The organism is Kitasatospora sp. NPDC086791 (assembly GCF_040685975.1).
Lineage (GTDB): Bacteria > Actinomycetota > Actinomycetes > Streptomycetales > Streptomycetaceae > Kitasatospora.
In genome coordinates this window covers 632,877-686,479 of the sequence record NZ_JBFBOC010000001.1, presented here as the reverse complement: position 1 = coordinate 686,479, position 53,603 = coordinate 632,877, and the positions used below count along the sequence as shown (strand labels likewise).

68 protein-coding genes (2 of these 68 cut by a window edge) are annotated in these 53,603 nt (G+C 69.9%); 6 read left to right on the top strand and 62 right to left on the bottom strand.

Annotated features, from left to right (window positions below; all coding sequences use genetic code 11):
• The 5 genes from AB0Q99_RS03150 to AB0Q99_RS03130 form a co-directional block, all read right to left on the bottom strand.
• On the bottom strand, window positions 1–485 hold the 5' end (the start) of the coding sequence (locus AB0Q99_RS03150) for an alpha/beta hydrolase (RefSeq protein WP_363567872.1). The gene continues 697 nt to the left of window position 1, outside the view; 485 of the gene's 1,182 nt are visible here — the first part of the coding sequence; the start codon lies at window positions 483–485; its stop codon lies beyond the left edge, outside the window.
• Between the two features lie 85 nt (window positions 486–570).
• Entirely contained in the window at window positions 571–1,395 is an 825-nt protein-coding gene (locus AB0Q99_RS03145; RefSeq protein WP_363567870.1) for a hypothetical protein, read from the bottom strand.
• A 309-nt stretch (window positions 1,396–1,704) separates the two neighbouring features.
• Entirely contained in the window at window positions 1,705–2,805 is a 1,101-nt protein-coding gene (locus AB0Q99_RS03140; RefSeq protein ID WP_363567868.1) for a serine hydrolase domain-containing protein, read from the bottom strand.
• A gap of 171 nt (window positions 2,806–2,976) precedes the next feature.
• Window positions 2,977–3,390: an HIT family protein gene (locus tag AB0Q99_RS03135; RefSeq protein WP_363567866.1), complete on the bottom strand. Its 414-nt coding sequence runs from the start codon at window positions 3,388–3,390 to the stop codon at window positions 2,977–2,979.
• Window positions 3,391–3,547: 157 nt separating this feature from the next.
• On the bottom strand, window positions 3,548–4,243 hold the full coding sequence (locus AB0Q99_RS03130; protein WP_363567864.1) for an MSMEG_1061 family FMN-dependent PPOX-type flavoprotein: 696 nt from the start codon (window positions 4,241–4,243) through the stop codon (window positions 3,548–3,550).
• 109 nt (window positions 4,244–4,352) lie between these two features.
• On the opposite strand from AB0Q99_RS03130, the gene AB0Q99_RS03125 reads away from it, so the two are divergent.
• A complete protein-coding gene (locus AB0Q99_RS03125) occupies window positions 4,353–4,670 on the top strand; it encodes an antibiotic biosynthesis monooxygenase (RefSeq protein ID WP_363567862.1) in 318 nt (105 codons plus the stop codon).
• A 55-nt stretch (window positions 4,671–4,725) separates the two neighbouring features.
• On the opposite strand, the gene AB0Q99_RS03120 is transcribed toward AB0Q99_RS03125, so the two are convergent.
• Complete coding sequence (locus AB0Q99_RS03120) at window positions 4,726–4,998, bottom strand: SCO4226 family nickel-binding protein (protein WP_363568207.1); 273 nt, start codon at window positions 4,996–4,998, stop codon at window positions 4,726–4,728.
• Between the two features lie 648 nt (window positions 4,999–5,646).
• Here AB0Q99_RS03120 and AB0Q99_RS03115 point away from each other — a divergent pair.
• Complete coding sequence (locus AB0Q99_RS03115) at window positions 5,647–6,618, top strand: hypothetical protein (RefSeq protein ID WP_363567860.1); 972 nt, start codon at window positions 5,647–5,649, stop codon at window positions 6,616–6,618.
• Here AB0Q99_RS03115 and AB0Q99_RS03110 read toward each other — a convergent pair.
• Window positions 6,615–6,914, bottom strand: coding sequence for a hypothetical protein (locus AB0Q99_RS03110; RefSeq protein ID WP_363567858.1), 300 nt, complete (start codon window positions 6,912–6,914; stop codon window positions 6,615–6,617). The genes AB0Q99_RS03115 and AB0Q99_RS03110 overlap by 4 nt on opposite strands.
• A gap of 115 nt (window positions 6,915–7,029) precedes the next feature.
• Here AB0Q99_RS03110 and AB0Q99_RS03105 point away from each other — a divergent pair, with 115 nt between their 5' ends.
• Window positions 7,030–7,272 carry a helix-turn-helix transcriptional regulator gene (locus tag AB0Q99_RS03105; protein WP_363567856.1) on the top strand — a complete coding sequence of 81 codons (243 nt, stop codon included), beginning with the start codon at window positions 7,030–7,032 and terminating at the stop codon, window positions 7,270–7,272.
• 40 nt (window positions 7,273–7,312) lie between these two features.
• Here AB0Q99_RS03105 and AB0Q99_RS03100 read toward each other — a convergent pair whose 3' ends face one another.
• Complete coding sequence (locus AB0Q99_RS03100; RefSeq protein ID WP_363567855.1) at window positions 7,313–7,570, bottom strand: hypothetical protein; 258 nt, start codon at window positions 7,568–7,570, stop codon at window positions 7,313–7,315.
• A 203-nt stretch (window positions 7,571–7,773) separates the two neighbouring features.
• Window positions 7,774–8,277 (bottom strand): hypothetical protein, encoded by a 504-nt coding sequence (locus tag AB0Q99_RS03095; protein ID WP_363567853.1) that lies wholly within the window; start codon window positions 8,275–8,277, stop codon window positions 7,774–7,776.
• A gap of 228 nt (window positions 8,278–8,505) precedes the next feature.
• Here AB0Q99_RS03095 and AB0Q99_RS03090 point away from each other — a divergent pair, with 228 nt between their 5' ends.
• Window positions 8,506–9,936, top strand: a complete 1,431-nt coding sequence (locus AB0Q99_RS03090) for a helix-turn-helix transcriptional regulator (protein ID WP_363567851.1) — start codon at window positions 8,506–8,508, stop codon at window positions 9,934–9,936.
• Here AB0Q99_RS03090 and AB0Q99_RS03085 read toward each other — a convergent pair.
• From AB0Q99_RS03085 to AB0Q99_RS03025, 13 genes are all read right to left on the bottom strand, one after another.
• The gene (locus AB0Q99_RS03085) at window positions 9,933–10,397 is read right to left on the bottom strand and encodes an NUDIX hydrolase (protein ID WP_363567850.1); all 465 of its coding nucleotides are present in this window, start codon (window positions 10,395–10,397) and stop codon (window positions 9,933–9,935) included. The two genes, AB0Q99_RS03090 and AB0Q99_RS03085, sit on opposite strands and share 4 nt — an antisense overlap.
• A 261-nt stretch (window positions 10,398–10,658) precedes the next feature.
• Window positions 10,659–11,024 carry a hypothetical protein gene (locus tag AB0Q99_RS03080; RefSeq protein WP_363567848.1) on the bottom strand — a complete coding sequence of 122 codons (366 nt, stop codon included), beginning with the start codon at window positions 11,022–11,024 and terminating at the stop codon, window positions 10,659–10,661.
• Window positions 11,021–11,446 carry a hypothetical protein gene (locus tag AB0Q99_RS03075; protein ID WP_363567846.1) on the bottom strand — a complete coding sequence of 142 codons (426 nt, stop codon included), beginning with the start codon at window positions 11,444–11,446 and terminating at the stop codon, window positions 11,021–11,023. The genes AB0Q99_RS03080 and AB0Q99_RS03075 overlap by 4 nt, the downstream gene beginning before the upstream one ends.
• Window positions 11,446–11,697: a holin gene (locus AB0Q99_RS03070; RefSeq protein ID WP_363567844.1), complete on the bottom strand. Its 252-nt coding sequence runs from the start codon at window positions 11,695–11,697 to the stop codon at window positions 11,446–11,448. Before AB0Q99_RS03070 ends, AB0Q99_RS03075 begins: the two co-directional genes overlap by 1 nt.
• Window positions 11,697–12,731, bottom strand: a complete 1,035-nt coding sequence (locus AB0Q99_RS03065) for a glycoside hydrolase domain-containing protein (RefSeq protein WP_363567843.1) — start codon at window positions 12,729–12,731, stop codon at window positions 11,697–11,699. Before AB0Q99_RS03065 ends, AB0Q99_RS03070 begins: the two co-directional genes overlap by 1 nt.
• A gap of 12 nt (window positions 12,732–12,743) precedes the next feature.
• Window positions 12,744–13,559, bottom strand: a complete 816-nt coding sequence (locus AB0Q99_RS03060; protein ID WP_363567841.1) for a hypothetical protein — start codon at window positions 13,557–13,559, stop codon at window positions 12,744–12,746.
• A complete protein-coding gene (locus AB0Q99_RS03055) occupies window positions 13,556–13,999 on the bottom strand; it encodes a DUF1003 domain-containing protein (RefSeq protein ID WP_363567840.1) in 444 nt (147 codons plus the stop codon). Before AB0Q99_RS03055 ends, AB0Q99_RS03060 begins: the two co-directional genes overlap by 4 nt.
• Complete coding sequence (locus tag AB0Q99_RS03050) at window positions 13,996–14,535, bottom strand: phospholipase D-like domain-containing protein (RefSeq protein ID WP_363567838.1); 540 nt, start codon at window positions 14,533–14,535, stop codon at window positions 13,996–13,998. Before AB0Q99_RS03050 ends, AB0Q99_RS03055 begins: the two co-directional genes overlap by 4 nt.
• A gap of 66 nt (window positions 14,536–14,601) precedes the next feature.
• Window positions 14,602–16,302, bottom strand: coding sequence for a glycosyl hydrolase family 28-related protein (locus tag AB0Q99_RS03045; RefSeq protein WP_363567837.1), 1,701 nt, complete (start codon window positions 16,300–16,302; stop codon window positions 14,602–14,604).
• The gene (locus AB0Q99_RS03040) at window positions 16,299–16,610 is read right to left on the bottom strand and encodes a hypothetical protein (protein ID WP_363567835.1); all 312 of its coding nucleotides are present in this window, start codon (window positions 16,608–16,610) and stop codon (window positions 16,299–16,301) included. The genes AB0Q99_RS03045 and AB0Q99_RS03040 overlap by 4 nt, the downstream gene beginning before the upstream one ends.
• Before the next feature lie 22 nt (window positions 16,611–16,632).
• On the bottom strand, window positions 16,633–17,835 hold the full coding sequence (locus AB0Q99_RS03035; protein WP_363567833.1) for a hypothetical protein: 1,203 nt from the start codon (window positions 17,833–17,835) through the stop codon (window positions 16,633–16,635).
• Window positions 17,832–18,911, bottom strand: coding sequence for a hypothetical protein (locus AB0Q99_RS03030; RefSeq protein WP_363567831.1), 1,080 nt, complete (start codon window positions 18,909–18,911; stop codon window positions 17,832–17,834). The genes AB0Q99_RS03035 and AB0Q99_RS03030 overlap by 4 nt, the downstream gene beginning before the upstream one ends.
• A gap of 25 nt (window positions 18,912–18,936) precedes the next feature.
• A complete protein-coding gene (locus tag AB0Q99_RS03025) occupies window positions 18,937–20,184 on the bottom strand; it encodes a hypothetical protein (protein ID WP_363567829.1) in 1,248 nt (415 codons plus the stop codon).
• 348 nt (window positions 20,185–20,532) lie between these two features.
• Between AB0Q99_RS03025 and AB0Q99_RS03020 the strand changes: the two genes are divergently transcribed.
• Window positions 20,533–20,937: a hypothetical protein gene (locus AB0Q99_RS03020; protein WP_363567827.1), complete on the top strand. Its 405-nt coding sequence runs from the start codon at window positions 20,533–20,535 to the stop codon at window positions 20,935–20,937.
• Window positions 20,938–20,995: 58 nt separating this feature from the next.
• Here the strand turns inward: AB0Q99_RS03020 and AB0Q99_RS03015 are convergent, their stop codons facing one another.
• Window positions 20,996–25,069, bottom strand: a complete 4,074-nt coding sequence (locus AB0Q99_RS03015) for a hypothetical protein (protein ID WP_363567825.1) — start codon at window positions 25,067–25,069, stop codon at window positions 20,996–20,998.
• A gap of 402 nt (window positions 25,070–25,471) precedes the next feature.
• Between AB0Q99_RS03015 and AB0Q99_RS03010 the strand changes: the two genes are divergently transcribed.
• Window positions 25,472–25,834 (top strand): HNH endonuclease, encoded by a 363-nt coding sequence (locus AB0Q99_RS03010; RefSeq protein WP_363567823.1) that lies wholly within the window; start codon window positions 25,472–25,474, stop codon window positions 25,832–25,834.
• Here the strand turns inward: AB0Q99_RS03010 and AB0Q99_RS03005 are convergent, their stop codons facing one another.
• The 39 genes from AB0Q99_RS03005 to AB0Q99_RS02815 form a co-directional block, all read right to left on the bottom strand.
• On the bottom strand, window positions 25,835–26,149 hold the full coding sequence (locus AB0Q99_RS03005) for a hypothetical protein (RefSeq protein WP_363567821.1): 315 nt from the start codon (window positions 26,147–26,149) through the stop codon (window positions 25,835–25,837).
• Window positions 26,146–26,541 carry a hypothetical protein gene (locus AB0Q99_RS03000; RefSeq protein WP_363567819.1) on the bottom strand — a complete coding sequence of 132 codons (396 nt, stop codon included), beginning with the start codon at window positions 26,539–26,541 and terminating at the stop codon, window positions 26,146–26,148. The genes AB0Q99_RS03005 and AB0Q99_RS03000 overlap by 4 nt, the downstream gene beginning before the upstream one ends.
• Before the next feature lie 109 nt (window positions 26,542–26,650).
• Complete coding sequence (locus AB0Q99_RS02995) at window positions 26,651–27,235, bottom strand: hypothetical protein (RefSeq protein ID WP_363567817.1); 585 nt, start codon at window positions 27,233–27,235, stop codon at window positions 26,651–26,653.
• A gap of 98 nt (window positions 27,236–27,333) precedes the next feature.
• Window positions 27,334–28,047 carry a hypothetical protein gene (locus AB0Q99_RS02990; RefSeq protein WP_363567815.1) on the bottom strand — a complete coding sequence of 238 codons (714 nt, stop codon included), beginning with the start codon at window positions 28,045–28,047 and terminating at the stop codon, window positions 27,334–27,336.
• A complete protein-coding gene (locus tag AB0Q99_RS02985) occupies window positions 28,047–28,220 on the bottom strand; it encodes a hypothetical protein (RefSeq protein ID WP_363567813.1) in 174 nt (57 codons plus the stop codon). Before AB0Q99_RS02985 ends, AB0Q99_RS02990 begins: the two co-directional genes overlap by 1 nt.
• A gap of 11 nt (window positions 28,221–28,231) precedes the next feature.
• Window positions 28,232–28,729 (bottom strand): hypothetical protein, encoded by a 498-nt coding sequence (locus AB0Q99_RS02980; RefSeq protein ID WP_363567811.1) that lies wholly within the window; start codon window positions 28,727–28,729, stop codon window positions 28,232–28,234.
• A 14-nt stretch (window positions 28,730–28,743) separates the two neighbouring features.
• Window positions 28,744–29,121, bottom strand: coding sequence for a hypothetical protein (locus AB0Q99_RS02975; protein ID WP_363567809.1), 378 nt, complete (start codon window positions 29,119–29,121; stop codon window positions 28,744–28,746).
• A gap of 10 nt (window positions 29,122–29,131) precedes the next feature.
• Window positions 29,132–29,485 (bottom strand): hypothetical protein, encoded by a 354-nt coding sequence (locus tag AB0Q99_RS02970; protein WP_363567807.1) that lies wholly within the window; start codon window positions 29,483–29,485, stop codon window positions 29,132–29,134.
• Window positions 29,486–29,538: 53 nt separating this feature from the next.
• Window positions 29,539–30,441 carry a hypothetical protein gene (locus tag AB0Q99_RS02965; protein WP_363567805.1) on the bottom strand — a complete coding sequence of 301 codons (903 nt, stop codon included), beginning with the start codon at window positions 30,439–30,441 and terminating at the stop codon, window positions 29,539–29,541.
• 85 nt (window positions 30,442–30,526) lie between these two features.
• Entirely contained in the window at window positions 30,527–30,889 is a 363-nt protein-coding gene (locus AB0Q99_RS02960) for a hypothetical protein (RefSeq protein WP_363567803.1), read from the bottom strand.
• A gap of 41 nt (window positions 30,890–30,930) precedes the next feature.
• On the bottom strand, window positions 30,931–31,371 hold the full coding sequence (locus AB0Q99_RS02955; RefSeq protein ID WP_363567801.1) for a hypothetical protein: 441 nt from the start codon (window positions 31,369–31,371) through the stop codon (window positions 30,931–30,933).
• A 71-nt stretch (window positions 31,372–31,442) separates the two neighbouring features.
• Window positions 31,443–32,432, bottom strand: a complete 990-nt coding sequence (locus tag AB0Q99_RS02950; protein WP_363567799.1) for an HNH endonuclease signature motif containing protein — start codon at window positions 32,430–32,432, stop codon at window positions 31,443–31,445.
• Between the two features lie 98 nt (window positions 32,433–32,530).
• Complete coding sequence (locus tag AB0Q99_RS02945; protein WP_363567797.1) at window positions 32,531–34,030, bottom strand: hypothetical protein; 1,500 nt, start codon at window positions 34,028–34,030, stop codon at window positions 32,531–32,533.
• Between the two features lie 83 nt (window positions 34,031–34,113).
• A complete protein-coding gene (locus AB0Q99_RS02940; protein ID WP_363567795.1) occupies window positions 34,114–35,703 on the bottom strand; it encodes a hypothetical protein in 1,590 nt (529 codons plus the stop codon).
• Entirely contained in the window at window positions 35,703–36,080 is a 378-nt protein-coding gene (locus AB0Q99_RS02935) for an XkdF-like putative serine protease domain-containing protein (protein WP_360251460.1), read from the bottom strand. Before AB0Q99_RS02935 ends, AB0Q99_RS02940 begins: the two co-directional genes overlap by 1 nt.
• 9 nt (window positions 36,081–36,089) lie before the next feature.
• Window positions 36,090–36,581: a phage minor head protein gene (locus tag AB0Q99_RS02930; RefSeq protein ID WP_363567793.1), complete on the bottom strand. Its 492-nt coding sequence runs from the start codon at window positions 36,579–36,581 to the stop codon at window positions 36,090–36,092.
• A 224-nt stretch (window positions 36,582–36,805) separates the two neighbouring features.
• Complete coding sequence (locus AB0Q99_RS02925) at window positions 36,806–39,148, bottom strand: phage portal protein (protein WP_363567791.1); 2,343 nt, start codon at window positions 39,146–39,148, stop codon at window positions 36,806–36,808.
• 11 nt (window positions 39,149–39,159) lie between these two features.
• On the bottom strand, window positions 39,160–40,752 hold the full coding sequence (locus AB0Q99_RS02920; RefSeq protein WP_363567790.1) for a hypothetical protein: 1,593 nt from the start codon (window positions 40,750–40,752) through the stop codon (window positions 39,160–39,162).
• A gap of 18 nt (window positions 40,753–40,770) precedes the next feature.
• Complete coding sequence (locus tag AB0Q99_RS02915) at window positions 40,771–41,340, bottom strand: hypothetical protein (RefSeq protein WP_363567788.1); 570 nt, start codon at window positions 41,338–41,340, stop codon at window positions 40,771–40,773.
• Window positions 41,341–41,342: 2 nt separating this feature from the next.
• The gene (locus AB0Q99_RS02910) at window positions 41,343–41,645 is read right to left on the bottom strand and encodes a hypothetical protein (RefSeq protein WP_363567786.1); all 303 of its coding nucleotides are present in this window, start codon (window positions 41,643–41,645) and stop codon (window positions 41,343–41,345) included.
• 19 nt (window positions 41,646–41,664) lie between these two features.
• Window positions 41,665–42,504: a GDSL-type esterase/lipase family protein gene (locus AB0Q99_RS02905; RefSeq protein ID WP_363567784.1), complete on the bottom strand. Its 840-nt coding sequence runs from the start codon at window positions 42,502–42,504 to the stop codon at window positions 41,665–41,667.
• Window positions 42,505–42,756: 252 nt separating this feature from the next.
• Window positions 42,757–42,954 (bottom strand): hypothetical protein, encoded by a 198-nt coding sequence (locus tag AB0Q99_RS02900; protein ID WP_363567783.1) that lies wholly within the window; start codon window positions 42,952–42,954, stop codon window positions 42,757–42,759.
• 135 nt (window positions 42,955–43,089) lie between these two features.
• Window positions 43,090–43,332, bottom strand: coding sequence for a DNA-binding protein (locus AB0Q99_RS02895; protein ID WP_363567781.1), 243 nt, complete (start codon window positions 43,330–43,332; stop codon window positions 43,090–43,092).
• A 69-nt stretch (window positions 43,333–43,401) separates the two neighbouring features.
• Window positions 43,402–44,085: a hypothetical protein gene (locus AB0Q99_RS02890; RefSeq protein WP_363567779.1), complete on the bottom strand. Its 684-nt coding sequence runs from the start codon at window positions 44,083–44,085 to the stop codon at window positions 43,402–43,404.
• A gap of 260 nt (window positions 44,086–44,345) precedes the next feature.
• Window positions 44,346–46,031, bottom strand: a complete 1,686-nt coding sequence (locus AB0Q99_RS02885; protein WP_363567777.1) for a TROVE domain-containing protein — start codon at window positions 46,029–46,031, stop codon at window positions 44,346–44,348.
• 341 nt (window positions 46,032–46,372) lie between these two features.
• On the bottom strand, window positions 46,373–48,385 hold the full coding sequence (locus AB0Q99_RS02880) for an FtsK/SpoIIIE domain-containing protein (protein ID WP_363567775.1): 2,013 nt from the start codon (window positions 48,383–48,385) through the stop codon (window positions 46,373–46,375).
• Window positions 48,386–48,472: 87 nt separating this feature from the next.
• A complete protein-coding gene (locus tag AB0Q99_RS02875; protein WP_363568205.1) occupies window positions 48,473–49,846 on the bottom strand; it encodes a DUF2637 domain-containing protein in 1,374 nt (457 codons plus the stop codon).
• A gap of 74 nt (window positions 49,847–49,920) precedes the next feature.
• On the bottom strand, window positions 49,921–50,253 hold the full coding sequence (locus tag AB0Q99_RS02870; protein ID WP_363567774.1) for a hypothetical protein: 333 nt from the start codon (window positions 50,251–50,253) through the stop codon (window positions 49,921–49,923).
• A 210-nt stretch (window positions 50,254–50,463) separates the two neighbouring features.
• A complete protein-coding gene (locus tag AB0Q99_RS02865; RefSeq protein ID WP_363567772.1) occupies window positions 50,464–50,604 on the bottom strand; it encodes a hypothetical protein in 141 nt (46 codons plus the stop codon).
• 19 nt (window positions 50,605–50,623) lie between these two features.
• Window positions 50,624–50,749: a hypothetical protein gene (locus AB0Q99_RS02860; RefSeq protein ID WP_363567770.1), complete on the bottom strand. Its 126-nt coding sequence runs from the start codon at window positions 50,747–50,749 to the stop codon at window positions 50,624–50,626.
• Between the two features lie 7 nt (window positions 50,750–50,756).
• Window positions 50,757–50,963, bottom strand: a complete 207-nt coding sequence (locus AB0Q99_RS02855; RefSeq protein ID WP_363567768.1) for a hypothetical protein — start codon at window positions 50,961–50,963, stop codon at window positions 50,757–50,759.
• A 42-nt stretch (window positions 50,964–51,005) separates the two neighbouring features.
• A complete protein-coding gene (locus AB0Q99_RS02850) occupies window positions 51,006–51,539 on the bottom strand; it encodes a hypothetical protein (protein ID WP_363567767.1) in 534 nt (177 codons plus the stop codon).
• Between the two features lie 46 nt (window positions 51,540–51,585).
• On the bottom strand, window positions 51,586–51,813 hold the full coding sequence (locus tag AB0Q99_RS02845) for a hypothetical protein (protein WP_363567765.1): 228 nt from the start codon (window positions 51,811–51,813) through the stop codon (window positions 51,586–51,588).
• 37 nt (window positions 51,814–51,850) lie between these two features.
• Window positions 51,851–52,342, bottom strand: a complete 492-nt coding sequence (locus AB0Q99_RS02840) for a hypothetical protein (RefSeq protein ID WP_363567763.1) — start codon at window positions 52,340–52,342, stop codon at window positions 51,851–51,853.
• Between the two features lie 90 nt (window positions 52,343–52,432).
• Window positions 52,433–52,624 (bottom strand): hypothetical protein, encoded by a 192-nt coding sequence (locus AB0Q99_RS02835; RefSeq protein ID WP_363567761.1) that lies wholly within the window; start codon window positions 52,622–52,624, stop codon window positions 52,433–52,435.
• A 30-nt stretch (window positions 52,625–52,654) separates the two neighbouring features.
• Window positions 52,655–52,951: a hypothetical protein gene (locus AB0Q99_RS02830; RefSeq protein ID WP_363567759.1), complete on the bottom strand. Its 297-nt coding sequence runs from the start codon at window positions 52,949–52,951 to the stop codon at window positions 52,655–52,657.
• Window positions 52,951–53,139, bottom strand: a complete 189-nt coding sequence (locus AB0Q99_RS02825) for a hypothetical protein (protein WP_363567758.1) — start codon at window positions 53,137–53,139, stop codon at window positions 52,951–52,953. Before AB0Q99_RS02825 ends, AB0Q99_RS02830 begins: the two co-directional genes overlap by 1 nt.
• A gap of 28 nt (window positions 53,140–53,167) precedes the next feature.
• A complete protein-coding gene (locus tag AB0Q99_RS02820; RefSeq protein WP_363567756.1) occupies window positions 53,168–53,440 on the bottom strand; it encodes a hypothetical protein in 273 nt (90 codons plus the stop codon).
• 11 nt (window positions 53,441–53,451) lie between these two features.
• Window positions 53,452–53,603, bottom strand: partial view of a hypothetical protein gene (locus tag AB0Q99_RS02815; RefSeq protein ID WP_363567755.1) — the 3' portion only. Its footprint extends 46 nt past the window's final position; the window shows 152 of its 198 coding nt (coding positions 47–198); its start codon lies off the right edge, out of view; the stop codon is at window positions 53,452–53,454.

The following is a 53,603-nucleotide window of genomic DNA, read 5'->3' as shown; positions in this document are numbered from 1 at the left end:
GAGGCCCGCGGCGTGGTGAAGCCGGGCGACAGCACCACCAGCGGGTAGTGGCCGCCCTGCGGTTTCGCGCCGGACTCCGCCCAGGTGCGGGTGCCGGTCAGCGACTCGGTCGCGATGGTGTTGCCGGGCAGCTTGGCGTCCAGCAGTGCGCGGGCGGCACCGGCGGTCATGTACGGGGCCGGGGTGCCCGTTCCGGCGTGCGCGGGGTAGTACACGGAGACCATCAGCCGGCGCGGACCGGCGGAGGGCACCCACGGGTCCGGACGGTCCTGGTCCACCAGTTGCAGGACCTCCTGCCCGACCGCGTACGGCCCGGTCGGGCGCGGGAGTTCGAGGTGGACGGCCGGATCGGTCGTCGGGGCGGTGGCGGAGGCGGTGGAACCGGCCGGCGCGGGCGCGGCCAGGGCCGGAGCGGCAGCGGCGACGGACAACGGCAGCGCGAGCAGCAGGGCTGCCGCGGCGGCGGTGGTGCGAAGTCGGCTCATGTCGGCGACGGTAGTTCGCAGGCAAGGGAACTGACGTCCACTCGGCGATGTACCTTTCCCCTCCGGGAGGGGCCCGTCGCGACCCCTAGGGGGCCGCGGTCCGGAGATCCGCCAGGAAGTCCGCCGCCGCACGGGCATTGGGCACCGGGAGGGTGAGCGGCAGGCCGGCCGAGTGCGTCCGGATCTCCAGCTCCCCGAGGTCGGACGCCCGGACCGACTCCACCTCCGCCCACCGGTGGGCCTCCGTCGCCGCGAGCGGGTGCGGCGGGCGGTGCACCAGCCCGCCGGTCGTGACCGTCAGCCGCCCCCGGGCGAACCGGACGCTGCCCTCGGCACGCAGCGTCTCGTGCAGGGCGGCCCGGAGGCCGGGGGAGAGGCGCTCCTCCAGCTCCCGGAACAGTCGGCCCAGCCCGCGCAACTGCTCCAGCACCACCGGCTCGCCCGCGCCGGCCGGCCATATTCGGCCCCGCTCGCCCTCCCCGTCCGGGCCACCGGGGGAGTACTCGGTGGCCTCCACCGCGCTCCACGGCAGCGGGCGCTCGCCGCCGTCCGCCGCGACCAGCACCAGGCCGCCCTCGTGGACCCGGACCGACCGCAGCCCGGGCACCGACCGCAGCCACCCGTACCCGCTCACCGTCAGCACCGCGACGGCCGCCACCACGGGCGCGGGCCACCACTGGCCGAGCGCCAGGCAGGCCGCCACCGCCACGACGGCCGCGCAGGCGTCCACCCACACCCGCGCCCGCCGGGGCACCGGGCGGAAGCGCCGGTACACGCGCACCGGCGGCCCGAGCCGATCAGCCGACCCGACCGGCCCGGCCGACTCGACCTGCCCGGCCGACTCGACCTGCCCGACCTGCCGGGGCTGACGGACCGTCCGCACCCGCGTCGGCGACCACACCACCGCCACGTCGGCCACCTTTCACTCGGCGGACCCCAATCGGAACCGCATCTGCCGGATCAGCATCGACCCTCCACCGCGCCCGGCAACAGTGCCAATCGGCACCGTTCGGCCCGAAACGACCCCGCCATCATCACCCCGGGCCCGGAACCCGCCGCCACCGGGGGTGCCGATGAGAAGGGGGGATCGCCGTCCTGCCCCCACCCTGCTCAGCCATGCCCCGCCCTGGCCCCGGCTCGACCCCGCGCCCGCCCGGTCGGCGGCCCCGGTCGGTCCGGACCGGCCGGACGCTCCTCGACGGCTGCCGACCGCTCCGCGTCACCCCGCCGTCGCGAAGTCCGTCTGCAGCCTGCGCAGCAGCGCCGTCCCCGCCGGATCGGTCGACCGGCGGGAGTTGGCCAGCACCACCACCCCCACCTGCGTCGCCGGATCGAAGGCCACGAACGAACGGAAGCCACCCGTGCCGCCGTTGTGCCAGATCTGCAGGTGGCCGCCCTGCTGGGGGTGCAGCTGGTGGCCGAGCCAGCCCAGGTGCATCCACGCGAACGGGTTGACCCGGTGCCTGGTCTCCCGGGTGAGCATGATCGCGGGTGCCAGCGGAGCGTCCGGCTCGCGGTCGGCGGCCAGCTGGGCGCGAAGGAACAGCGCGAGGTCGGCGGCGGTGGACCGGAGCCCGCCCATGCCCGGGACGGACGCCAAGTCCCAGTGGGGCACCGGCCGCCCACCCGGGGTGTGCCCGTGCGCGAGCCGCCCGGACTGCTCCGCCCCCGACCGCACATGGGTGTCCACCAGCCCCAGCGGCTCGCAGACCTCGCGCGCCACCAACTCCTCGAACCCGGTACCGGCCCGGTGCGCGAGGGCCAGGCCCAGCAGCCCGGCGCCGAGGTTGGAGTAGCGGAAGCCGCGCCCGGGCACGGCCCTCAGCCGGGTCCGGGCGAGGCCGTCCAGCACGTACTCGGCGGTGCAGTGGGCGTACGGGTCAGGGTCGTTGGGCTTGAGCAGCGCGTGCACCAGCATGCCCCGGGGCAGCCGGGGGAGCCCCGCGCTGTGGGTGGCCAGGTGCCGGAGCGTGATCGGCTGCCCGCCCCGGGCGGGCACGACGACCCGACCGTCCCGCGCGTCCGGACCGTCCTGGCCGTCCTGGCCGTCCCGCGCGTCCACGAGCACCTCGGCGAGCGGCTCGTCGAGCCGCACCGTGCCGTCGAGCACCAGCCGCGCGAGCACGAGCGAGGTGAACACCTTGGTCACGGAACCGATTTCGAACAGGGTGTCCGGCCCGGGCACGCCGCCGCCCGGACCCGTCCGCCCGGTACCGCGGATCTCCGCGTCGCCGCCGGCCAGCCCGGCGACCACCGCGCCGACGTTCCGGCCCGCGAGCCGGTCGACCGTCTGTTGCACGACGCGCGCGAGTTCGTTCATGGCAGCGAGCCTAGGCGGCCCGACCTGCCGACTCGTCAGACCCGAAAAGGATTTCGGCCGCCCCGGATACCCCTCCGGATGTACGTCCGGCCGCGCCCGACGCGGTAGAGCCCCGTGCGGCAGAACCCCGTACGGCAGAACCCCGTACGGCACGCGCTCGCCGTCCGCCGCTCACCCCGCCAACGCCGTCCGCAGCCGGGCCGCGACCTCCGCCGCCCCCGCCTCGTCCGGGTACGTCCCGCGGGGCCAGAAGAACCCGCGCAGCCCGTCCTTCGGATTGCGCGGCACCACGTGGACGTGCAGGTGCGGCACCGACTGGCTGATCCGGTTGTTCGCCGCCACGAAGCTGCCCGCCGCGCCCAGTCCGCGCTCGACGGCCGCCGCCACCCGCTGCACCTGCAGGAAGAACGGTCCCACCTCGCCCGCCGGCAGGTCCGCCAGCGTCCGGTGGTGGGCGCGCGGGACGACCAGGACGTGTCCGGGGAACAGCGGCCGGCGGTCCAGGAAGGCCACCGCGGCCTCCTCGTCCAGCACCCGGTGCGCGGGCTCCGCGCCCGCCACCACCGCACAGAAGACGCAGTCCATCCGTCCATTCAAGCCACCGGCGGCAGCCCCGGCATCCCGGCGAACCGCCGCGGACCCGGCTTCACCCGACCGGACGCCGACCGGGTGCGGCCGCCCCGCCGCCGGGCCCCGCGCCACCCCGCCGACCTCCCAGGCTGTCCCGAGCCCCCCGCCGGGCTCACTCGTACCGGTACAGCAGCGCCTCCCGCTCGGTCTGCTCGATCATCTCGATGGTCAGCGACCCGTCCCGCAGGTGCGAGAGCGTGATCTCCGCCGAACTCGGCTGCTCGTCCTTGCCGAGCCAGTTCTCCGGCTTCCACGCCGAGCCCCGCAGGAGCGACTTCGGGCAGTGCGCGTAGACCTCCTCCACCGCGACCACGATCGCGCTGCGCGGCGGCTTGCCGACGGCGGTCAGCCCGCGCAGCAGCTCCGGGTCGGTCGAGACGCAGGCCCGGCCGTTCACCCGCAGCGTGGTGTCCCGGCCCGGGACGACGAAGAGCAGTCCGACCCGGCCGGTCTCCAGGATGTTGTGCAGGGTGTCCAACCGCTTGTTGCCGGTGGCGTCCGGTATGGCCAGGGTGTACCGGTCGAGCACCGAGACCAGTCCGGCCGGCCCGCCGCGCGGGGAGACGTCGCAGCGCCCGGCGGCGTCGGAACTGGCGACGAAGACCAGCGAGGCGCAGGCGATCAGGCGCTGCGCGGCCTCGTGCAGGTGGTCGACCTGCTTGCGGCGCGCGTGGTCGCCGGGCTGTTCGTAGATCTCGCGCAGCTGGGCGGGGTCGCTGAGGGCCCCCGCGCGGAGGGCCTCGAACAGGCCGCCCGGCCGGTCCGGACTGGTGCTTGACGGAACGACAGCTTCCGGTGTGGTGGTCATACCGGGAATCTAGCCGAGCCCTCTCGACCCGCCCGGTCCCGCCCCTCGCCGCCAGCGGTTTTCCGCCGATAATGGGCACAGGGGACGCAGCCGGCCGGAGGTGGTGGTCGTGATTGTCAGAATCTGGGCCGGGCAGGTGCTGGCCGGTCACACCGACGAGTTCTGCGCCCACCTGGCCGCCCAGGTGATCCCGCAGCTGGGCCGGACGGACGGCTGCCTCGGCGGCGAGCTGCTGCGCTCCGTCTCGGAGGAGAACGGGCACCGGGTGCTGGTGGTGAGCCGCTGGCGGGACGAGGAGGCCCTGCGCGGGTACGCCGGGCCGATGTGGCGGATCCGGCCGGTCTGGTCGGAGGGCGAGCTGCGCTACCTCGCCCACCCTCCGCAGGTCACCCACTTCCTGCAGGTCACCGGACCCGCCGCACTCTGACCCGACTCACACAGGCACCGGCAGAGCCCGACGACGGTCACCGGCAGAACCCGGCTCACACGGTCAACGGCACCGGGTGGATCTCGTCCGCCGGGTGCCCGGTGCGCGTGTGCACCCGCTGCACGGCCTCCTTGGACGGCGCGTCGGAGAGGCAGTACACCGTGCCCGACTCCGGGTCCGCCCACGCCTGCTCGAAGTGGACGCCCTCCTCGCTCTCGACCGCCAGGTCGGCCGCGTGGGCCTGCCTGAGCATGTCGGCCGTGATTCCGGTCATCCCGTGATGGACGTCCAATGACCCTTCTAAAGTGAGTGTAGGCCGCCCCGCCAGGCACGGGTGGATAGGAAGCCTGACGGAGCGGCCCAGTGCTGGAGGCCAGCGACCCGTGGGATCCGCTTGGCATCTGCCGATGCCCTCGCCCCGCTATTCGGGGGGTATGAGCACCGGCAGCGAGGTAGCTAGGATCCAGGCAGGATCTGGCATCCGGGCTACCAAGCCCCCCAGCCCCCGCGCTTCTGGTGTCCGAGGCAAGCGGACTCCACGAGGCGGGAGTTGTTGAGCCCGGCCAGCAGCTAGCCGCCGCCGGCCGGGCTTCTTTGTGTGGTCAGCCGCCCCAGGTGGAGTCCATTGGAGCGTAGGCGCCGGGGTTGGAGGTCGGAGTTGGGCTCGGCTGTGGTGGTGCAACGCCGCCCCAGGTCGAGTCGGCGACGCTGTGGTCCGGCGCGTTGTTGTGCGTCAGGGATGCTGGGCCGGCAATGGCAGCGGCAGCGATGATGATCGCTGCCGCGGTTCGCCGTAGGGTTCTGCGCGTGGACATGGAGTCCCCTTCCGCTGCTGAGGGCGTGGGGTACGGAGCGTGTTGGGCTTCGTCCGTCCTAGTGTTCGGGATGGTTCCGCTTTGAATCAAGCCTTCACCGGCTAGCATCTGAAAGTTGCATCCTCATGCAAAGTGGTAAGTCGGGACAAATGGGGGCTTTAATGGGCAACTCGGGCGTGTCCGAGAGTCGACTCTTTCTCACGCCTGCAGCCAAAGCCCTCTACCTGAGAGTGCTCACCGCCGAGGAGCCCAGTCCCCCGCCCAGCCCGGAGCGGGAGCAACTCCTTGGCGTCGGCCTGATTGCCCCACATCCGCACCGGGAGGCCGAGTACGTGGCCCTCGACGTCCAGGAGACCGTGCGGGACTGGCAAGGCAACCTTCAGGCGATGGCTAGCCAGCTCCTCCTGGAGGCGCAGTCGGTCCCGAGTCAGCTGAGGGACCTGCTGACTGCGTGGCAGCGCGTGCACCCGAGCCGTCCGGGAGTCGGCGTGGAGTACGTGACGGGTTATGAGGCGATCAACCGTGCGCTGACGCCGTTGCTGGATTCCTGTCAGAAGGAGCTGCTCACAGCCCAGCCGACGGGGCCGCGGCCGGCTGAGATGTTGGCGCTGTCGTATCAGCGGGACCTCGCCGTGTTGGGACGTGGGGCCCGGATGCGGACGATCTACCTGCCTAGTGTCAGGTCTGACGGGCCAACGTGCCGGTGGGCGCAGACCGTCACCGAGCAGGGTGCGCAGGTCCGGACGAGCGTGGATTTCAATAGGGCGATCATCATCGATCGCAGGGTTGCGGTCGTCTCGGTCCTGACACCGTGGGAAGGGGACGGAAGGGCGCCCGATAGGGCGATGTTCGTTACCGATGAAGGGCTCGTCGCACTCTTCGGTTCGATCTTTGAGCGTGATTGGGTGCGCGCCCAGATCTGGGATGGTTCGCGGCAGGATGCGCCCCGACTCACTGACGGGCATCAGCGGATTCTCGTCGGTCTCAGTCAGGGTAAGGAGTATGACGAGATCGCAGAGGAGCTGGCTATATCGAAGCGGACGGTCGCGTCACGGGTTGCCGAGCTGAGGTCGTTGACGGGGAGCGCAAACGTGGTGCAGCTCGTCTATTGGTGGGCGCGGAACGGTGGCTAGCCGGTCGGGCGGATGACGGCAGTGTACGAGGTTTCGTTGATCGTGAAAGTGAATGCCATCTGGCCGTCGCGCGTGAGGTAGTCGCCGACTCGGTTCGGGTCGGCGAGGAACCATCGGAACGCGTTGCGTTCGGCCGGGGCGAGGGGGAGCGAGCCGAGGACTGCTCGGAGCTCGGCTGTGGCCTCCTCGATGGTCCGGTGTTCTGTGGGTGCGGCGATGCCGTTGATTGTGAGGGTGTAGGCCCCGCTGATCAGGGTGTGCTCCCGGTTTCTGTCCCCCCGGGTGGCAGTAGGCATAGTATCGAACGAACTTTCGGATAGGGGTGCCGGCCGTCTTGGTTCGCCTGTGACCTTGCTCGTTTTACCCGATTGGGTAAAGACTGACACGGGCCGCACCTACAACCGTGGGTAGGTGCGCGCCGATGATCATCTACCGAACCTGCTTCAGCAGGAACGCTGGGCGGTCGGCTCCCGGCTGCGCTCACTGCGGCGCGAGCGAGGACTCAGCCAGGTCCAGCTACAAGCGCTGTCCGGCGTGGACAACAAGACCATCTCCCGCGTTGAGAACGGGCACCGGAACGTCGGTCTCGACGAACTGGTACGCCTCTCTCTGGCTCTCGGCGTGCCAACGTGGCGACTCCTGCGCGACCCGTAGCCCTGGCCGACCGCACCGCCGTACGGCAGGCCGGGAGCCGCTACTCGCTCGGCGGGTTCGGCGGCGGCGGGGTGTTCGGACCGGTCGGCGGCGCCTTCGGACCGCCGATCCCGCCGGATCCGCCGGACGCCGGGTTCTGACCGTCGTCGCTCATGGTCTCCTCCATCTCCTCGACCGCAGGGGTCTCGTCGGGCAGGGGCATCACGGGGTGCATCGGCAGCCGGGTCGGGCCGCGAGATCCGCGGCCGCGCTGGCCGCGCCACCGGCCCTGCTCGTTCGGGTGGACCGTGCCGCTCATGGCGTCCTCTTCCGTCGTTGTGGGACTCACCATCGTGGCGTGGTCGGCGCTCACGCACGGCGCGGTTGGCTCGCGCGGCTGGCAGTGCTGCACCAGGGCAATGCCAGCGGTCAGATCATCGACCCACGGACCCCACCCCCAGCCCCAGCATCCGGCACACCGCCCGTACTCGACCGGGGCGACCGGAACGCCCCCGACTGCGGTCACCGGGCGGCCGGGACGTACGGCATGACGCGGTACCCGGCGAGATTCACCTGGCCACGGATCCACGCGTCGGCGGACTCCCGGATCGCGAACTCCAACGGGCGCACCCCGCTGGAGCCGGCGGTGACCAGACCGCCGGTCACGGAGTCCCGGATCACCCACGGGCGGCGACCCCGCTCGTCGGCCGGCGACTCCTCGACGCGATACCGGGCGGCGACCCTCTGCGCCGGGGTCAGGCCGTCGCCGTGCCAGACCCGGACGATGGCCTGGCCTCCGTCGGCCAGCCCGAGAGGCCAGTCGACGGAGCCGGATCCGGCCATCATGCGCTCCAGGTCAGCCGTGCTACCAGAACCGAGCAGCCACTCCATCGCCCGCAGCTCGTACGCGCTGATCGGCAACTGGCGGACCGTCTGCCACAGCGCGTCCAGGGCCTCGGGCGCCGGCTTGGTGACGCTCTCCAGGTGGCCGTCCACTGCGACCGTCAGGCTGTCAGTGCTCAACATGTGCCGTCTCCTCGATGCACTGCGGGTGGGCCGGGGTGACCATGCCGAGAGGATCGGCCCATCGGCCGGATTCCGTAAATGGCGGTCCCGACATGAACAGCGGACAGTTTCACCGTGCCACCCGAACCCGCGCCCGTTCTTCACGGCAGCGTGATGAAACCGAACCGACCGACACCTACTCATGACCTAACGTGTAGTCACGCCATCCGCCGCAGACTGGAGCCGCTGATGCCCCGTGCCAACACCCGGCAGGCTGCGGCCAGCCTCGTAACCCAGGCCCACACCTCAGGCTGGACTTCCTGGCAGCTCGTCCACGCGATCGCAAATCAGTGCGAGGTCTCCCCCCTTCAGGCCGCCCGGCTCGCCCGGGGCTGGACACTGCAGGACGCGGTGACAGCGCTCGCCGAGCTCGGGCACCGCGCCACCGTGCAACAGCTCTCCTCGTGGGAGCACGGCTCCAGCAGGCCTAGCGACCCGCGGCTCGACAGTCTCTGCCGTCTCTACCAGACCCGCCCCGACCGGCTCGGATACGGCACCGACTACACGCCTCCCGGCACCGAGCAGCACCCCGCCACCCTCCCGGGAGTCACCCACGACGAGAACGTCACTGCCCCGCCGGTCGCAGCGGACACCCGGCACGCCATACTCCGCAGCCTGCTCGGCTCAGCAGGAGTAACTCTCCCGAGCACGGTCATGACCGCCCTGGCCAGCGTCCGGGAGGAGATGACACACACCCTCACCGGCTCGATCGCGGACACCACCATCGACCAGTGGGAGGACACCGCCACGGAGTACGGGCAGGCGTACCAGCACACCCCGCCCGGGGAGATCCTCGCCGGCGCCGTCCTCGACTTCGCTGAGGTGCGGTCACTGCTCGGCCGGAGCCAGCACGCCGACCACCGGTCCCGGCTCTGCCACGTGGCCGCCCGACTCGCCGCAACCACAGGCATTGCCCTCGTTGCCCTCGGCGAGCACCGAGAAGCCCGCGGATGGTTCCGATGCGCCCAACTCGCCGCCGAGGAGACTGGCGACCGGGCCCTCCGTGCGTGGCTTGTGGCGCGCGAGGCCGTCATCCCGTTCTACTACGGCGCCCCCGCCGCAGCCACCCGTCTCGCCGAACGCGCCCGGCTCCTGGCTGGCAACACCCTCTGCGCAACTGCAGCGTGGGCACCCGCCCTTGAGGCGCGCTCGCTCGCCCGCATGGGCCGTGCCGACGACGCCCGCCAGGCCATGACACTGGCTGAGCGGGCCTTCGCCCGCCTCGACACCAGCCACACCAGCGACCTCGCCTACGGCTACACCGAACGCCAACTCCGCTGGCACATCGGCAGCATGTACACCACCCTCGGCGACACCCGTCGCGCCCAGCTTGCCCTCGACGAGGCCCTCGCCCTGTACGCCCCCGACGAACACCTCGACCGGGCGCTCATCGCGATGGACCAGGCGACCAGCCTGATCGGAGTCGGCGAGATCGCAACGGCCGCCCAGGTCGGCATGCTCGCCCTCGGCGCCATTCCAGCCGAGCACCGGACAGGCATCGTCGTCTCCAGGGCCCGGGACGTGGTCGCTGCCGTTCCGGCGCGAGCGGCCCGAATGCCGGTGGTCGCCGACCTGCGCGAGATGATCGCTGCGGTGCCGGTGCCGGCACTGGCTGGCTAGGAGCGTCGGGCCAGTACCTGGAGCAGACCGGTGACCGCGACGCCGGCCACGATCTCCCGGCGGTCGATCATTTCCTGAATCCGGTCCAGTGGGATCCACTCGATCCGGTCGGCCTCGTGGGTGTCCACCGGCGCCGCGACGTAGGTAGCGCCGCGAGCAAGGAACACGTGGTGCTCCGCGTTCGACATCCCGCCGATCGGCTGGTTGTAGGCGAGGGGCTCAACCGCGTCCACCTGCCAGCCGGTCTCCTCAAGCACCTCACGGGCGGCGGCAGCCTCCAGGGATTCCCCGTCCTCGACGATGCCGCTGGGGATCTCCCAGTTCCAGGTCTGCGTGGCGAACCGGTGGCGCCACATCATCAGTACCTCGTCCTGGCCGTTCAGAACCACGGTGGCGGCGACCGGAGCAAACCGCACCAGATGATGCTCATACCGGTCCCGGCCCGGAGGCTCGACGTCCACGAGGTCCAGATTTACCCAGGGGCTGGTGTAGATGGGCCGGCTGCCGTGGACAGTCCACTCGCTACTCACAGGCACCTCATGATCTCGGTGGGTCGGTCGGCGTCATCCTGCCAGAGGTGCCTTAGATGTCCGCATGGCCGCCCTTGATCTCCCCGCTGACCTGCTGCCCCCTGCACACGGCCGCGCTCGACGGCGAGCAGGCCTGAGAGCCTGGAGACGACGAAGCGCCCCCGCCCGGCACGTGGCCGAGCGGGGGCGTGGTCATACGTCGAGGCCTTGCAGGAACGGGCGGACGTCCTCGGGCACGGGCTGCGGAGCCGGAGGCGGCTCCAGCCCGGACGCCCGAACGAAACCGACCATGCTGCGAACCCATCCTGCGAGGTAGCGAATCGTGTACTCCTGCCCGGCAAGACGAGCCCGCTGCTGAACCGACTCCAGTTCCTGCTCGTCGATCCGCTTACCGAGCCGATCAAGCTCGTGCTGCATGCGGTCAGTGACGACACGGAAGTCGTCGCGCCGCTCCTGGCTGGCCGACCTGCGGCTGGCGCGCGCGGTGTAGACGGTGCCGCCGAGGGTGACAGCTGCGGCACCGACCGCGGAGATGGCGGCCCACGATTCTCCACTCACGGGCGCCTCCGGTCGTGCTGGTCGTGCGGTGGTTCGGGCCATTCGGCGGCGATGAGCGCCACGCCACAGAACGATCCCCAGACGACGGCCGACGCCCATCCACGAGGGTTGTCATACAGCCACCAGCTAGCCAGGCTGCCCAGCGCCCAGGGGGCGACGACGAGGTAGATCGCCGGGTAGCCGGGCCAGTCCCGCCCCGGTGGGCGCCACGCGCAGACGATGGCGAGCAGGCCTGCGGCGATCCACGCCCACGCCCACGCGTGCAGCGGCATCAGGTCGAGTAACAGGCGGATTCCCCTCGTGTCCTGGGGCGGCTGGACGAGCAACGAGTAGCCGTAGACCGCGGCCATCACCCCTTTGAGGGCGAGGACGGCGCCGCGGCGGCCCAGCCGGCGCGCGGCGCGGTGGACCGCCGCCCGCATCACGGTTCCAGGGGCTTGACGGTTGCGACGGGCGGGATCAGGTCAGGGCGCGGCGTGTGCCTGGCCTGGTAGCCGGCCACGGCCGTGATCGCGGTGGGGATGAGGGAGAGGACGAACGGAGCGAGCCATCCGGGCATCCAGCTGACGAGGCCAGGCTGGTTCTGTACCGCGGTCAGGTCGGCGAGCAGCGCGGTGGAGCCCAGGTAGGCGGCGACCGTGGCAGCCTTGACCTTGGTTTCGATCTGAGCCATCAGGAAGTTCCCTTCGGGGTGTTGGTGTCAGAGGCCGCGCCGACGGTGACCTGCACGCGCAGGACGCCGTCCGCGAGGGCCTGGTGGAGCCGGTCAGGGGTGAGCTCGGCGGCCTTGATGGCGTCCAGCAGCTGGGCCTGGAACACGTCCTGCCACACGAGCCACCAGTAGGCTTGCTTGCTGGTGCCATCCGGACCCCAGGAGCCGTCGGCCTGCCGGACCATGTTGGGGAGCTGGTGGTTCCAGGTGGCGTCGCCGACCAGGCTGACGAGGGCGCTGCGCGTGTCGGTCGGCAGGCTGCCCCATGCGTCGCCCGGGATCTGGTCGCCGGAGAGGATCTTCTGCAGGAACCAGGTGATGGCGTACGCGTTGGCGTTGCGGACGTCGACGCCGCTGGCCTCTTCCCGGATCATCGTGCGGATCTGGTCCTCGGTGAACGGCATGTCGTCCTCCTGCAGAGTCGGGGTTCGGCCGGGCATCCACTGCCCGTAGTCGGTGGTGGTGGCGGTGTTGCGGTCGCAGTCGACGCCGCCGATGGTGATGCCGCCGCCCTGCTGGAGGTGCGCGCGCGGATCCCAGACGCCGCCGGACCAGGCGGAGGTCTGCCAGTACCAGGCGACGAGCCCGGAGGCTGCGGCGCCCTGGACGACGCGCAGACCGCCGTAGACGCCGGTCCGGGCCGCGCCGAGGACACTGGCCACGCCGGCGAAGTAGGGCTGTACGGAAGTCCAGTTGGTGTCGGTGTCAACGGCGAAGTAGATCGGCCGGTCCGCCGGCATGCCGCAGGCGACGGCCTGAGCTGCCGCAGTCCGGGCATCGGCGGCGCCGGCGGCCTGTCCGGCCAAGGCCCGGCCAGTGGTCGTCTCCCACACGACGCCGCACCAGATGCCGTGCGCAGCAAGGTCATTGGCCTCCGCGCGGCTCAGGTTCTTAGAGGCGTCGGTACTGAGGTACCGCATGGCAAAGCTCGCGCCGGCGGCCTGCAGCGAGGCGGCCGACGGGTGGGTCCACGGGTAGTCGACTCCCCAGGTCACAGCAGGCTCCTCTCACAGGCCCTTGGCCGTCAGCCAGGTATGGGCCGCCGCCGCGAACGCCGCGTCCGGGTTCGCTGGCACCGGGGCCGGCTGGGGCGTGGGCTGGGCTGAGAGCACGGGTACCGTGACGTCGCCCTGCTGGGACAGCAGCCACTGCAGATCCGGTGCCGCGAGGTAGCCCCGGCCACCCAGTCCCCAGCCGGTGCCCCAGGAGTTGGTCAGCCAGAAGCGGTCCGAGTCGGCATCCCAGCCGGTGATCTCGATCTCGTGGCCGCCCGCGATGCCGGAGGACTGGTCGACCGGGATCCGCCCGTCAGCAGCTGGTGTGAACATCGATTGGAGCCACGGGATGCCGAGGAGCGCAGGACCGGACTGCAGGGCGGAGCGCACCGCGGACAGGGCGAAAGCGTGGGTGTACGACGTCGCGAGGCCCAAGGCCTTGAGCGCCTTCGCGACGCCGAGACCGCTGCTCCCAGTGTCGGCGGGAGGGTACTGCCCGGGCGCGCCGTCCAACACGGTGGCCAGCGAGTAGAGACTGACGGCGAAGGCCTCGTCCAGAGGGTGCTCACCGGCCTGGAAGGCGCCGTGGGAAGCTGCGGCACCGGCCGCGCTGACGGTGACGGTGACTGCCCCCATGCGGCCGGCACTGTCCGTGCCGAGCAGGCCGGTCGCGGCGTTTCCGGTGCACGACCCGAGCTGACCCTGATCGAGCACGGGTATACGCCGGGTCCACGACGTGGTGGTCAGTGCCGACTGCGGCAGGACCCCGTGGGCGTATGCCAGTGAACGCGGGTCGTGGTCGACGAACCGTCCGAGGGCTCGGGTCATCGGTCCTCCTTGCGGGTGAGAGTGCCGTCGATGGCGGTCACTTCGGCCGCCGGATCGGTGATGCCGAGGTGTGCGGCGATGGCCTTCGTCCAGGCCAGGGCTTCCCTGTCCACCTCGTAGTCGTGCTCCGCGCGCAGGCGGTCGTGTTCCGCCTGCCGGTTCTGACTGAGCAGGAGTATCGGCCCGGTGAAGCCGGCCTGGAACGAGTAGACGAGGTTGAGCAGGACGAACGGATACTCATCCCACCGGGACCAGCCGTGCAACGTGTTCGCCGCGATCCACGCCGCGGTGAACGCCGCCTGGGCGATGATGAACCGCCAACTGCCCATGCCGCCGGCCAGACCGTCGGCGACACGGTCGCCGAGCGTCCGATCGTCGTGCCGGGCCTGGTTCGCCGGGTGCAGGTGCTCCGAGGGCCCCGAGGCATCGGCGGCCCTCACGAGCCTGCCCGCTTCGTCGCGTTCAGCATGTGGTGGTGGATGGCGTCGATGCGGGCGCGGGCCTCGGCGGCGACGAGCGGGTCCCGGATGACGGTCGTCTGGTTGTCCTGGAGCGCTTCGCCGGAGCGGCTCCAGTTGGTGGAGCCCGTGACGACGTCGACTCCGTCGGTGATCAGCATCTTGAGGTGCATGATGGCGCCGTGCTCGGAGCGGCCGACCGCCACGCTCGACGCGGGGTATGCCTCCCGCTCCAGCAGCAGCCGCTCGTGGACGCCGCCAGCCTGGCTACTGTCGAGGGTGAGCTGGACGAACACATGCTCGTCGATGAGCTTCTCCCGGATCGCGTCGGCGAGTTCGTCATCGTCGAGGCCATACATGGCTACGACGAGACTTGAGGTGGCGGAGCGGATCAGGTCGAGTAGGACGCCGTGGACGTCATCGACCGGCGAGTACCAGGTGCGGACGTCCTGCGGGTAGCCGGGTGGGAATCCGCTGGTCTTGTGCTGGTCGAGAGAGGCGAGGCTGGCGAGCGCCAATGGGTTCCTCCGGGGCATGAAGGCGCCCCCTGGGTGGCCGGGGCGTGGTGGCAGGTGGTGGGCCCGTCAGGCGATGCGGGTGGCGATCAGGACAGAGCCGGACCTGACGGTCGTGGACGTGCTGCTGGACGCGCCCTGCGCGAACTGGAACTGAAGGTTGCCGGCGGTGCCGCCGGTGACCACCACGCCGCCGGGCCTGAGCGCCATCGGCGTGCCGGTGCCATTCGTGCCGAGCCGCCGGGTCGTCGCGAAGCCGATCGCCACCGCGTCGTAAGCCGTCAGGGCGCCGGTCGGGACCCCGAACGACGACCAGGAGCCGGTGGCTCCGCTGGGGACCGTGAGGGTGCACTGAAGGTCACCGGCGGGCGAGTTGTCACCGGTGTAGGAGATGTAGCCGTCGATCCGGTACGTAGCGTTGGCCGCCAGCGCCACGACCAGAGCGGAGTCATTGACCAGGGTGGTCGAGCTGGTCACCGACTGGTTGGAGCCCTTGTAGGCGGCGACCCGCTGTCCGATGCCCGACACCGTCAGGTTCCCGGTGACGGACAGGTTCCCGGAGACGGATCCGCTGCCGGCGCTCAGGCTCCCGGTGACGGTGGCGCTGCCTGCCGTGACAGCGCCCGGCAGGGTGACCGTGGCGGCGGTGACGCTGTTCGTCGTGGACGAGGCGTAGCTCGTCGCGGTGACGGTGGCGCTGTCGATGACGGTGACGCTGGAACCGGTGTCGACCTTGATGGAGGACGTTGCCCCGGCACCCGGGGAGGCCTCCTGAACGCTGACCAGGGACACGCCTGTCGCGCTGCCGGTCACCCAGAACGCCGACGCCTTGTTGACGTTGCTGTAGCAGGCAGTGAGGGTGTGAACGGACCCGCCGGAGACCTTGAAACTGGTGCCGTCCTGGCTGGCCTGCGACACGATGCTCTCGGCACCGCAGGAGTTCAGGGCGTTGGCGGAGCCACTGGTGATCAGGTAGCCGCCGCCGCAGGCGGACGCCTTGCATCCGGTGAGGGCGGTGTACGACACCGATGACAGGTTGAAGCCCTGCTGGGTGCTGGTGCTGCCGGTGGCGATGCAGGCGTCGAGGGTGTTGCCGGTGCCACCAGACAGGTAGAAGGCGTGGCCGCCCACGCTGGAGACGTTGACGGAGGCGAGACTGCACCCGGTGGCCGCGACCAGTTGGACGCCGTGGCTGCCGAACGCAGTGATGGCGACGTTGTTGACCTGGCATGAGGTGACTGGGTTCGCCCCGCTGTTGGCCTGCACGTACAGGCCGACGCCCGTGCCGGATCCGGGGCCCTGCACGGTGAGGTTCTGGACGGAGACGTAGGTGAGGGTGGTCGGGTTGTAGGCGATGCCGTGTGCCGTGGTGGAGGTCTGCTTCAGCACGGTGGCGCCGGGGCCGGCGCCGAGGAGACTGACCTGGTTGGCTGGCGCGAGTGCGGACGACAGCACATAGGTGCCGGCCGGGAAGTAGACCGTGCCGCCCTTGGTGGCGGCCGCGGTCAGTGCGGACTGGACTGCTGTGGTGTCGTTGGTGGTTCCGTCGCCTTTGGCGCCGTAGGCCTTGACGTTGAGGTAGTCGGTGCCGGACACCGCGCCGGGTGCCTGCAGGGTGAGGTTGCCGGAGGCGTCGGAGGTGAGCACGCTGCCGGTGGCGGCACCGGCTGGTACCTGTGCCGGCGGGCTGCCGGTGAGGACGAGCGCGCCGGTCATGGTGTCGCCGGCCTTGGCGACGCGGTCCGCCGCGCCGTACATGGAGGCCGTCATATGAGCTTCCCGAGGATGACGTAGGTGCCGACCTGGCCGATGCGGACGGGCATGGCGAGTACGGAGTCGCCCGCGGTCGGGGTGTAGGACGACAGGCGCCGGTACGGTCCGGTCAGCGCCGTGGCCCCGTTGATGTATGCCTTGGGCTGGCCGCTGCTGTAGGCCGGGTCGATGACGGCGGGCAGCGCTGCCAGCGGGAACCCGGAGTCGATGCTGGTGGTCCGGTTTTCGAGCCGGCTGATGCGCTGTTGGATGTTCTGCATGGTCCCGGCAAACCGGGCCTCCAGCGGGTCGGGGTAGCGGGGCACCGCCGGCCTCCTCTCTCCTGTGTCAGGCGCCCACGGCCGACGTCTGGAGCTGGATCTTCTCGGCCTGCTGCGGGCCCGGCGGGTACGCCGTCCATCCGACGACTCGTACTCGCTGCTGCAGGCCGGGCTGGCCGTTGGGGCCGGGCGGGTGCAGCGGCGAGGTGGCGACCAGGGTGGTGGCGTCGCCCAGGATGATGTCCCGCACGCGGGGATATCCGGCGCCGACAGTCACGATCGGGTTGGTCATGGCCCGCGTCTTCATCGCGACCTCGCCGTCGGCGAATCCGTCGATCTGAGCCTGGGAGACGACCCAGGAGCCCTGCCAGGAGACGTTGGACTCCATGAGCGGGTACACGCCGCCGGCCAGGTCGACGGGGTCGGCGCCGTGCGGGTATGCGGACTGCCACTGCAGGGCTGCGCCGTTGGGCGGGGCGGTGGCCCACACCATGTTGCTGCTCTGGCTGCCGGTGCGCTGGTAGCCGTAGTCGATGGCGTTGCCGGGGTAGATGAGGTTGTAGCCGGATGAGGCGGCGGTGCGTCCCATCTGCAGATAGGCGAGCCGCAGGAAGATCGCGAGGTTGCCGGAGGAGTCGAGGCCGGGGACGAAGGCGAACTCCAGGTTGCCGCTCGCGCACATGTCCTGCCACGCGCCGCTGATCTGAGTCAGGTCCGAGTACGTGTAGGAGGCGGTCCATGGGACCCCGGATGTGCCGGCGGCGCCCTGAGGCATCACCAGGCGGGCCACGCCGCCATTCTGTGCAACCATCGCCAGGTACGCAGGAGTTCGTGTCGCGGCCGGCGAGACCGACGAGATATAGGAACTCTGCTTGGACGTGCCGTAGCGGCACAGGTCCATGAAGGCGGTGAACAGGTCGACCTGCTGGTAGATGATGGTGTCGGTGATCAGCCGGTGTGACCACAGCGTGTCGATCGTCTGCGCGGAGATCGGCAGAGTGCCCGGCCCGCGGCCCTGGTCAGGCCAGTCCCAGACAACGCCAGCCCACACCGGGTAGCCGTCCTGCAGGACCCACAGGACCGAGCGGCGGGGTTCCAGCGCGGCGACGGCTGGCGCGTTGACTGCTGGCTCCGCGTTGAGAGCGAGGGACCCGGTCAGGGTGCCCGACCCGTTGAGCTGCATCCCGAACGACTGGACGGTGAGCGGCAGGTTGTCAGCGAGGACCCGTCCGGATATCAGGTCGGTGGAAGCGTAGGTGTAGGCGCTCACATTCCGCCCGGCCCCACACGCAGGAGCGTCTTGGCAGTGCCCGAGGCGGCGATCGTGGTCGAGTACAGGCCGCTGCCGTTCTGGGCCGTGACCTTGACCGTGTGCGTTCCCGCGCTCGGAGTGTCGCCCGCACCGGAGCTCGTGAAGTACGACCAGGCGGAGCCGTTGTAGATCGTGCCGTCGCCAGGCAGGCTCGGTGTCCACGTGCCGTCGACCGCAGACGAGTCAACGTACATGCGAAAGGTGGCGATGAACGAGGTGCCGACTCCCCGGCTGCAGCCGATTCCCGCGTACTTGAAGTAGATCTCGATGTCGGTGTTGCCGTCGGTGGTGATCGTGGCCGACAGTACGGTCTGCTCGCTACCGTCGAACACGAAGTTCGCGGTCTGCGTTTGGATGATCGGCACCCACGGCAGCACGTGCAGCTGAGTGGCGTTGGTCGTCCCGTTGTTGTGGTAGAACGCGTTCGACGCGGGGTCGTAGGCGATCTGCCCCTTGTACCCGTTGACCGAGCCCCGTGGCGCGACGAGGATGCCGCCCGTGGCGACGGTGAACGGCCGTACGTCCGAGAGCATCCCGGCCGTGATGGATGTTGCTGCGGCGGTGACCGTCAGTCGTGCCAGGGTGATTGAGTTCGCCGGGGCCGTGGGGACCGACGGCGAGGGCCCGGCTACGCCGGTGATGATCTGGATCGCCCCGAACGAGGATGAGCTGCCGACGTCGGACACGTACGCGACGACGATGTCAATGCGCGAGTTCGACGGGTCCGCAGTCTGCACGGCCAGCGTCGCCTGCGTCGACAGGGTCGAGGCATAGCCACCTGCCGTCGGGGTCGACGAGTTGGGCACCACGTACGAGCCGGGCTGCACCGTGACCGTCATGCCAGTGCCCGGGCTCACCGCGAGGCCGGTGCCGCCGACGACACCACCGAGGACGCCGATCGTGGTGCCGGTGGCGATGCCCTGGTCGTAGAAGTAGGCGGTGACTCCGCTGTTTCGCAGGTCGTTGCCGCTGTTGGCGTCGTAGGTGGCGCCCGTGAGCCACATGGGCAGGCTGGTGGTCACCTGGGTTGCCATCGGAGTCCCTCCCTGCGGCGCGGTGTCACACCCACGCGTCCCGCCAGTAGATCGTTGCTGTCGAGCCGGTGCCTGTCCCGCCGCCGTACTGCACCTGGTTGGAGCCCGACGACAGGTGCCACCAGGCGGAGTTGATGTCGGCTGGCCAGAAGGTGCCGCCGCTTGACGGCACACCTGGAGTGGTGGAGATCGTGGAGGCGTTGACGAAGCCCTGGCGGTTCAGGAAGTCCACGACGAAGGAGTCGCCGGTGTTGAGCGTCAGCGTCGGCCACGACACCGTTTGCCGGGTCGTCAGGTTGGTCAGGGTAGGCCCGGTCACCGGCCCCGTGATGACCACAACCGGCGGCGATCCGAAGCCGCCGGCATTGGTCGCCACGGACACGCCGGGCGGCGGTGACGCCTTGACGGTGAACGGCACCGTAAACGGGGTCACCATGCTTCCGCCCGCAGTGGCTGGCATCACGCCGATCACGAGAGAGCGCTGCACAGTCCCGTATTTGCGCGGGTCCGGTGCCACCAGGCCAACGGTGAACGTGACGTCGGTCAGGGTGGGGTAGGCCTCAGTCAGCTTGCCACTGCGCCGCACCCACGCGTACTTGGGGACGGGCTCGTCGTAGCGTAGCTGCGCCAGCCCACTGATGGGGACCGCCTGCTGGAGCAGCGCGCGGGCCTGATCCCGCAGGGCCTGTGTCGGAGCGGAGGCGGTGACGGTCCAGGTCAGGGTGCGCGGCGCGTAGAACTGCGGTGACGCCCAGCCGCCGTGATCGCCGGAGCGGGCGATGACGCCCGCGCCCTGGACATCGGGGCCGTCCCAGCCCTCCAATTTCTGCCACAGCCAGGCGATGCCGTTGCTGTCCACCTGCCCGAACTCGATGTCCAGGCTCCCGAAGATGAGGCCGCCGGTCCAGAACCCGGTGTCCCTCGCCGGGACCGGGGGAGTGAACCCGCCGGTGACAGAGAAGTCCTCGACGCCGAGGAACGTGTTGCTGCCGTACTGGCACGCCCAGTTCGCGACGTACACGCCCTGGGGGGCCGTTGCGGGCACGTTCCACGTGCAGGCGTACTGGCCGACGCCGATCCGCCACACCTGGCCCGAGACGGGCCGGTTGGCGCCCTGGTAGGTGTACGGGCCTGCGACGTCCGCGACGAACCCGACTTGCTGGCCGTAGGTGATGTCGAGCTGCACCGCGGACGGGTCGACCAGGGCTCCGCCGGTCTGGTTGTAGAAATTGAGGTAGAGAGTCCACGGCTGGCCCGCGACGGCTTGCACCACCCGTCACCACCTCCGGCGCATCACGCTGAATCGGTCACAGTCCGGCAAAGGGCCATAAGGCGCTGCCCAGGGCGCTGCCACACTGGCCGCACCAACCCGTCACAGCCTTTTGGGGACTCAGTGCGTCGTGTCATGCCGGCCCTCGCCGGTGTCGTCCTGCTGACTGCCGCTTGTGCCAGTACCGCCACGCAGCCGGCCGCAGCACCGATCCGGACACCGGTCCAGACGGAAAGCCCGACCACGTCACCGGCCGCGACGGCAACTCCGGCGCCCGCCCCGACTCCGACACCAGCCCCTGCATCCGCTGCGGCGACAACCCCGGCAACGGGAGCGCCCGGGCGCCTCGAAGTGGCGATCCCGGCCGCACGCCTCCCGTACAAGCCAGCCCAGGGGGCGCCCGAACTCGAAGACGTCAAGGTCATGAAGACCGCCGCCGACCCGTGCGCCGTGCCGGCCGACGACTCCGGCAACGAGGCCCAGCTCATCGATGCCCAGGCCGACGCGGGCGTGCTCATCGTGACGTTCGAGGTCACGAACCCCTGCGCTGCGCCACTGCGGTACACGTTTCACGTGACCCAGGCCATCGGCGGTGCGACCGGGCGATCCGGCGGGCCCGGGGTCGACGCGACAACGGCACCCATCGGGCCGGGCAAGTCGATCTCGCTGAAAGTCAATCTCAACCCCGACCCATCACTGACCCCCTCCCAACTCAAGCAGCTGTGGGTGGGCGTCACCCGGATCAGCAAGGCATAGCCGGCGGCCCGGCAGGAGAGAACACCGCGGTGGCCCCGCGGGGCCCTCCTGCCGGCGGTCAGGCGCCGCTCAGCGTGAGCGCCAGGCGGCGTTGCATGTCGGCCTGCTGTTCGATCGTCGGCAGCTGAGTGCCGTGGTAGTGCTGCTCCACGGTGACTTGGCGGCCGAACGACGCACCCCCGACACCCTGCGCGGCGAGATGCCGGGCCAGAGCAACGAACGCCTCCGACTGCTCCGGCGTCAACACCGCCTCGGGCCTGGCAAGCCCGTTCACTGGCATCGTGCCCGGCATCAGCCACCCGCCCTGGTCGTAGCCCTTCGGCGGCAGGTTCGGGTTGGCCTGCTGCACGCGGCTGATGCTCCCGTAGCGGCCCACGATGTAGTGGATCGCCGCGGCAACGTTCGCGACCGGGTCGTAGATGTCAGTGCTGGTCCCTGCGACGTGGTTCGACAGGAACGTCGACATGATCGTCTGCGCCAGACCCCGGGACGGGTCTCCGTTCTGGGCGTTGATGTCCGTGTTGTTGATCGCCCGCGGGTTCCAACCGGACTCGCGGGTGATCAGCGTGTTCAGACCGGCCCGCCACTCGTCCTGCGTGCCCGGCGGAGGCACGCCCGCCGCCTGGAGCGCCTGGTCGATGACCGTCAGGTGGTCGCCGGACGGGATCACCCCACCGCCCCCGGCAGGGGCAGCCGGGCGCGCGCCGAGGATCGCCTGCACCATGCTCTTGATCAGCGACGTGGGAATGCCGAGCATGAGCTTGCTGTAGTTCCCCACGTCGCCTTGGGTTCCGATGAACTTGCTGAGCGCGTTCGACAGGGCCTCACCGTTGCCCGTGGCTAGCGCGGCGGTGATCTTCCCGATGTCGACGGCCTTGTCGATCAGGTCACCGACGACATGCCCGATCCCGCTGATGATGCCGCCGCCGGAGAAGTGGTTGCCGACGGACTGCCGGCCGGCGCCGTAAGCCGCGTTCAGGCTGTGCACCGTATCGGCGCCGATCGCCTGCACCGCCTCCGGCACCAGCACACCCTCGCCCGGCGACAGCATCGCCGGCACAGTGTCCTGACCCGGGGCGTACCCGGGGACGACACCGCCGGTGGCGAAACCCGTGATGATTGGCAAGTCCAGATTGTGCATGCCGATCGCACCGGTGACCTGATTCCAGAGCTTGGCGATACCGTTGTCGTAGACCGTGTTGATCAAGAAATTCACAGGAGCTTTGAAGACATCCTTGAGTACGTCCCAGGTCGACTTGAGACCGCTGACGAAATTGTCGGAACCGTGCAGGATACCTTCCCACAACGGCTCGAACACGTTGTGCCACAACCACGAGGCTTTGACTTCGATCCAGTCGACAGCCTCACGCCAGTTCGACACGAAATTGCCGACCGCACCAACGACGGCAACGAGCCCGCTGATCACCGGGCCGACCAGCTTGGCCGCGAAATCAATGAAAATGCCGCCGAGCTTAAGAATCAGGCTGACGAGCGGCAGCAGCGACTCGATCAGCCTCACACCGACCGGGATCAACGGCAGCAGCGCCTGCAGGGTCTGGAGCAGCCCGACCTGCAGGTCCTTCGTCAGCAACTGGGCGAGCTGCAGCACGATCGGCACTAGCGCCTGGAACAGCGGCTCCAGGCTCAAGCCGATTTGGCCGATTATCTGCCCGACCACTGGTAGCAGAGGCGCGAACGCCTGAACAATCCCAGTGATTGCCTGAGCCACCAGCGGCAAAAATCCGCCGAGGGCCTGGAAGACCGGACTCAGTCCTTGTCCCAGCGCGCCCGTAAGGGTCGACACCGCTGGCAGCAGAGCCGCAAGCGCCTGCGCCAACGCCTGCGCCTCCTGACCCACGACCGTCCCCAACAAGGAGCCGAGCGGGGCCAGAACCTGCCCGAGCGTGCCGAGCACTGACGACAACGACCCCACGAACGGCGAAACGGCCCTGACCACGGCTGTCAGACCATTGGCGATTCCCGCGACCACACCAGCCAGACCATCTGCTGCGCCCTTCTGCGAGCCCAGCGTTGCCAGGGCTCCGGCAAGGCCACCAATCGCAGGAATGACGGTCTGCGCCAACTTCAGGCCGTTATCGATCAACCCCTGAAGGACTTCCTTCCCGCCAGTCGACTGCAGCGCCTTGCCAATCGAGCCGAAAGCCTGCCCGATGACCGCGCCCATGCCCGTCACACCGGCCGTCAGCGCAGGCATCGACTGAGACAGGCCAGTGATGAACTGCGACAGGCCCGGAGCGACAGCGTTCTGCGCGGCATCCCGCATAGCCCGGAACGCGCCCGTCATCCCGAAAATCTGCTCCATCACCGAGCGCATCGCCGGAGTCATCCGCGACAAGTCCTTGGCCAACTGGTTGGCGGCCTCGTTCTCAGTCGCCTTCATCACGGCCCACTGGAGCTGTTGCTCCTGAACCACATTGGAGACGTTGCGCTCCGCCAGGGCGACGCTGCGGGCGTCCATCTGCCGCTGGTAGGCCGCTTCCTGCACGGCTGCCGCCAGCTGCATCTGCGCTTCCTTGACCTGGGAAACGTTGTTGAGCTGCGTGTTCGTCAGGTTCTGCTGCGCGATCGCGTACTGGGCCTGGGCGTCGGTCTGCCCGTACTGCGCCGCCGTCACGGCCTGCTTGGCCTTGATGATCTCCTGCGAGCCGTCGATGCCCTCCTGGTTCGCCCGGTTCGCGTTGTACTGCGACGCGGCCAGCTCGTCCTGCGCATCCACCAGCCGCTGCTGCGCCTGCGCGACCGCGAGCGTGGCCTGCTGCCGGTCCAACGCCGTGGAGTAGGCGTTCTCGTTCACCAGCTTCTGCTGATACTCCGCTTGCTTGATGCCGAGCTGCGCCTGCTCGACGTTCAGCTGGCTGTCCGCGAGCTGGTCGTTCAGCTGACGCAGGTTCTCCCTCGCCCGCTCCCACGCCTGGTTCAGGTTGTACTGCGCCTCGGACAGGGCGTAGTTGGCCTGCTGAACGCCCTGCTCGGCCTGCACCACCGACTGCAGGGCCTGCACCTGCTGCGCCGCCGTGGACCGCTCCACCGACGCCAGGTTCATCTGCGCCGACTCGATACTGCGGGCCGCAGTAATCGCGTCCTGCGCCTGCTGCATGCGCGCCGTGGTGACCTGCTCCTGCGCCCCCTGCTTCTGCACGGAGTTGCTGAACTGAATCGCGGCGACCTGCTGCGGCAGCATGCCGATGTTCAAAGCCGCCTGATGGGCATCCCCCAACGCCTTGGCGACGGGACCGAGCGACAGCGCACCGGCGCCCGCAAGCAGACCGCCGCCCATCGCGGCTCCACCGATGCTGGGCAGGAGGCTGGTGATGCCGCCGGCGATTCCAATCGGCAGCTTGTACTCGGACAAGAAGCTGCCGAAACCGCCCTCGCCGCCCGAACCGCCGACGCGCGGCTTTGCCGACTCCCCGTTCAGCTTCTTCAGCCGTGCCTCAGCCCGGTCAACCCTGGCGTTGAACTCGCCGTCGTCGAGGTTGACGCGAGCCCTGGCTTCCTTCGAGTCGAGCTCGGCCAGCTTCGCCAACAGGCGGTCCAAGTCCGCCATGGCGCGGGTCAGGCCGGCGGACGCCTGGACACGGACCTGCGCGTCCCGGGTCTGCAGCTCGTCGAGGCGCGCCCGGAGGATCTCCAGCCGGCTCTGCGCCTTCGCGATGTCGGCGGTGACCTTGGGGGTCGCCTCCTTGGTGCTCAGCTCCTCCAGCTTCGCTGTCAGGGCGTCGATCTGGGCCTGCGCCGACGCCATCTGCGGCGTGACGGCGGGCCGGGCGATGACCGAGCTGAGCCGGTCGATCTTCGCCTCGATCGCTTCGACCTTGGCCTGTGCGTCGGAGATGTCGGCACGCACCCGCGGCGACGGGTCGGTGGAAGACAGCGCCTGGAGGCGCTCCCGGATCTCACCGATCTTCGCGGTAGCCTCGCCGTCCTCCAACCGCACGTTCGGACGGGCGGTGCGGGCGCCGAGCTCGTCGACCGTGGCCCGCGCCCTTTCGGCTCCGGCGTCGAGCTCGCCGGTGTCGAGGTGAACTCGAACCCGGGCCCGCTCGCCAGCAGTGGCCTCGTCCAGCTTGGCCTGGAGCTCCTCCCGGAACCCCTCCAGGTCCGGCGACACCTTTACCCATGCGCTTGCGATGCGCTATCGGAAGCCTTCCGGCATCCTCACATCACCCCCTTCGCGGCACGGTCATGCCGCTTTCAAGCGCAGAATTCTTGAATCCGCGAGAGGAGCAGTTCGGTCGCCTGGCCTGCGCCGTCATATAGTTGACGCATACTCATACCGCTGCACACGGGTGGAACCTGGGCCGTACCCGGCCCGGTGGTTTCCTATGCCCAGGTCGATGACTGTGACTTCGAAGAGCTAAGTCGATACAGGTGGCGACTGAACCCGCATGGGTATGCCGCGCGGACGAGTCAGCGCTCGACCCCGAGCGTTTGTCCGGAGTGTGGTTGGGTGCCTCGCCCTGGAGTCCGTGTAGCCAACGCAGTCTCCAGTCATCGAGGAAAGCTGCACGAAGTGCCGAAGCAAAAGCGGCACACGATTCTGATGCACCGCGTGATCTTGGGCTTGGAGCTCGGGAACCCCAAAGAGGGTGACCACATCAACCGGGATCGGCTAGACAATCGCCGATCGAACCTGCGGATCACGGAAGCCAAGGTCCAGGTTCAGAACCAGGGCTGCACCAAGCTGTTCAAAGGGAAGCCTACCGAGTCTCGATATCGGGGCGTCTACAAGGTGAAGAAGCGTGGCCTGTGGAGTGGGCGATGGAAAGCCGTGGTCGCACAGCGCTACCTAGGGGTCTTCGACACCGAGGAAGAGGCGGCAGCCGCTGCCGCAGCGTATCGGGTGAAGACGATGCCTTACGCGGTGGAGGAGTGATCACCCCCGGGACGACCCATAGCTGAAAAGGCCGGCGAACGCCGGGTCGGCCATCAGGGCTGTGCGCGTCCCCGGGTTGATCTCTTCCTGGCGTCCTGGCGCCATCCGTGGCGCGGGTCCGGTATCCGCCTCGCGGGCGGCGAGAGCGGCGGCGCGCATCACGCCCTCGTACGCCGGCATCCGCCATGCCAGGCGCAGGAACGTCGGCCCGTCCAGAGTCGTGACATCAGGGATCCGGTGGAACACGCTGAAGTCGGAGGCCAGGTCGTCGAGGTGGTCCAGAACCCAGCCAAGCTGAACCACCCGGTCGATCACGCTTTTGGGAGCTCCAGAGCGCCCATGGTCAGCCGGGTGGCCACGGCGGTGATCTGCTGAAACTGCTCCGAGGTGAGCTGGTCGTACTCACGTAGCGCCCGGTAGCCATCCTCGCCAAGCAGGCTGCCGAGCAGGAAGTCCGCAGCGGTGGCATCGCCCTCGTCCTTAGCAAGGTGCATGAACTGCAAGGCAATGTTCATCCGGGGGCGCTTCGGGATGCAGTACTCGACGTCGTCGATGTAGAACAACGGCACCATCTCGGTGTCCGCCTGCGGGCTGGTCCTGAGACGTAGCACCTCGAACTCAGGCTCGGCCGCGCGTGGTGCGGGCGCCGGCGCGGGCGGGGTTCGGCGGGCAGCCGCCTTCTTGCTGGCGGTCACCTTCGCGGCCATAGGCCCTCCTGAGGGCGGTAGGAGTGGAGGAGAGTCGGGACCGGCGACCCGCATACACGACAAGCAGGCACGCGGCTGGTGCCGTCAGGCTCGCGGGGCCCGGCCCGGGTCACGCGGTCTGGTCGACGATGTGAACAGGCGGGATGCTGCTGCTGACGTAGTACGCGCTGAAGGTGCAGTCGTACGCCTGCTGCGTCTTCTTGTCGTAGGCGAGCTGCGCCTTCACCTGCGACAGCACCTTGCGGACGATGACCCGCCGCAGCGCCGGCTGGCCGCTGGAGAGCATCGGCGCCCAACCGTCGATGATCAGCGCCGCGTAGCTGGGCTGCGTGGACGCGGAGGTCACCGGGATGTCCAGCGTCGAGTAGCCCGAGTTCGTCGCCAGGGTGCCGATGTTGTTGAGGGCCGTCTGCAGGTTGCCGAGCGTCATCTCGGAGAGCTTGGCGGTCACCGTCATCTTCATGGCGGTCAGGCGGGCGCCGACCTCCATCGTGATCTGGTCCACCTGCAGTGCGGTGTACGTGTTGTCGACCTCCCACGTGACGCCGCCGTCGGTGCCGCCGACATCGGTCCACGGGGAGGACGGCGGGGTCGTGGGGCCGTTCGGCGTGACGGCGCTGTCGAGAGGTTCGGTGGAGCCGAACGGGGCGACGTACAGACGCGCCGGGCCGAGTATCAAGTTGGCGGCATTCACAGCCACAGGGATCATCCCCTAGGGTCGGGCGCCACTGCCGGGCGCGGGCATGAAAAAAGCCCGCATGGCGGGCCGGGGGCGGTGCTGCGGGTGTGTGGCTAGAAGACGCCGGCGTTCTGGAGCAGGGCGACACCGGTGACGCTCGCCGGCGTGCCGAAATCCACGTAGATCTGCCCGTTGGGCTGGTTCACGTCCGACGCGAACGGGCCGACGACGTTGACCGCGTTCGAGGCGAGCGACGCCGTGATCGCGGTGACGGGCTGGCCCTCGATCGTCGTCCCGATGTTGACGATGACCGTGCTGCTGCCCGCGGTCGTGTTGCTGGCCTGCGGGGCGGCCCCCGAGTTCGTCGGCGCTGCGGTCAGCGTCAGGTTGGTGCCGATCGCTGTCGGCGAGCCGAGGGTCTGCTGGCGGGTGTAGCTGGCGCCGCCTGCCTGGGTGACGTAGGCGTACCAGCCGGTGGCGTTCCCGGAGGCAGCCGGCGATGTGACCGTGATTGTTGAGGTCGAGCCGGTCGTGGTGACGCTGGACGAGGCGGAGGCGACGGTCTCGCCGGAGGCGTTGGTGTAGGACACCTCGACCTGGTAGGTACCGGCGGCGACGGTGCCGCCGGTGGTGGCGGTGGACACGCTCGGGGCCGTCGGCGGGGCCAGCTGGCCGACTGCGACGTGCAGCACCTCGCGGCCGGTGTTCACGAAGCTGACGCCGGTGTTGGCCCCCAGGGTGCCGGAGGCGAGGAGAGAGGTGAGGTTGAGCGGCGATGCGGAGCCGGTCTTCGGCTGACTGGTCGCGGTCAGGGCGAGTCGGGCCATCAGGCGGCGTCCTTCGGCTTGGCGGCGGCCTGCTTGGCGGGCGCCGGTGCGGGGTCGGTGGCGGGCTGCGGCTCGGGTTCCTCCACAAGGAGGCCCTGCGCGCGGAGCACCTGCACCTCGTCGTCGGGAACCTCAACAGGGGCAGGGAAGAAGGTGGTGCGGACCAGGGGCATGGGGTCCTCGTTCAGTAGAGACGGTCGTTGACGGTCACCCAGGAGAGGGCCAAGTCCGCCTGAAGGCGGGCGTAATCCCCCTGGTCGTCGTAGATGCGGCGGAAGGCTGTGGGCATGTAGGCCGTCCGTACGGCCGCCGCGGGGTAGGCGATCCCGTTGGCGGTGATCTGCAGGGGGCGGGAGATGTTCCGCCGGTCCCAGGTGGCCCGGCGGATGGCGCCGGCTAGGGCCGCAGCCTGGTTCCAGGGCGGTTTGTTACTGCCTGGGACGGTGGCCCAGCAGTCGATCTGCATCACCGGCCAGTTGACAGGCAGCTCCGGGTCGGGGCCGCCTCCGGCCACGGCGACAGTGACGAACCCGGTGGCGACCCACAGGGCGGGGGTGCCGTCAGCGTTGACGTCTGGGGGCAGGGTGGTTCCGACCATGGTCCGGGTGAACCCGGGGATGGTGGCGATCCACTGCGTGCAGACGAGCTCGTCGGTGCCGTCCAGCGGCAGGGGCGTGGTCACGGCGGGAAATCCTCTTACTCGCCGCGCTGCTGGTACAGCGCGGGCCGCAGGAACGGCCGCGGCCGGGTGCCCGGGTGGTGAACCTCGCGAACCGGGTGGGCGGCGCCTTCCCAGTGCAGGGCCTGCTTGCCGTTGGGGCGGATGATGTGCGGGCCGGTGCCGAGCTCGACGTACGCGGCGTAGGTGCGGCCCTCGGCTCCGCCGGTCGCGGACACGATGAGGTCCTGGCCCTCCATGTGGTGCTCGATGCTGGCCGCGAGCGCCCCAGTGTGCTGGGGGCAGTAGCGGGCGGCGTCGGCGGCGATGGCCGGGCCGAGCCGCTCGACGAACAGCCTTCCGAGCGCGGTGGTCACTTCGTGTTCCCAGGCTCCGTCGATCTCTGCGTGGGCCATGGCAGCCTCCTCAGTCCGATCCGGTGGTGACGCCGGAGCGGGCGCGCAGCGTCAGCGTTTTCGGCGGCGGGTAGTAGCCGATCCCGGGCCGCTCCGAAATGCTTTCGATCATGAAATAGCGGCCGGTCGTCTCATCCCGGATCGTGTCCGTCGTCCGCACATCAGCCCAGTTCGGCACCGTGCACGTGATGCTGCGGATGATCTGCTGCCGCTGACTCGCCGAGTCGAACGCAACCTGCTCGGTCTCCGCCAGCGCCGCAGGAACCCCCGTGTACAGGGGTACCCCGACGTCCGTCGCGTCGCCGTACGCGTTGATCGCCGTACCGCGCATGATCGTGATCGTGCGGTTCCAGAACCGCAGCACCCCGGCGGTTCCGGAAGCGCCCCCACTGCCGAAGTTCGGCCGCCGGCGGGCCATCAGCCGACCCGCCGGAAGTCATCCAGCAGCATCTCAACCTCGGTCGCCAGGGCCCCCGTCCCGCCCGCCAACTGCCCCGACAAGGACTGGGCCGCAATCGCGTCGATACCCTCCAGAGCCTCCACCGCAGCAGCCAGAACCGCAGCGTGGATCACGTTCACCGGGAGTGCCGACACGACCGCCCCCGCCGCATGGTCCTGGGACAGCGGCTGGGCCAGCTGTACGGTGCCTGGACCGGCCTGCACGGCGGTCGTCGTGTTCGGCAGCACGATGGGCGCGGTGGCGATGGCGCCGCTGGCCGCGATGCTCTCTGTGGCCGCCCCGTCGTAGCAGAACGCCGCCGTGCCATGCGCACCGCCCCAGCCCGTCACGTCGTCCACGCTGATCGACATGGCGCCCGCGGCGGCGGGGGCGGTGATAGCCGCGTGCGGCCACCCCGACGTGTAGGACGTCTGCACCTGCCAGCCGCCTCTGCCCTGCCGCCCGTCGATCCAGCCCGGAGCCACGTCGATCACGCTCCCGCCGGACGGGCCCGTCGCCGGGCCTGGGCCCGAGAAGACCACCGGCGCGCGCAACCGGAACTGGCCCGTCGGCACCGGCGACCAGACCGCGGGGAAAGTGCGCGCCGACGACACGAGCACCGCCCACACGTCCGAGAGGTGCCGGTTCCTTGCAACCACGGAGCCCATCCGGGTGTGCCGGTCCACCGAGACCCTCGACCCGCCCGGGCCCGCCTGCGTCTCGGTCACGACTGTCGCCCGCAGCGGCTGCCGGCAGTAGGTGTCGACCGCCGCGGTGGCGCTCCAGCACACCTGCCGAAGCTGAGCGAGCTGCGACGAGGCGTCAGCGGTAAGGGTCGGCATCACCTTCCAGCTGATCCCCGCCGGCTGTGCCAGCAGCATGGCCGGCGTGATGTACGGCGTCGCCACAGCCACTCACCCCCTGCTCGGATCGGTGCGCGACTGCGCGGTCGGCCTGATGAGGTGGCTACTCGGAGGACGGGTCCGGACGGCTCGCGGCGGCCTTCCGGCCGCGGGTGGCCTTCACAGGAGCGGCGTCCTCGACCTGTCCGGCCTCGTCGGACTCCTGCCGTGCCGCGCTCACGGCCTGAGCCGCCTGCACCAGCTGCTGCACCGCGTCGAGCAACGTGGCTGGGTCCTTCCGCCGCTCCATCTCCTCCGCGATCAGACGGTGCTGCCGGGCCACGTCCGACTCCCACGCCGGAAACGACGCCAGCTCCTCGGCCAGGTCCTCCGGCAGGTCGAAGCCGCCGTGAACCGGGTCGGCCTCGATACGGCCGTGAACGGGGTGTTCGAGCGCGGTCGCGCCCGTACGCGAGTAGAGGCGCATGCCTGCTCTCCTCGAAGGGTGATGGAGCGGATGAGGGCGGGTCAGCGGCCGAACAGGCTGAAGCTGACCCCAGTGAAAGTCGGGCTACCGGTTCCCGTGACCGTCCAGCGGATCCGGCCGGTGTAGGTGAGGCCGTAGCCGGTCGAGATGTTGCCTGCGACGGTGCCGGCGAAGCCGAGGACGGCGCCGGAGATCGCGGTCGCGTTCGAGGTGAGGACCCAGTTCCCGAAGGCGTCGCAGGTGTCGAAGAAGACGGCGAGCCCGGGACTGGTGCCGGTCGGGGCGTTCGCGACGCGGACGATCAGCAGGCCATTCGACACCGACGAGACATCGATCAGGCCGCCGGTAGCCCCGTTGACCTGATTGGTGATGTTCGCGGTAACGGTGTCCGAGTTGCTGTTCAGCGTCAGCCCGTCGGCGCGGAACAGCTCCTGCGTGGCAGTGAAGTTGGGCATCGGTACACCCGCACGGGCCGGCGGCATCCGGGCCTCCTCGTTCAGGGCAAGCGAAAGGCCGAGAGCGCGGGGCTCTCGGCCTTGAGGGGTGGGCTCGACTATGGGCGTCGAACCTTGCGGAGGGCGAGGTTCTCAGACCGGGTCGTGGCGCGTAGGTGCTCCGGACGGATGCAATGCCGCACGTGACAGGTGTGGTGCACGTCCAGGCCATCGGGTATTGCGCCGAAGGCTAGGAAGTATGAGTACCTGTGGGCATCGACCATCTGGCCGTGTTTCACGGCGAAACGGCCATAGCCGGTCTTGCTATGTACGCTTGCGGTCCACAGCCAACACGACGGGGTCTTTTCTACCTTCGCCCAGAAGCGCTGCTCTGGCGTCCGCTGGGACGGGCGCTCGGCGTCAGGATCCTTGAGCCACTTTCGATAGCAGGGGCGGCAGAGCGTTCTCTTGTAGACCGCCCTGCCGTTGTCGCCGCAACCCGTGCACCGTTCCGGCTTCGACGGCTTCGGCTGCATCGGAATGGATTCAGGCACGTAGCCCCAGAAGGCGCCTTGGTCTCCGCGCCGGAGGTTTTCGCGTGGCGTGACCGGCTCTAGATGGTCGGGTCGGCAGCACTCGCGTCGGCGGCAGAGATGATCGAGGTGGAGGCCTTTCGGGATCGGGCCGACCAGGTACTGGTAGGAGATTCTGTGGACCAGACGAGTGCCGTTCCTGAGGCCGTACTGGCCGTATCCCGAGGGTGCGTGAATAAAGCCGGTCCAGATCCAACAAGGTCCGAGGGCCGGGGGGTTCTCCGGTGTGGGGCCGTTCTTGTCGACCTTGGCCCAGAAGCGGCGCTCGCGCGGGTCTGTCGTCTCTCCGTGGGCTTCTTCGCGCTTGGCGTGTTTGTTGCACAGGTTTCGGCGCTGGGGCTTGAGGTCGCAGCCGGGGTGTACGCACTCGCTTCCCTGGCGGACGTACCGCCGTACGGGATGGAGCGGGTCGCCGTGGGTGCGCCAGATGCCGTAGTGCCTTGCGCACCATCCCCGCCCAACGGTCCTGCCGGTGCAGTCGGAGATGGAGCAGGTCCGGTCGGTGCTCAGTGTCATGGCGGTCCTTGGTAGGAATGTGCCGAGCGACTTTGTTCCTACCAAGGTACCACTTCCGAACGCTTCAGTGGCGGTCAGGAGACCGACAAAAAGCCAGTTCAGGCCACGTTTTGCAGAGAAGCCATCGCGACCGGAGCACGATTCAGGAAGGCTCCGACACTGCGAATTTCATACTCGCGCCTCGGCCCTCCGCCGGCGGTGTTGGCGATGCGGGAGACGCCGTAGTCGAACTGGGCGGTGTCGCGCAGGGCGCGGTATTCCAGGACGCTCTGGATGTTGGCCTGCGGGAACGGCACGCGGTCGGTGCGGGCGATTATGGTGCCGGGCGGGAGGGAGGTGTGGACCTCGATGGGGACGGTGACGCCGCCGGCGGGGGCGTTGACGATTTCGCCGACGCGGCCGCCTGCGGTGACGGAGACGCGGCCGGAGGAGTCGGTGTTGAGGTAGGTCGTCGCCGAGCTGGAGCCGAGGATGAGGTTGGCGATCGACTGGGCCTGGACGGCGTTGACCATGATGGCGGTGGGCGAGCACTTGACCTGCTGCCAGAGCGGGAGGAAGAGCAGGTTCTCGATCTCGGTGATGCTGCCGCCGGTGAGGGTGAGGGCAGCGCCGTTGAGCGAGTTGTTGATGGAGGGGTTGGCGGTTCCGGTGCCGGGCTGGCCCCACTGGCCGGCGCCGTTGTAGTCGCCAGCGAGGCTTGCGAGGAAGCCGTCGTATTCGGCGGGGGCGGCGGAGCCGTTGTCGGCGGCGGCGTTGTAGGTGGGGGAGGCGTTGGCGCTGCCCTGCCAGGAGGTGGACAGGTCGGGGGTGGCGGTGAGGGCGGGGAGTGCCTGGTTCGCGTTGATGATCTTGGTCATGGTGACCGCGTTGACCGTGGTGGTCGTGTAGTAGTACCAGGTCGTGCCGTTCGCGCTCTGGAACCAGTCGTAGCAGACCGCGCCGCGGACCGAACCGACGGTCGCCGAGATCGAGTTGGTGGACCCGGAGCCGGTCGCGATGCTGGCGCTGTTGCCCTGGCTGTTGCCGTTGCCGTAGTAGTAGCCGGTGCCGGTGCGGGCGGCGACGCCGACGTACACGGTGGTGGTTGCGGCCATGGTGCCGCCGCTGGTGGAGGTTGTCAGGGTCGGGGCCGCCGGCCGGGCGAGGGGGAACGACTGGCCGCCCATGAGCTGCCGGTCGTCGCCGATCAGCACCTGGTTGAGAACCTGGAAGGTGCTGATGGCGAACGGGTCGCCGTAGCCCTGGGCCAGGTCGTAGGCGTCCTGCGTGACCAGGCCCGCGAAGCCGGTCGGCTTGTAGCGGGCCTGGAAGTCCTGCTCCTGGAACTGCACTTCGTTGGCGGCGTAGTCGAACCCCATGGCGGGCGACGGCTGCGAGTTGGTGAGGTTCATGATGGCCCGCCATACGGCGTAGGGGTTGCCGTTGGGGCTCTTGACGCGGGCGACGATGTCGCGGAACGGGGTGACGACCGGAATGAGCGAGACGAGCTCGCTCAGGTCGTACGAGTAGATGCCGGTGTTGTTGAGGATGCCGCTGGTCTGGGCCTTGCTGATGGCGGCCAGCGTGTCCTCGGTCATGCTGCCGAGCGGTGCGCTCAAGGGGTGCCTCCTGGGCATGCGAAAGCCCCCGGGGCGCTGGGCGCTCGTCCGGAGGCTCGGGGGGGGTGTCTGGGTGCGGGTGGTTACCGCGGCTGGTGGATCGCCTGGAGCGCGGCGATGGCGGCGGCCTGCATGTCGTTGGCGGCGCGGTTCTGCTCGGCGGCGGTGCCCCGGTAGAGCACGCCCTTGAGTTCGCGGGCCTTGGCGACGTCGACGGGCGCCGGTGCGCCGTGGTCCTGGCCGCGCAGGTGCTCGCGCGGCGGGGTCGCTCCGTTGGTGAAGATCTTCGGCTGGGCGGGCTGTTCCTCCAGCGCCCGGACGCGGCCCTTGAGGGTCTCGACGAGTTCCGCCAGTTCCAGGACGGCATCGCCGGTCTTGGCGATCTTTTCGGCCTGGTCGGCGCTGTTCTTCGTCAGGACGTCTTCGACCGCAGCCAGGAGGCTGCTCTTGAACATGTCGGTGAGGGTGTCGGTGTCGGCGGTGGTCTTGGTGACGGTCTCGTCGTCGTCCGGCGGCGCGTCGGCGGGGGTGCCGGCGTTGGCTGCGGGCTGCGGTTCGAGGTCGGGAGTGTCGTCGTCGGCCGGGGCGCTGTCCGACGCGTCGTCCGGCTCGGCCTCGGAGTTGGCGACAGGGGTGACGTCGGCGGGGTCGACGATGCCGATGAGGCGCCCGGCCTGGTCGTAGACGACGACCACGGGCGGCTTCTCGCCGTCGGCCTTGGCAATGGCCTTGCCTTCGGGCGCGGTGGTCTTCTCGACCTCGGCGGTGCCCATCGCGGGCTCCTGGCCGGCCGCTGCGGTGCGGTCCTCGGACGGGGTGGGCGTGGGCATGTCGGGCTCCTCGTGAGCGGTCTTGACGACCGGGGCTTCGGGCAGCGACGCCAACACCTTCTGCAGGTGCTCGGTCGCGGTGCGGATCGCGGCCTCGTTCGCCGCGGAGAGGACGCGGCCGGCCTTGGCAACCTGGCCGAGGGCCTCGACGGTGTCGAGCGCGGCCGGTTCCAGCCCGGCGAGGGCCTTGCCGACGGTGGCCATGGTCTCGCCAGCCAGGTCTGCCGCGGCTTGCTCGCCGACGGCGAACGAGGCGAGGGTGTCGATGACGTAGTCGAGGGCGCACTGGGCGTCCTGCAGGTCCCACGCGTCGTAGGCGTCGTCGGGGTCGGCACCGGCGGCTTCGAGGAGCTCCCGTTCGGCGAGGACACCGAGGGCGTTCCTGAGGCGGACCGCGATCGACGTCCACTTCTGGGCGGTGGCCGCGTCGATGGCTTCCCAGGCGGGGGAGCCGGGGTCGTTGGGGTCGCCGGGGGCGTCGTCGTCGGGGGCGGCGAGGACCATCGTGGGGTCGAGGCCGTCCTCGGAGTCGTCGAGGTCGGCGCCGATGCCGGCGTCCTTGGTGATGTCGTCGCGGCGGCGGGCGCGCTGCGCGGCCTCGTGCATGAGCTTGGCGATGGCCCCGGGGCTGCCGGTCATCGTCACGGTCTCCTCCTGGGGCGCGGGTTCGGCAGTCTTGCCGATCAGGTCTCGCACGAAGCCGGGGTCCATGAGGCCCCGGCTGTCGGCGGCGTGCTTGGCGATCAGAAAGGTGGTGCCGTTGGCTGCCTTGTCGACCAGGTCCACGCGCGGGATGGTGGCGTCACGCAGCTCGGTGAACTCGTCGTCAGCGGGTGTGGTCATCAGCTGCTCCTGTTGGGGATGCGCCGCGCCGTTCCCTGCGGCGAGAAGCCGGTGATCCGGCCGGACTTGTAGAGGCGCCAGGCGGGTTCGTCGAGGACGGCGCCGACGAGCCAGTCACCGGCCTTGACGACGACGCCGTCGCCGAGGTCCCAGTCGGGGCCGCGCCACACGTATGACTCGACGACGGTGGCCGCGCCGGTCGTGCCGTCGACATGGTTGAGGCCGACCTGGGAGCCCCCGTCCCGGAGGAACGACCATGCGGCTTTCTCCAGCTCGTCAGCGGTGAAGAAGTCGCGGCCGCCGTCGGCGCCCTTCTGAATCCGCGGGTCAGGCCCCGCCTGGTAGGCGATGCCGAGGACGTAGCGCTGCTCGGGCACGGGGACCTCCTATGCGGGAAAGACGGCGCATCGGCACCGGGGGTGGGCCGGCGGGTAGGTGTCGCCGCTGGGATAGGTGCTGCCGAGCGGGAGCGTTCCGGCGGCGGCATTGGCTTCGCAGACCGGGCAGACATGGCCGTCGGGCTCGGTCTGCCAGCGGCCGCGCGCGACGCCGTTACGCCGGTAGCCGTCGGCTGCGCCTGCCGCGATGGCCCGGGTCGTTTCGGTGACGGCCGCCGCGTAGGCGCGGTCGGGGTCGGCCAGGGCGGCGTGCATCGCGGCGCCGATGGTGCGCGGGGTGTCGCCGGCTGCGGTGCCGTCCGCGAGGGCCTTGGCCGCGTCCTTGATGCGGGATGCGGTCAGGGCCGCCGCGGTGGCGCCGGCCCCAAGCGAGAGCATGGCGAGGGCCGGGCCGGTGCCGTGGTCCTCGATGCCTGCCTGTGCTGCGGGGGCGCCGCCGGGCTGCCAGCTGTTCAGGTTGCTGGTGGTGCCGGTGGTCACGGTCGCGGCGGATACCGCGCCGACGAGGTAGGCGTCGGCGTAGAGGCCGGCGAGCGCTTCGGTGAGCGCGGGCCCGGGGGTGATGTCCTGGCTCGTGAGGTAGGTGGCGGCGGCCGCGGCCAGCGTCTGCCGGTCCGTGTCGTTGCAGCCGCCGTGGGAGGCGAAGGCCTGGGCCAGCCGGGTTGCGGCCGTGACGGTGAGTGCGTTGCCGAGCGCGGCGGCGATCAGCGGCGCCCAGTAGCGGGCGGTGCGCTCATCGTGGTCCCAGCCGGGCCAGGCGCCGGGACTTTTGGGTCCGCGTCACCGCCGCCGGCCTTCTCTACGTCCGTGGGGTTGTCGAGGCCGAGTGCGGCGAGGACGTCGGGCAGGCTGGCCAGCAGCTCCGCCCGTACGGCGGGGTTCCCGGCCAGGAGGCAGGGGTCCCACCAAGCGATGGCTTCGACCTGGTCACCGTCGGGGTCGTCGGGGTTGGTGACCTGGTCGCGGCCTGTGCTTACCGGGACGGCAGTCTCGGAGTCGACGGTCCACACGGTGCCTTGGTAGATGCCGTTCGCGCTGGTCCACGTGCCGGTGAGTGTTCCCGGCGGGGGGATGCACCCGGTTTCCTCAGCCCATTCCCGCCAGGCACCCTGGAGCGGCGTCTCGGTGCCTTCCAGGTGGCCTCCGGGGAATTCCCACATGCCGGCTGCGGGGTCGTCGGGGTCGAGGGCCCGCTGGAGCATGAGGACCCGGCCGGTGTCGGCGGCGCGGACGGCGAGTCCGGCGACGGCGACCTCACCTGCGGCCTTGCGGACCGCCAGCCAGCCGGTCTGGTTGAGGCGTCGGGCCTGGCGGGCCGGGGTGTGCTGAAAGGTGAAGTCCCGCCAGCGACCACCGCGGCGCCGGGCCTTGGAGAACCGGCGGAAAGAGCTCAGCTCACGCTTGACCAGCTGATCTCGGTCCTCGTCCTCCTCGTCCGTGGCGTGGACGAGGTCGTAGCCGGTGATGCCCGTCGCCGAGGTGATGCCCGCGGTGGGTCCGGTCTGGGCGCCGCCGTCCTTGGCGACCTCGGTGTCGTGCACCATCGCGTTGTACCGGGTCTGGTAAGCGTTCTCGGCGGCGGCCGCGGCCGCCTGGTCGGTGGTGCCCGCGGCTGGCACGGCGCCGGGCGGGGGTACGTACGGCTGGTCGAGGACCGGCTGGTCCTTGGCGGGGCCGAACGTCTCGGGGTCGACCCGGCCTGCGACGCCGTCGATGGCGAGGAGGGGGATCGGGCCGACACGCGGGGTGGAGTAGAAGCGGGGGGTGGGCCGGGTGGGGTCGCCGGGCAGACCGAGGAGGGCCTCGCGGCCTTCGTCGACGGAGGCCATGCCGGTCTCGATGTAGACCTGCCACGCCTGGGCGAGCTGCAGCCTGTCTTCCTTTTCCTGGCCGGTGTCGAACGTGAAGCAGACCGGCAGGCCGAGGTCGTTCTGGAGGAAGTCGCTCAGGACGGAGGTGATGTGGGCGATGAGCGGCAGGTCGCCGACGCGGTGCTGCACGTCGCCCTGCGACTCGGACGAGGACAGGTTGACGGTCTCAGTGAACCCCAGGTCCGACGGGACGACGTGGTACGCGGCGCAGGTCTTACGCATCAAGAACAGCGAGAACGTATCGCTGAAATCCTTCTCGTTGCTCCAGGTGATGCCAGACCCGCCGGGCATCCACTTGATCTGGTGCTTGGCGGCCTGGTCGCCGAGCATCATGGCGTCCCAGACGGTCTGCCATTCCTCGATCTGGTCGGGGCTCCACGTCTCGGGTGCGGACGCGAACGCTTCCGGCACGTTGCCCTCGGTGAAGCGCTGCAGGAAGTGCGCCTGGAACCGAAGGTCAGTGTTGGCGTTGAGGAGCACCGTCTCCAACGGGGCGGTGCCGTACGGGCTGTTGGCGCGCGGCCGGAACGGCTGGTAGATGAGGTCGTCCCGGGTGAGCCAGTTCCACGGGAGGCCCTGCACGTACTGCACGTAGCCCTCGGCCGGCGGCTCGGGGATGTTCCCCCAGTAGTCGAGCAGCGGCGCGATGGTGGTGCCGTCCACGACCCGCAGGCCGATGGCGTCACCGCGACGGTTCCGCAGCCGATAGAGGGTGCCCGCGTCGTAGGCGAGGACGTCGTACAGCCATGTGGCCAACCAGTTCGCGAACGGCGTCTGCCGGTCGGGCTTCGCGAGGACGGTCATGCCCTGGGCGATGGCCGCGGCGGCGTCGCCGTGGAAGCCGGGAGCGGGGGTGAGCGACCAGTCGAGGGCGCGGATGGAGTCGATGCGGTGCCAGATGCAGGCCTGAGCGACGTCGTAGGCCTCGACCAAGCCGCGGAGTGTACTGAAGGCGACGCGCTCGTTGAGGCGGGGCCGGGCGGCGATGTTGACGCCGGTCTGGAAGTCGCGGCTGCGGGGCTGTCGGGAGTAGCCGTCGAACGGCTGCTGCGGGGTGCCCGGCGAGAACGGCGACTGCGGGGTCATCTGGGCGGCCTGCTCGGCGGCGACGATCTCCGCGGGCACCCCGGTCCCGGCGGTGCCGAAGACCTTGGCGATGCGGTCCCGGATGCCCACGCTGCCTCCCATCAGGGTTGGCGCTGTCGGCGGATCGCCTCGTCGCGGGCCTTCTTGCGTGCTGCAGCAGGGTCGTCGGGCGTTGCACTGGGGGCAGGGTCGGCGGTGGCGGGAGCCTGGGCTTCGGCTGCCTTGCGGCGGCCGTAGGCAAGCCAGGCGTGCGCGTCTAGGCCGCTGCCGTCGTAGAAGGCGAGGAGCAGGGCGTCGGCGTTGTCGGGTGAGCGGCCGATGCGCTTCTTCGTGTCGGCCTTCGGTTCCACGACGATCCGGCCGGCGGCGTCGGTCGTGTACTTCGGCGCGGTGAGCTGGGAGACGAGCCGTTCCCTGTCGTCCGGGGCGAGTTCGGACAGGTCCCAGCCCCGGTCTTCGGACAGTTGGCGTCCGATCTGCCACCAGATCTGGGACCGCAGTCGGGCGAACTTGGCGGGCTCGCTGCTGGCTTCGGATACGTTGACGCCGATGATCTCGGCGTCGTGTTCGCCGCGGGCTCGGCGTTCCCGCAGGGTCCCGACGATGCCCCAGCCTATGCCGATCGAGTCGACCTTGACCTTGCTGGCCTTCGATTCGCGGATCGCTGCCACGATCGCGTTCACGGACTTGGTGGGGTCCTTCTCGCGGCTGCGCCACTCCCTACCGACCCGCATGCCGCGGCGTTCCCGGATGACGGTTTCGTCGCCGCCGGCACCGAGGTCGACGCCGAGTTCGACCGGGGCGAGGTCCGGGTACTTGAGGGGCGGCTCCGGGGGGAGTGCGCAGGCGCGGATCGCGGAGAGACGGACGACGCCGTCCTCGGCGTCCGAGGGGAACTCGCCGAGAACCTTGGAGATGTAGGTGGGGGACTGCTCGCCAAACTCGGCGCGCATGTCGGCTTCGTAGGCGTGCGAGACGAGCATCGGCTGCAGCTCGTCCGGTACCGCTTCCCCAGTGAAGTTCGGGGTGTCGAACGCCGAGATGCGGATGACGTTCCACCGCTCGGTGTTTGCGCAGACCCGAGCGAACTGGGAGCCGGGGTCGTCGGGGTTGCCGATTGCGAGGATGCGGCAATGCTGGCCGGTGGCGATGGCGTTCGCCGCTGTCCAGAACTGCTTGTTGATGCCGCAGGCCTCGTCGAGGATGACCAAAACGTACTTGGCGTGGATGCCCTGGAACGCGTGCGGGTTGTAGTCGCTCGGCTTACGGCCGAAGGCGATGAGTCTCTTGCCGAGCTTCCAGTCCGTCTCGTTGATCCGCCCGGGCAGCGGGGTGCCGCGTGCGGCAGCGGTGGAGAACGCCGCGTTGATCTCGGACCACAGAATGGCTTTGACCTGGTCGCCAGTCGGGGCAGTGGTCACGACCCGCGCTTCGCCGGCCGGATGGGTGTCCAGCCACCATGCGGTCAGCCGGGACGCCACGAACGACTTGCCGACGCCGTGGCAGCTCTGAACGGCGGTCAGCCGGTTGTCGCGTACGGAGGAGGCGATCTGGATTTGCTTCGACCACAGGTGTTCGCCGAGCTTCTCCCGCGCCCACAGGGCCGGGTCCGCAGCGTACTCGTCAACCCGGGCGTGCTGCGCCCCGTGCTCTTCGAGCTTTCGGGCGGCGAGAGCGAGGGGATCAGCCCGCACCCAGCACCTCCTCGCCGCTTACACGGAGCGCAGGTGGCGTGCCGCTACCGTCTTCGCTTCCGCCGCCTGAGCACCGGTGATGCCGAGGTGGGTGAGGACGGCGTCGATCGCGCCGAGGATGCGCTCCGCCTGGGCCTCGGAGATTGTGGCGAGACGTTCCTCGATGTTCAGCCTGGCGATCGAAGATAGGACGGCGTTGGCCCGGTCCATGGCCCGTTCGTAGAGCTGGACTTCGGCACGAAGCTGCTCGGCGCCGGCATGGCCTTCGTACCGGATCTCATCGCCAATGCGGTTCACAAGGACAGCGGTGGCGGCCTGCCAGGCGACGACCTGCCCGGCGAGCTGCATGAGGGCTGTGAGCGGGTCGTCGACAGGCTGGACGTCGAGTTCGGCGAGCACGGCCCTGACCTCCCGCTCGACGATGTCGTGGGCGGCCTTGACCTTCTGCCCGGGGGTCTTGCCGCCGTGCAGCTTGCACCTGCCGGTTCCGACGTGGCCGGTGCCCCAGCCGGCGGGGAGCCCGCAGTGTTCCGCGGACTCTTCCTGGCGGGTCTTGGCGCCGCAGACCGGGCCGTTGCCCCTGACCACGGTCAGACCTGCGCGCTCGGGGCCCCGGGCTGCGCCGCGCCCTTGACGTCGGCGGCAGCCTCGGCCGCGAGCGCCTCGGCGTCCTGGACGGCCTCGCTGCCGATGGCTTGGGCATCTGTCTTGATCTCGGCGACGACGGGGCCGGCGTCGATCGTCACCTGTCGGACGTCGGCGGCGGCTTCGGTGGCCAGGGTGGTCTCGTCACCGCGCAGGACGTCCCAGAGGTTGTGGGCGTCGTCGGCGAGGTGGTGGCCTTCGGCGCGGAGCTTCGCGGCGATGGCCTTGGCGGCGTCGGCGATGGACATGAGGGCTCCTTTGGGGCGGTCAGATGGCGGTGAGGCCGGGTACGAGCGGCTGGATGGTGTTGAGCCAGACGCGGGCCATCTGGAGGTAGCCGGCGTCGGTCGGGTGGACGCCGTCGATGGTCCACCGGCCGGGTGGCGGCGCGCTGCCGGGCTGGGTGGCGTCGACTTCCCACCGTGCCGTGGTGGTGTGGGTGTGGTCGGAGAGCACGACCCGGCCTGTCGACGTGCGGGCGTTCACGGCCTGCGTGATGACCGCGTTGGCCTGCTGCTCGTTGCTGAGGATGCCGGTGTTCTGCTGGCTGAGGGCGACGAGGGCGCAGGCGACTTTGACGGTGGGGCTGGACGCGAAGATCTGGTCGATGAGCGCACCGTAGGTGGTGGTGGTGAAGGCGCTGGTGAAGTTGTAGTCGTTCGTGCCGATGTTGATCAGCACCAGGTCGGGACTGTTCGCTGTCAGCGCGGCGCCGATGTTGGCCTTGAGGTCGGCGAGGTACCAGCCGCCGTGCGCGCACATCGACATGACCGGTTGTACTCGCTGCCGGGCGATGAGGTCGGCGAGCCAGCCGCGCCAGCCGAGGCCGTCGGTGGAACCGAACCCGACGGTGATGCTGTCACCCGCGGCCATGACTTTGACCTGGGTGGTGGGCGCGGGCAGGAGTTGATTGCGGAGCTGGTTCAGGTTGTCGCGGGTGTCGGTGGCGAACCTGGAGATCTGCTGCAACACCTCCAGCAGGTTGAACCTGCTCGCGGAGATGTCCCAGCCGCCGACCTGGCTGCTGTTTTCGACGAAGCCGCTGTCGGTGGCGCCGAATGCGCCGCTGGTTGCTGTGGCGGGGCTGTAGCCGATGGGGGCGGTCACCGGTGCGCTCCTTCGGGTGGGTCGGCGAGGGCGTGGGTGCGTGTCACCGTGGCCGTCTGTCGGGGATGAACTCGGCGGTGACGGGGGCGGTGACACGGTTGGTGGGCCGGGCTCGGCAGGTGGGGCCTTGATGCCACCAGCGTTGTTCGCCGAGCCAGGCGCGGGCGCCGCAGCGTGAGCAGGTGCCGGGGATTGGTGTCCAGGCGGCGGGGAGGGTGAAGGGGGCGTCGAGGGCGCGCTGCGGGCTGGCCGTCACGAATTGACCTCTGTGAGAGTGCGGGCGATCGCGATCCAGGAGTCCGCGAGGCGTTCGAGGCGCTCCATCAGCGGCAGGTTCGTTTCCAGCTCGGCGTGGAGAAGCAGCCGTGCGGCGTGGCCGAGGGCTGACTCGAAGGTGACGGGGGCCGCGGCCGGCACGGGCGTGGGGGTCTCTTCGGTGGCGATGTGCACCTCCCGGGTGTTGGGTGCTCGCGGCCTGGCGGGAAGCGGTGGTGCCAGGCCGCGAGCTGGGGCCCGCCGCCCTCAGGGCGGGCCGTCCCCGCCGGCCTGCTCGCGCGGGCGGCACACGGCGGGGAGCTGTGGGGGTCAGGCTGCTCGGCGGCCTTCGGGCAGGGCGGGCACCGGGCCGGGCCCGGCTTCGGACGCCGGCGGTAGCTCACGCAGGTCGTACCGGGTGCCGTTCGGCGTTTCGTGGCGGGTGATGCGGCCTTCGCTCGCCCAGCGCCAGATGGTGCCGACGGGCCGGCCGGTCCAGAGGCGGGCTTCCTTGGCGGTGACGAGTATGGGATTCACCTGGCGCACCGCCTTGCTGGAACGCGAAAGGGCCACCCCGTACTGGGGTGGCCCTTTCGACAGATGTTCTAGTTGATCAGATAGTCGCTTCGGTCCGACGAGTTGTCAAGCCGCGACCGGCAAGTCGATTCCCCGGAGTGTCGCACCGAGCTGAAGCCACTCGGACCGGCCCCACCGTGCCCCGCAGCCGCGGCACTTGATCTCCATTGCCCAGGGCGAGACCTTGAGGCGCTCACCGCAGGCCGGCCCGCCGTCCTCCGGTGCGGCCGGGCAGTACCCGACCGGCACCTTCGCTTCCCACTGGCCGGTGACTGTCGACTCGGCCTGGGCGTGGAGGCTGCCGATCAGGCGCAGGTCCGCGCCGATGTCCGTGTACTGCTCGCATGCCCACGGCAGGTTGTTGACCAGCATGGTGACGCATCCGGCGAGGCTGGACTCGTAGCCGCCGCGTTCGGGGAGCTGCGCCCAGTCGAGGTGGATGCGCCAGCGCTGCTCGATGCCGAGGAGGAGGGAGACGATGCCGCCGGGGCCGCGGAGGTCGAGCGGGGTGAGTGCGGCGCCGAGGCGAGCGGAGCTGGGGGAACCGGTGACGGGGCCCGCGTTGTCGGTGCGGGAACCAGGGACGAGTTTGTCGCCGAGTTGGCGGTAGAGGTGGGGCATGGCGCCGAGTTGGGTGGTGGCGCGGTCTTCGCAGACGTAGCAGGCGTGGCGGTGGAGCTCGTCGCTGCGCAGGAGGCGGGGGCAGTGGGCGCACCGGGTGTCGGGGGCGTCATCGGTGAGGGTGGGCATGCTGGTCCTCCCGGGCGGCGGGGTGATCAGACCAGTGTGGCACCAATCCGGAATCTGTCACCCCGCTGCTGTGGGTGGCCTCGGCCGGGGAGTGGCTCAGCGGCCCCGTTGCTCCTGAATGACCAGCAACTCGAACCGGAGACGGTAGATCTCCTTGACGAGTTCACGAACGTCGAAACGGCTGAAGCTGGCGTCGCCGGGGCTGCCTCATCATCTCCTGCGCGTGCCCGCCCCGGGTGGCACGGGGCGGGCACCTACGGCTACTTCGTCCAGGGCCAGTCCGCGTTCCGGCCGGCGTCCAGCAGCGGTATCAGGGCGAACGCCGAGTCTGTCAGCCCCCCCAGTGCGTGCCGGTTCCCCGAACCCGAGGCCATGGCACCGGCCTTGTAGCCGGCCATGTTCCACATGTACACGGGGACGCTCCTGGGGATCAGGTCGTCGATCGCGGTCTCCCGAGCCCCGCCGTAGGCGAGCATGTTGGACGGCAGGTAGCCGGGCTGGGTCTGCTCGTCGGTGACGATCAGCACGCGGTCGTGGCCGCGGTAGTGCTTGGCGACCGCAGAGGGAATGTCCGTGCCGCCGTCCTGTCCGAACGCCTCCATGAGCCGCAGCACACTTCCGCCTCGCGGCACCGGGATCTGGCGGCTGGAACCGCCGAACTCGACCAGCGTCGGATCGGCGGCGCGGAGTGCGAGTGCGGAGCCGAACAGCGCGGCCTGCTCGGCGAGCGGGATGTCGGAGGTGTTAGCCGTCGAGTAGTGGTAGCCGGGGAACATGGACGGCGACCGGTCGACGAGGATCAGGGTCCGCCCGGGCAGGACGGGCACGTTGGCCAGCGATGCCGTCAGCGCCTTCTCCAGCGCGTGGCCCCAGCGCAGCGACGTGACGTGCTTGTGGGCGGCCCAGAACCGGAACGGGAACTGGCGGGACCGGGCGACTTCGGCCGGGTCGGCGAGGCGGGCGGCGACCTGCTCTGCGACCTCGTCGGACACGCCGGCCTGGTCGAAGTTCCGGAGGTTGCGAAGCAGCGCCATGTACCCCATCGAGGGGATCACCGACTCCCACTCGGCAGCCCCGAGCGGCCCCTGCAGCCAGCCCGCGAGGGACTCCCAGGTCATGCCTGCGTCCTTCAGCGCCAGCTGCGCCCCGGACGTCTTCAGGTAAGCGCGGCGTTCCTCGGCAAGGATTGTGTCGAGGAACGCGCGGGCGTGGAGAGTGCCCAGCGCCTCCGGGATGGGATTGTCGCGGTTGTGTCGGCGGTCGATGGCGTGCTTGAACAGGTCGCCTTGCCACGCCGCCTTCGGGCTCGGGTGGGTGAGTTCGAGGACGTCACCGAAGCGGAAGCCTTTCGACGGGCTGTCGTACTTGAGGAGTGCCCGCTCGGTGTACAGCTGCCCGACGGCGTCTTCGATGCCGCGCTTGACGGGCTTCGGGATGTTCCGGCCGAACCGGCTCGTCCAGTAGGCGAGGAGCTCGCCGGGTTCGTCGGCGCGCTGCAGGACGGAGGCGACGACGGCCCGGTTGGTGGAGGTGCTGTACGACAGGGCGTCGCCCTCCCACCGGCCGGCCCGGTCGTGGGTCTCGTGCTGGCGCGGCGTGCGGCTGCCGGCTGCGGCGAGGCGGGCGTGCACGTACTCGACGGCGCCGACGAGGGACGCGGTGCGCAGGTTGCCTTCGGTACGCAGCCAGCGCAGGAGAGCGGCGGTCCAGTCGGGGTCTTCGACGGCGAGCTTGCGCACGAGCTGGCGGTAGCGGTCGTCACGGTCGTCGGCCTTCTCGTAGAAGGTGTCGGTGCCGACGGTGTTGGCGACGGCGAGGAGGAAGAGCTCGCTGCGGTCGTCACGGAGGTGACCGGTGGCGCCCTCGGCGGTGCGGGCCGCGGCGCCGGTGGTGGTCACGGGCGACGTCGCCGCGGGCCGTGCGTTGCGGGTGTTGAACCTGGACATGAAGAAACCCCTCACTGTGGAGGGGAGGCTTCAGCAGCGGGGTGCCCGAGATCGAGGGCGGATACGGCGACAAGGCGTCCTGGGCCGCTAGACGACACCAGCCTTGCGGCTGGCGACGGGATTCGAACCCGCGTCTCCCTCTTGACAGGAGAAGTAGCCGTGTCCTGCGCACCGGGCACCCCGGATGCTGTGCCTCCCGAGATCAATGCGGACCGCGGCGTGATTCATTGCGAAGAAGTAGCCGCGGCCCTGCGCACCGGGAGGTGCATGAAGTTGTTGCGCTGATCGTACTCCGAATGTCAGACCTGTCACCCTGTTTGTAAGACGGGCCGGATGAGGTGTCAGTCTGCCTGTGCTGCGGGCACGGAGAACTGCCTGACCGTCCCGACCTTCTCCGCCACGACGCCGTGCTGCACCCATACCTCCAGGGCGCGGCGGACGGTGTCCAGGCTGCTGAACGGGCCACGCTCGCCGAGGTCCTTTTTGGTGGCGTAGCCCTGCTCCGAGCACAGCTGCAGGAAGACCTTGTACAGGCCGGGCCACTCGCCGTCGACGGGCTTCCCGTCCGGGTAGAGCAGCTGCGGCTTGGCGGGCTGTTCCGTCTTGGTCAGGTCGGCTCGCTGGCCCTGCGGGGCGAAGCGGCCAATCGGCTGCGCCGGCGTGTGGCTGTGGAGGTGCGCGACGTCCGCGGCGATGTCCTTGTCGGACACGTACTCGACACGGATCCGGGCCGGCATAACGCCGGTAGGCATCTCGGGGCAAGCCAGGAAGATCTCGCCAGGTCGGCGAAGCTTCGCCGGGTCCAAGCCGAGCGCCTGGTACCGCTTCCCGAACACGAACTGGGCGTGGTCCGGGTCGGCCACCAGGGTGGAGATCCGGTTGACGTAGTTCCCGCGGGCATCGGTCCGGCCGCCGAAGACCGTCGACGACGGCTGCTGAGTTGCCGAAACGAACTGCATGCCCAGGAACCGAAGTAGTGCGAGGGCCGATTCGTACAGCTTCGTGATGGGCGGCTCGGCGGGGAGACCGTCCGGTTCAAGCTTCCGCGCTTCGGCTTCTTCCTTGCGGAGTTCCTCGTCCTGCCGGACCAGCTCGCCGAGTTCGTCACAGATCAGGAAGATCGCGGTGCCGTGTCCGCGCTTCTGCGGGTCAGGGTGGTTCGGGTCGCCGGGGATCCACTTGCGCACGGCGGGCCCGCCGCGGGCGAGGGATTGCCTCGACAGGATCTCCAGGTGGGCGCCGCGGCGCTCGCCTTCGGCCAGGAGGTCTTTGAGGAGTTCGCGTGCTTCTTCCGGGGTGCGGGCGAGGCGCTTCAGGAGTGGCGCCCAGGGGCCGAGCTCGGGGGCACCGGGCTTGAGGTCGATGCCGTAGATCTCGACGTGCTGCTTCTTGAGGAGCTTCTTGATGATGAGGTTGGCGACGCCGGACTTTCCCCAGTCGCTGGCGCCGGCGATGAGGGTGTGGCGGTACAGCGTCGTCAGGTAGATGGGCTGCCCGTATTCGTCCCAGCCGAGGCGGATGGGGTCGGCGACGTTCGTGGAGTCGTCAGCGGCGTAGGGGATGACGTCGTCGTGAAACGGGCCGCCGGGCACGCGAATCGTCGACTGGTCCTCCTCGTTGGCGGTGTTGCTGTTTGCGGCGGCCTTGATGGCGGCCTGGCCCTTGTCCATCTGGACCTGCACATCAACGCTGGCATTGGCGTTGGCCGTGGCGTTCGACTTCGAGGGCAGCTCCTTGTGCCCCTTGCGGTGCTTGATGAGCCACGGCACCCACACGGTGTACGCGGCGCCTGTGGTGACCGCGGCCGCGGTGAGGGAAATCCCGCCGGGGCCGGCGCCGACGGCGGTGGCGACGTCGGCGAACGTCATGGTGATACCGGCGCCGGCATGCATGAGCTTGTCGTTCTTCTCCTTCACCCCGCAGGCGGCGATCCCCGCCCCGGCGATGGCCAGGCCCGCGTAGGCGGCGACCCCCCAGCCTCCGACGCCGGCGAGGTTCTGCCACCAGCCGAGGCCGGTGACGGTGCCGACGACCGCGGTGGGGACGAGTTCGACCCGGTAGCGGACGACGAGAGCGCCGACCCGGTTGGCGACGGTGATGCAGCCCTCGAAGAAGCGGCGGGAGAGGGGCGGCTTGGCCGGGGCGGGCAGGTAGACGGAGTCCTGGGGCTGGGTGGTAGCCGGTGACGACGCCGGAGAATCCTTCGGCTGCGGAGTCGCGACCTGCGGAAACGTCTCAAGTTCCGTCGTCGTCGTCGGGATCGTCGTCGTGGTCGTCGCGGGCCCGGAGCGTTGGGGGCGGGGGAGGAACGGGAGGACGTTGTCGGCCTCGGCGGGCGTGTATTGCTGGGCCACGGAGGCCTCCTCAGGGTTCGGCGCAGTGGGGAAGGGTGGTTGAGCTGAGGGCAGGTGGCGTGCGCCCAGCCGGGCTGGGCGCCGCCATCAGACCGTCAGGTCGTCGGAGGCCGGCTCGTCAGCCGTCATCTTCTGCAGCCACTGCTCCTGGGCCGTCACGAGCCGGCTGTACGCGGTGGTCTGCTTGAGGTTCAGGTCCGTCATTGCCCGCTTCAGGTCGACCGCGTCGTAGCCGTCGGACGCCATGAGTTCCAGGAGCCTGTCCACTTCAGCCTGGATTCGGTTCTGGCGGCTGGTGCCTTCCGTTGCTGGCTTCGACTTCGGGTTCGTCCGGCCTGCCGCTTCGGGCTGCTTCGGCTTCGACGCGACCGCCCGCTCCCGAAGTGCTTCGGTTTCGGCTTCGAGCCTCGCCCGCTGCTGCGCCGCACGGAGCGCTTCGGCTTCGGCCCTAGCGGTGCGCCGGGCCGCCTCCTCGGTGAGGGCCAGCCGCTTCAGTTCCGCTTCGGTTTCGGCCTGCCGTTGCTCGGCGAGGAGCCGCATCCGCTTCACTTCGGCTTCGGCTTCGGCGGCGAGGCGCCGCTGCGCCCGGGCGGAGAGCTCGTCTTCGGTTTCGGCTTCGGCCAGGCGCCGGGCGCTCGTGATCCCGGCGAGCTTCGCTTCGGTTTCGGCTTCGGAAACGCGGCGCGCTTCGGCTTCGGCACGCCGCTTCGCATCCTCGGCCCGAAGTGCTTCGGCTTCGGCTTCCGCGTTTCGGCGAGCTTCGGCGGCACGTGCCGCTTCGGCCTGCCGGGCCGCTTCGGCTTCGGTTTCGGGAAGTGCCAGCGCTTCCAGAACCGAAACCCCGAAGCGGGCCATCGCGAACGGAAGGAGCTCATCGGCGTTGGCCTTCCACCGCCACAGCCGGCCGTACTCCTTCCGAAGCTTCGCGGCGTACACCCGAAGTTCGCGCCGGAGCTCGATGACCCGAAGGTAGGAGGGGATCTGCCAGACCCGCTGCAGGCGCCAGATGAGGAACGTCTCGATGGGCGACAGGAACCAGCGCTGCCAGGGCGGCGATTCGATGTGCCGTTCGGCAACGATGTCGGCGAGCCGGCCGATGGCGTGCCGCGCGGCCTCGACGACGATCACGAAGAGGGCGGGGATGGCGGCGTGCATGCCGACGGCGAGGTTGTCGCCCCAGGCGGCTGCGGCGTTGAAGGCGATGGTGGCGCCGGTAAGGCCCCAGGCGGCCTGGCGAAGCATGGGGTAGGGGATGCGGAGCCAGGTGAGGACGAGGTCGAGGGCGAGGAGGACACCGATGCCGGCGTCGATGCCGATGGGGAACCAGTTGGCGAAGTCGCCGAAGTTCTTGTCCTTGGCGAGCTTGGCGACGGCCTGGTAGGAGCCGGCGAAGCCGATACCGGCGATGGTGACGCACCCTGCGGCGACGGCGCCGATGAGGCCCTTCTGGGTGTTGTTCAGGACGAGTCGGGGTGCCTCGGCCGGGGCGGCCGGCTGGTCGGTGGTGGCGGTCACGGCTGGGCTCCTTTGCGGGGTCAGGGGGTGGGTGGCTGGGTGGGGGTGATGGCGTGGGCTGTGGTGGTGAGGGCCCAGAGGATGGCGGTGGCGGCCATGCGGGTGGCGTGGGCTGCGCCGAGGAGTAGGGCTGCGGCGGTTCCCCGTAGTTGGCGGTGGTGGCCGTCGAGGAGCGCCGGGAGGTTGAGGCGGAGGGCGACGGCGGCGAGGGCGAGGATCGCGTAGTGGGCGACGGCGGCTAGGAGGATGGTGGTGACCGCCGTCCCGGGGGTCTGGGTGGCGGCCAGGCCGGCGAGGGCGAGGCTGACGGTGGTGAGGGCGTGCTGTTCGGCTGGGGCGGCGGTGCGGGCCATGGTGGGCTCCGAAGTCGGTTACGGATGCTCTGAACGGATCTTGGCGGCCAACTCGAGGCAGCTCCGCGCCCAAATGCGGCACTGATCGGCGCGCTCCGAATCACCGTCTTGGTCAAACCGAGAGGCTTGGTCCTGACGTTCGGCGGCGGCTGCCTCGTAGGTCTCTGCCAGGAACGCTTTGTCGTGGGTCGTGAAGGACGCCATGGTGGGCTACGGGGTGGTCAGGGCGTAGATGGTGGTGGCGGCGAGGGCCAGAGCCATGAGGACGAGTCCGGTGAGGATGGCGATGCGGAGGAGCTCGTCGCGGGAGTCGTCCTGGGGCTTGGCGAGGAAACGGAGGTAGTCGTTCACGGGGGTCTCCGGGGTGGTGTCAGCGGGAGCGGCGGGAGGTCGAGGCGACGAGCGCGGCGAGGAAGGCAATCGCGGCGAGGTGGGCCGTACGGAGGGCCTTGTCGTCGGCCGGGGGCTTGATGAGGAAGCGCAGGTAGTCGTTCACGGGGCGGCTACAGGGTCGTGACGACGAGGTCGTTGACGTCGCCGGGGATGTTGAAGTTCCTCTTGATCGCGGCGATGAGACTGCCGAGATCCATCGGCCGCTTGAGCGGGAGTTCCCCGTCGGCGCATCCGGTGGTCGTGTGCAGGGTGAACTTGATCCGCCCGGCGGGGACGACGGCGGCGAGACCGTGGTGGCGGCTGGAGTAGGTGGGCATGTGGCGAGACTCCCTGGGTGGGCGGAGCGGTGGCGGTGGGGTTCAGGCTGCGGCGGTGCGCAGCAGGGTGTGGACGTCGTGCTGGGTGGTGCCGGGCTGGTCGTTCCACGTGTCGACGTGGACGCGGTGGCCCGCGAAGCCGAGGGCGTTGCCGATCAGGAGACGGGCCTGCCAGGCGGTCGCCGCGCTGCCGTAGCCGGCGGCGAGGACGTGGATGTGGGCGCCGAGGATGCAGACGCGGCCGTCGTCGTCCCACAGCCGGTGCTGGGTCCAGCCGTGCTGGCGGATGTAGCGGTCCATGAGCTGCAGGTGCTGGCGGGCGGTGGTGTGGGCGACGGGGCGTCGGCGGAGGAGCCGGTCGGTGAGGGTGTGGGTGGGGGTGGGCGCGTCGTGCCACCACGGCTGGGCGGGCTCAGGGGTGGGTCTGGCTGGCGTCGTCGAGGGCTCGGCGATGGCTTTGCGGAGGCGGAGACGCCAGGCTGGCGTGGGTGTGACGGCGGCGAGGTAGGCCTCGATCTCGCGGACCAGGAGGGGGCCGTACAGGTCCGGGTCGAAGTCGAGCGCGGCGGTGGCCATGTACGGCCTCCCTTCAGGCTGGTGGACGGTCAGGGGATGCGAGCGGTCAGACTGCGGTGCAGCTCTTGGCGTGCGCCTCGGCCGTCTGCTTCGCACCCCGCTCGCCGCTGGGGACGATGAGCGGCTTCTTGGCGCCGCAGCCGGGGCAGGTCCACTCGTAGAACGTGCTGTCGCAGTCCCAGCCCTCGCGGACCTCGATGGTCCGGCCGCTGGCGGTGCGGTAGCGGGCGACGACCCTCTTGGGCTCCCGGTAGGCGCCGATGCGGTAGCTCATGTGGTTCTCTCCTTGTGTGCTGTGCGGTGATGGGGGGTCAGGCGGCGAGGGCGGCGACGGTAGCCGGGTAGGCGCGCCCCACGCGGGCGGCATGGGCCCGGTACTCGGGGGAGGCCTGGAACTTCTGCCAGGCGAGGTCCGAGGCCTGCCTGCCCATGCCGCGTTCGATCTCCAAGTCGCGCTGCAGGTCGTAGAGGTCCTGGTCCTGGTGCGTCCACTGCTTCTCCAGCGTCAGCGGACCAAGCTGCTTCCACAGGCCCCAGCTGGTGGTGTTGCCGCCGCGAACAAGCCACTGCCCGGTGAGCGGGCCGACCATGGAGCGGCGGTCGAACACGAAGGCGCCGTGGAGGGGGCGGCTGATCCGGCCCGCGTTCACGAGGTCCTCGCCGAGCGCGGGCAGCGCCGTGTAGTAGGGGGCGCCCTTCTGGACGGTCCGCGCCCACTCGTCGTGCTCCTCGCGGACCTTCCGCATCGCACGGTCGCCGGTCAGATGGTCATCGAAGCCACGGATCAGGGCACGCAGGCCCATAATGGGGTCTCCTGTCTACTCAGCTGGGTGGACGAAGGGGCCCGGGGCGGCCGGCGAGTTTGGCGACGAGACGGCCGCCCCGGGGGTGAGCTAGGACTGGTGGTTGATGCTGATGTCGGCGGGAAGCTGCAGGCCGGCCGAGAACTCCTGGACGACCGCGGCGCGGATCTCCTCGGCGGTGGGCTGGCCGTAGACGTTGGCGGTCCCGGTGAAGTGCCGGTCGCCGGTGAGGGTGCTGAGAGTGAGGTCGTAGGCGACGGGCTCGCCGGGGTGCTGCGGCATGGTGCTCTCCTCTCGATGACTGGGGTCTGGTCAGAACCAGTGCCACACCGAGTTGGTGCGGCCGGCCTCCGCTGCCGCTGCGCCGAGCTCGTAGCAGGCGGCCTGCCACTGGCGGTCGGCGAGCGGCGCGAGGGTCTTGAATGCCTCGCCCATACGGCGGGCCTGCTCGGGCTGTACGTCGTACGAGTCGCTGCTGCGGTTGAACAGAGGCTGGATGGCCTCCCACTCGCGGCGGGGCGCGATCCGGAGGAGATGCTCTCCAAGCGCAACGTGGGAGCTGTAGGAGCGGGCCCCGCCGGTCTGGTTGTGGTCCCAAGACCAGACCATCAGGCTGCCTGCTCGCGGTTGACGTGGACGTATCCGTGGGCGCCGAACTCCTTCTGGGCGAACGCCCGCAGCGTGTCGTCGCTGATCTCGCCGTAGGTGCTGGCGGAGTTGAGCACCGCAGCGTCCGTCTCGGGGTCGCGGTGGATGAGGTCGGCGCGCTGGCCGAAGAGCTTGCCGATGCCGGTCATGTCGGCTTCCTTTCAGGCGGGTTGAACGTCAGCGGGTCTGCTCGATGTGCTGGTCGGCCAGGCCCTCGACCCTGTCGACGGCGGCCTTGAAGGTGCTGACTTCGGCTCGGACACGGGGGGAGCTGAAACCGCAGTCGCAGGTGACCTGGTAGTCAGCCGAGGTGAGGTCCGGCAGGGCGTGTCCACGGACGACGGCGATGTGACTGCCGGAGCCGTAAGCCCGGAACACAGAGACGATGTTGGTGAGGTCCGGCAGGTCGGCCGGCCAGTGCCGACGGTCCAGCTCGTGACGCAGGCTCATGACGTGTCCTTTCAGGCCGCAGCCGGGTAGCGCACACCCGCACCGAGCCGGTACTCCAGCTCGGTCGCGCGGGCCTCCGCGGTGAAGTCGAGGTCATCGAGCACCGCATCGACTGCGGCCTGCACCTCGGCCGGCGACGCGTCGAGGCGGAGCCGGCCCGCGG

What these genes read in the sequence shown, in the direction of transcription:
- AB0Q99_RS02950 (WP_363567799.1), bottom strand. Translation starts at nt 32,432, where the DNA reads ATGACACTGAGCACCGACCGGACCTGCTCCATCTCCGACTGCACCGGC.
- AB0Q99_RS03090 (WP_363567851.1), top strand. Translation starts at nt 8,506, where the DNA reads ATGCCCCGTGCCAACACCCGGCAGGCTGCGGCCAGCCTCGTAACCCAG.
- AB0Q99_RS03070 (WP_363567844.1), bottom strand. Translation starts at nt 11,697, where the DNA reads ATGGCTCAGATCGAAACCAAGGTCAAGGCTGCCACGGTCGCCGCCTAC.
- AB0Q99_RS02965 (WP_363567805.1), bottom strand. Translation starts at nt 30,441, where the DNA reads ATGCTGCTGGCACAGCCGGCGGGGATCAGCTGGAAGGTGATGCCGACC.
- AB0Q99_RS02910 (WP_363567786.1), bottom strand. Translation starts at nt 41,645, where the DNA reads ATGTCCATCGCCGACGCCGCCAAGGCCATCGCCGCGAAGCTCCGCGCC.
- AB0Q99_RS02990 (WP_363567815.1), bottom strand. Translation starts at nt 28,047, where the DNA reads ATGGCCCGACTCGCCCTGACCGCGACCAGTCAGCCGAAGACCGGCTCC.
- AB0Q99_RS02845 (WP_363567765.1), bottom strand. Translation starts at nt 51,813, where the DNA reads ATGAGCTACCGCATCGGCGCCTACCGGGAGCCCAAGAGGGTCGTCGCC.
- AB0Q99_RS02975 (WP_363567809.1), bottom strand. Translation starts at nt 29,121, where the DNA reads ATGGCCCACGCAGAGATCGACGGAGCCTGGGAACACGAAGTGACCACC.
- AB0Q99_RS03060 (WP_363567841.1), bottom strand. Translation starts at nt 13,559, where the DNA reads ATGACCCGAGCCCTCGGACGGTTCGTCGACCACGACCCGCGTTCACTG.
- AB0Q99_RS03000 (WP_363567819.1), bottom strand. Translation starts at nt 26,541, where the DNA reads ATGGCCGCGAAGGTGACCGCCAGCAAGAAGGCGGCTGCCCGCCGAACC.
- AB0Q99_RS03100 (WP_363567855.1), bottom strand. Translation starts at nt 7,570, where the DNA reads ATGAGCGGCACGGTCCACCCGAACGAGCAGGGCCGGTGGCGCGGCCAG.
- AB0Q99_RS02985 (WP_363567813.1), bottom strand. Translation starts at nt 28,220, where the DNA reads ATGCCCCTGGTCCGCACCACCTTCTTCCCTGCCCCTGTTGAGGTTCCC.
- AB0Q99_RS03115 (WP_363567860.1), top strand. Translation starts at nt 5,647, where the DNA reads ATGGGCAACTCGGGCGTGTCCGAGAGTCGACTCTTTCTCACGCCTGCA.
- AB0Q99_RS02940 (WP_363567795.1), bottom strand. Translation starts at nt 35,703, where the DNA reads ATGACCACACCCGCTGACGACGAGTTCACCGAGCTGCGTGACGCCACC.
- AB0Q99_RS02840 (WP_363567763.1), bottom strand. Translation starts at nt 52,342, where the DNA reads ATGGGCCTGCGTGCCCTGATCCGTGGCTTCGATGACCATCTGACCGGC.
- AB0Q99_RS03045 (WP_363567837.1), bottom strand. Translation starts at nt 16,302, where the DNA reads ATGACGGCCTCCATGTACGGCGCGGCGGACCGCGTCGCCAAGGCCGGC.
- AB0Q99_RS02850 (WP_363567767.1), bottom strand. Translation starts at nt 51,539, where the DNA reads ATGGCCACCGCCGCGCTCGACTTCGACCCGGACCTGTACGGCCCCCTC.
- AB0Q99_RS02820 (WP_363567756.1), bottom strand. Translation starts at nt 53,440, where the DNA reads ATGAGCCTGCGTCACGAGCTGGACCGTCGGCACTGGCCGGCCGACCTG.
- AB0Q99_RS02870 (WP_363567774.1), bottom strand. Translation starts at nt 50,253, where the DNA reads ATGGCCCGCACCGCCGCCCCAGCCGAACAGCACGCCCTCACCACCGTC.
- AB0Q99_RS03140 (WP_363567868.1), bottom strand. Translation starts at nt 2,805, where the DNA reads ATGAACGAACTCGCGCGCGTCGTGCAACAGACGGTCGACCGGCTCGCG.
- AB0Q99_RS02825 (WP_363567758.1), bottom strand. Translation starts at nt 53,139, where the DNA reads ATGACCGGCATCGGCAAGCTCTTCGGCCAGCGCGCCGACCTCATCCAC.
- AB0Q99_RS03030 (WP_363567831.1), bottom strand. Translation starts at nt 18,911, where the DNA reads ATGGCAACCCAGGTGACCACCAGCCTGCCCATGTGGCTCACGGGCGCC.
- AB0Q99_RS03135 (WP_363567866.1), bottom strand. Translation starts at nt 3,390, where the DNA reads ATGGACTGCGTCTTCTGTGCGGTGGTGGCGGGCGCGGAGCCCGCGCAC.
- AB0Q99_RS02960 (WP_363567803.1), bottom strand. Translation starts at nt 30,889, where the DNA reads ATGCGCCTCTACTCGCGTACGGGCGCGACCGCGCTCGAACACCCCGTT.
- AB0Q99_RS02835 (WP_363567761.1), bottom strand. Translation starts at nt 52,624, where the DNA reads ATGCCGCAGCACCCCGGCGAGCCCGTCGCCTACGACCTCACTCTCAGC.
- AB0Q99_RS02855 (WP_363567768.1), bottom strand. Translation starts at nt 50,963, where the DNA reads ATGCCCACCTACTCCAGCCGCCACCACGGTCTCGCCGCCGTCGTCCCC.
- AB0Q99_RS02830 (WP_363567759.1), bottom strand. Translation starts at nt 52,951, where the DNA reads ATGGTCTGGTCTTGGGACCACAACCAGACCGGCGGGGCCCGCTCCTAC.
- AB0Q99_RS03075 (WP_363567846.1), bottom strand. Translation starts at nt 11,446, where the DNA reads ATGCGGGCGGCGGTCCACCGCGCCGCGCGCCGGCTGGGCCGCCGCGGC.
- AB0Q99_RS02885 (WP_363567777.1), bottom strand. Translation starts at nt 46,031, where the DNA reads ATGTCCAGGTTCAACACCCGCAACGCACGGCCCGCGGCGACGTCGCCC.
- AB0Q99_RS03110 (WP_363567858.1), bottom strand. Translation starts at nt 6,914, where the DNA reads ATGCCTACTGCCACCCGGGGGGACAGAAACCGGGAGCACACCCTGATC.
- AB0Q99_RS03130 (WP_363567864.1), bottom strand. Translation starts at nt 4,243, where the DNA reads ATGACCACCACACCGGAAGCTGTCGTTCCGTCAAGCACCAGTCCGGAC.
- AB0Q99_RS02890 (WP_363567779.1), bottom strand. Translation starts at nt 44,085, where the DNA reads ATGCCCACCCTCACCGATGACGCCCCCGACACCCGGTGCGCCCACTGC.
- AB0Q99_RS03095 (WP_363567853.1), bottom strand. Translation starts at nt 8,277, where the DNA reads ATGTTGAGCACTGACAGCCTGACGGTCGCAGTGGACGGCCACCTGGAG.
- AB0Q99_RS02955 (WP_363567801.1), bottom strand. Translation starts at nt 31,371, where the DNA reads ATGCCGCCGGCCCGTGCGGGTGTACCGATGCCCAACTTCACTGCCACG.